The following is a 45,130-nucleotide window of genomic DNA, read 5'->3' as shown; positions in this document are numbered from 1 at the left end:
CGGGCGCCTCGCGCGGCGCCGCGCCGGCGACCGCCGCGCCGGCGACCGCCGCTCCCGCGGCCATGCCCACCGTCCGCCCGGGAGCCGTGCCGACGGGCGAGCCCGCCGCGGTCTCCGGCCGCCGCGCCCTGGCCAAGCCGCCGGTGCGCAAGCTCGCCCGCGACCTCGGCGTGGACCTCGACTCCGTCGTGCCGACCGGCCCGGGCGGGATCGTCACCCGCGAGGACGTGCTCGCGCACCAGGCCGCCGCCGAGGCGCGGGTCCTCGCCACCTACCCCGCCGACGACCAGCCCTGGCTCGCGTCCGGCACGGTGTCGCCCGACGGGCGGCAGACCCGGGTCCCGGTGAAGTCGGTCCGCAAACGGACGGCGGAGGCGATGGTGACCTCCGCGTTCACCGCGCCGCACGTCACGGTGTTCCAGACCGTCGACGTCACCCGCACGATGAAGCTCGTGCAGCGGCTCCGGCAGGACAAGGAGTTCGCGGACGTCCGCGTGACCCCGCTGCTGATCGCCGCCAAGGCGCTGCTGCTCGCCGTGCGCCGGCACCCGGACGTCAACGCGTCCTGGGACGAGGCCGCGCAGGAGATCGTCTACAAGCACTACGTGAACCTGGGCATCGCCGCGGCGACCCCGCGCGGGCTCGTGGTGCCGAACATCAAGGACGCGCACCGGCTCGGCCTGCACGACCTGGCCGAGGGCCTCGCCGCGCTGACCTCGACGGCGCGTGCGGGCAAGGTGACGCCGCGCGACATGTCCGACGGCACGATCACGATCACCAACGTGGGCGTGTTCGGCATCGACACCGGCACCCCGATCCTCAACCCGGGCGAGGCCGCGATCCTCGCGTTCGGCGCGATCCGCGAGCAGCCCTGGGTGCACAAGGGGAAGATCAAGGTCCGGCACGTCACGCAGCTCGCGCTGAGCGTCGACCACCGCCTCGTGGACGGCGCGCTCGGCTCGATGGTGCTGGCGGACGTCGCGGCGGTCCTCGAGGACCCGGCGCAGGCGCTGGTCTGGGGCTGAGCTGCCGGCGGGCGCGCCGCGCCCGCCGGCAGCTCAGCCGTCCAGGCGCTCGGCCACCTCGGCCGGGAACCCGCCCGTCGCGACCGGGCCCCAGCGGGTCGGCGTGACCCGGATCAGGCTCTTGCCCTGCACCCGCATGGCGGCCCGGTACTCGTCCCAGTCGGGGTGCTCGCCGGCGATGCACCGGTAGTAGTCGACCAGCGCGTCCTCGGCCTCGGGCATGTGCAGCACCTCGGCGTCGCCGTCGACCTGCACCCAGGCGTCGTTCCAGTCGTCCGACAGCACGAGCACGGACACGCGCGGGTCGCGCTCGGCGTTCACCGTCTTGGCGCGGCCGGGGTACGTCGAGATGACGATGCGGCCCTGGTCGTCGACGCCGCCGCTCACCGGGGAGATCTGCGGGCGGCCGTCGCGCCGCGACGTGGCGAGCAGCAGGTGGTGCCGGGTGCGGACGAAGTCCAGCAGCTCGGGCAGGTCGACGGTCGTGTTCGTCGCGACGGAGCGGGCCATGCCCCGACCCTAGGCCGCGACCGGGCGGGCCGCCGGTCCGGCGCCGCCGGTCCGGCGTCGTCAGTCCGGCGTCGTCAGTCCGACGTCGGCACGTACGCGCCGTCGTGCTCGGCGCGGCTGCCGCCGGTGGCGTGGTCCTGCCACGCGTCGCCGGGCTGCTCGTCGTCCGTGCCCTGCTCCGGCCGGTCACCGCCGAGCGCGACGAGGAGCGCCCGCAGCGCCGGCCCCTCGTCGCCGCCGCGCGCCCGCCACGGCCCCAGCTCCCCGAACACGACGGCCCACGGCAGCAGCGGCCCGAGGTCGGCGGGCTCGTCGAGGTCCGCGAACCGCAGCCAGTCCTTCAGGCCGCGCAGGTCGTCGCGGAGGGCCGCGCCCTCGGCGGTCAGCGGCCGGACCACCTCGCGCCGCCGCCCGAGCAGCGCCGCGAACGCCAGCGAGATCACCACGAACCAGGCGCGGGAGTCCTGCACCGCCAGCGCGACGGCGACGACGGCGAGCGCCACGAGCGCCAGCCGCAGCGGCACCCGCTCGGGGCGCCGCGCCGGGCGGTACCGCAGGCCGAGGTCGAGCACGAGCGCGTTGACCGCGGCCTGCACCTCCCGCACCCGGCCCTCGAGCTCGACGTCGTCGGCCCGCAGCTGCGCGCGGCTCCCGACGTGCGGCTCGGCGCCGACCAGGGCGGCGACGAACGCGCGCTCGACCGGGTCGAGCGCGCGCGGGTCGACGACCTCGACGCGCGCGGGGTCGGCGGGATCGAGCCGGAGAGCGCCCCGGCGCACGAGCTCGGCGACCTGCGCGGTGGCGCTGCGCCGGCGCCACCGGAGCACGTGCGCGCCGACGAGCACGCTCACCCCGGCGGGTGGGACGGGCTGCCGGGGCGGCCAGGTCGGGCGGCTCGGGTCGACGGGCGGCTGCTCCCGGACGATGCGGACGACCTCGATCGCGAAGCCCACGGCGAGGACGACCAGGGCGGGGCCGAGGAGGTCGGGCGACGGTTCCATCGGTCGCAGCCGATCACGCCCGGGTGAACGCGGGGTGTCGGCGCGACGGCGTCCCTGCCGGCCCGGCCCGCCGCGGTCGCTACGCCGCCGCGCCCGCCTCGCGCAGCAGGTCGACGGTGAGCGGCGCGAGCGGCAGCCGCGCGGCCTCGGCCGGCGTCACCCACACCGCCTCGGCGATCTCCGCGGCCGGGACCGCGCCGGTCACGCCGTCCACGGCGAACACGTGCGCCTCGAGGTGGTGGCCGGGCTCGTTCGCGGCGGGCGCGTCCCGGCGGCCGAGGTCCCGGACCCGTGCCGGGTCCACGACGACGGCGAGCTCCTCGCCGATCTCCCGGACCACGGCGGCGCGCGGGTCCTCGCCGGGCTCGATCTTGCCGCCCGCCTGCATGTAGGCGGCGGTGTCCCGCTTGCGGACGAGAAGCCACCGGCCCGCGTCGTCGACGATGACCGCCGCGGCGATCCGGAGGACGGGGTGGGCGTCGGTCACGGCCTCATCCTGCCCCCACCGCGGGGGTGGCCGCCGCCGACGTCCACGCGTCGCCGCGCAGCACGAGGCTGTCGAGCACCCGGACGCCGCAGTGCGCGGCGGCCTCGGCGAGCGCGGCGACCGCCCGGCCGTCGGCGGGGTGCGGGTCCGGGTAATCGAGGTCGTGCCGGTGCGCGAGCGCGAGCGTGACCCCGCCGCGGCGCAGGGTCTCGGCCAGCACCTCGCGCACCGCGAACGGCTCGTCGTGCGCGGCCGCCCCGGGCACGACGACGGCGCCGAGCAGCCGTGCCGCCCGGTCGCCGGCGACCGCCACCACCCGACCGTCCGCCGGCCCGGCGAGCAGCGGGGCCGCGAGCCGGGCGACGTCGGCCGGGGTGCGGACCGTCGCCCGCCGGTCGGTCGACGTGCCGAACCGGCGGGCCAGCGCGAGGGCGGCGACCACGCGGGTGGCCTTGGCGGGGCCGACCCCGGGGGAGCGCAGCAGGGCCGGAGGGTCCTCGTGCGCGAGACCGGCCAGACCGCCGTGCGCCACCAGCAGGTCGCGGGCGGTGTCGAGGGCGCTGGCGCCGCGCCGCCCCGAGCCGAGCAGCAGCGCGACCAGCTCGACGTCCGACAGCGCGTCGGCGCCCAGGCGCAGCATCCGCTCCCGGGGCCGCTGGTCCGGGTCGAGGTCGGCGAGCATCGGGGTCCGCATCTCCTCGACCCTAGGGGCGGCGCGGACGCCGGGGCGGGAGTTGTCCACAGGCACGGCCCGCGGCCCCGGGGTGCCGGCCGACCGGCCTCCGGTTTCCGGTGCGCCCACCGCCGATCGCCGTGGGCGGCGCCGGGAACCGGAGGCGGGGTGCGGCGGGTGATCCGTGCCACCCGTGGCGCACCGGGCGGCCCGTGCGGGTGATGATGGAGCCGTGATCCCCTCCGAGCGCCCGACCCCCGCCCCCGCGCCCGCCCGCCCCGTCCGCGACGTCGGCCGCGCCCGCGTGGCCGCCGCGCCGGCCCCGGCGCCCCGTGCGTTCGCCGCCGTCGCGGCCCTGCTGCTGGCGCTCGCGGCCGTGCTGCTGACCGCAGGCCGCGCCGACGCGCACAACGCGCTGCAGGGCACCGACCCGGCGGACGGGTCGACCGTGGACGCGCCGCCCGCGCGCGTCACGCTGACGTTCGACCAGCCGGCGCAGTCGCTCGGCACCGAGATCGTCGTGCTCGGCCCGGACGGCAGCACCGTGAGCGAGGGGACCGCCGAGCTCGTGGACAACACGGTCTCCCAGGCGCTCGCCGCGGACCTGCCCGCCGGCGCGTACTCCGTCGAGTGGCGGGTCACCTCGGCCGACGGCCACCCGCTGTCCGGCACCCTCGCGTTCACCGCGACGTCCGGGTCCGTGACCGCCGTCCCGGCCGCGCCCGAGACGATCGAGCCGACCGCCGAGCCGACGATGTCGACCCAGGCCGAGGAGCCGTCGTCCGAGGCCACGGTCTCCGCGACGCTCGCGCCGCAGCAGGAGCTCGCCGAGGACGAGGACGCCGGGGTGGCGGCCGGCGTGGTCGCCGCGATCGTCGTGGCCGTGCTGGCCGCGGGCGCGGTCGCCGTGTTCGTGGTCCGCGAGCGCCGCCGGTCGCACGGCACGGGGTCGGCGGGCGGCACCGACGGCTCCGACGGCCCGACCGGCTCCACCGGCGGGGACGGCCGGGCGGAGGGCTGATGGCCCCCGGCGTCGCCGCACCCGCCGGCCCGCGCCCGGCGCGCAGCCCCCGCACCGCGGACGGCGGTCGGCGGCGCCAGGCCGACTGGCTGCGCATCGCCGCGCTCGCCGTCGCGGCCGTGGCCGCGGTCGTCGCGGGCATCGCGTTCACGGGCGCGGCGGCGCCGACCGCCCTGCGCGACCCCGGTGCCCTCGTGCGCTGGGGCCTGCCGATCGCGTCGACCGGAGCCGAGCTCGCCGCGTCCGCGACCCTCGGCGGCCTCGTGCTGCTGGCGACCGTCCTGGTCCGGCGCGACGAGGCGATCGTGCGCGCGGCGTCCGGGATCACGGCCGTGGCGGCCGCGGTGTGGACGCTCACCGCCGTCGTCGAGCTCGTCCTCACCTACGCGAACGTCGCGGGCCTGTCGCCCACCGACCCGGCGTTCGGCGGCGAGCTCGGCCAGTTCGTGACCCAGTTCGAGCTCGGCCGCGTCCTGCTGACGGTCGCGGTGGTGGCGGCGGTCGTCACGGCGCTCGCGCTGATGACCACGTCCCCGCTCGGCGCCGCGTGGACGGCCCTGCTCGTCGTGATCGCCCTGTGGCAGTCGGCGCAGACCGGGCACGCCGCCGGTGCCGCGAGCCACGACCTCGCGACGTCGTCGATGTTCCTGCACCTCGTCGGCGCCGCCCTGTGGATCGGGACGCTCGTGGCGCTGTCCCCGCTGGCGCACCGGCTCGGCGCGGACCTCGCCCCGGCCGTCGCCCGCTTCTCCGCCATCGCCGCGTGGTGCTTCGTCGCCGTCGCGGTGTCGGGGGCGGTCAACTCCGTCATCCGCCTGGGCTCCTGGTCGGACTGGACGACCCGGTACGGCGTGCTGCTGCTGGTCAAGATCGCGCTGTTCGGCGTCCTCGGCCTGCTCGGCCTGGCGCACCGGCGCCGCGTGGTCGGCCGCCTCGCCGGGGACGCGCGCGCCCTCGCCACGTGGCTGTTCTGGCGGCTGGTCCTGGTCGAGCTGACGGTCATGGGCGCCGTGTCGGGCGTCGCCGTCGCGCTGGGCTCGTCGCCGCCGCCCGTGCCGGACGACCCGATCACCGACCCGACCCCGGCCGAGATCGTCACCGGCCACCTGCTGCCGCCCGAGCCGACCACGCTGTCCTGGATCACGCAGTGGCGTTGGGACGTGCTGCTCGCGTCCGCGGCGGTCGCCGGGATCGTCGTCTACCTGCGCTGGGTGCTCCGGCTGCGTCGCCGCGGCGACTCCTGGCCGTGGGCGCGCACCGCGTCCTGGGTCGCCGGGATGGTGCTGTTCTTCTGGACCACCTCCGGCGGGCCGGCGATGTACGGGCACGTGCTGTTCAGCGCGCACATGGTCGAGCACATGATCCTGGCCATGGTGATCCCGGTGCTGCTCGCGCTGTCCGCGCCGGTGACCCTGGCGCTGCGCGCGCTGCCGTCGCGGGGCGGCCGCGCCGGCGCCGGTCGAGGGGCCCCGGACGCCTCACGCGGGCCGCGGGAGTGGCTGCTGGGCCTGGTGCACAGCCGCTGGGGCCGGTTCCTCGCGAACCCGGTCGTCGCCGCGGTGAACTTCGCCGGGTCGATGATCGTCTTCTACTACACCGACGTGTTCCGCTGGGCGCTGACCTCCGAGGTCGGGCACTACGCGATGGTGGTGCACTTCTCGCTCGCCGGGTACCTGTTCGTCAACGCCCTGGTCGGCATCGACCCGGGCCCGAACCGCCCGCCGTACCCCCAGCGGCTGCTGCTGCTGTTCGCGACGATGGCGTTCCACGCGTTCTTCGGCGTCGCGCTCACGACCGGCGACGTGCTCCTCGTCCCCGACTGGTTCGGTCTGCTCGGCCGCGAGTGGGGGCCGTCGGCGATCGTCGACCAGCAGCGCGGCGGCGGTGTCGCGTGGGGCATCGGCGAGCTGCCGACCCTGGCTCTCGCGATCGCCGTGGCGTTCGCGTGGGCGCGGGACGACGAGCGCACCGCGAAGCGCCGGGACCGCAAGGTCGCGCGCGACGGCGACACGGAGATGGACGAGTACAACGCGATGCTCGCGCGGCTGGCGGAGCGGGACGAGGGCAGAGCGCCGAGTTCCCGTGAGGTGCCGCGGGAGCCGTGATAGGACGGCGGGGTGACCGACGCCGCTGAGCCCACGCCCGAGACCACGCCCCCGACCCCGTTCCACGACCTCGACGCCTACGTCGCCCTGCCCCGGATGTCCGGGCTGGCGCTGTCCCCGGACGGCACCCGGCTCGTGACCGCGGTGTCGACGCTCGACGCCAAGCGCACCCGGTACGTCACCGCGCTGTGGGAGGTGGACCCCGAGGGCGTCCGCCCCGCCCGGCGCCTGACGCGGTCCGCGAAGGGCGAGTCCGCCGCCCGGTTCGCCTCGACGGGCGACCTGCTGTTCACCTCGGCCCGCCCCGACGCCGACGCGGACGCGCCCGACGACGAGCCGCCCGCCGCGCTGTGGCTGCTGCCCGCCGACGGGGCCGAGGCGCGCGTGGTCGCGTCGCGGAGGGCCGGCATCGGCGGCGTCGTGGTCGCCGAGGACGCGCCCGTCGTGGTCGTCCCGTCGGACGTGCTGCCGAGCGCCGCCGACGACGCGGAGGACGAGCGGCTGATCGGCGCGCGCAAGGACGCGAAGGTCGCCGCGATCCTGCACTCCTCCTACCCGGTGCGGTACTGGGACCACGACCTGGGGCCGGCGCGGCCGCGGCTGTTCGCGGGTGACCTCACGACGGTCGCGGCGTCGCCCGAGGCCGGGGCCGCCGCGCCGAGGCTCGCGCTGCGCGACCTGGCGCCCGACGCCGGTGCCGCGCTCCAGCACCAGGACGCGGTGCTGTCGCCCGACGGCCGCACGCTGGTGACCTCGTGGGCGCAGCCGGGCGCGCGGGGCACGCTCCGCCAGCAGCTCGTCGCCGTCGACGTCGCCACCGGGACCCGCCGCGTGCTCGTCGACGACCCGACGGCCGACCTGGCCGGCCCGGTGGTCTCGCCGGACTCCCGGCGCGTCGCCTACGTGCGCGAGACGATCACGACGCCGACCGCCGCGCCGCAGGTGCAGCTCTGGGTCGCCGACCTGGACGCCGCCGACGCCGCGCCGCGCCGGGTCGCCGAGGGCTGGGACCGCTGGCCGCACGAGATCGCCTGGACCCGGGACGGCGCGGGCCTGCTGGTCGGCGCGGACCACCTCGGTCGCGGCCCGGTGTTCCACGTCGCGCTCGACTCCGGCGAGGTCACGCAGGTGACCGCCGACGACGCCGTGTTCAGCGACCTGCGGGTCAGCCCGGACGGCGCGACGCTGTACGCGCTGCGCGTGTCCTACGCGGCCCCGTCGCACCCGGTCCGGATCGACCTCGCGGCGGCCCTCGCCGGCGGTGAGCCGGTCGAGGCGGTCGCCCTGCCGGCGCCCGCGCCGCTGCCCGCGCTGCCCGGCACCCTCACCGAGGTGACGACGACCGCCGACGACGGCGCCGAGGTGCGCGCCTGGCTCGTGCTCCCCGAGGGCGCGTCCGCCGCGTCGCCCGCGCCGCTGCTGCTGTGGATCCACGGCGGCCCGCTCAACTCCTGGAACGCGTGGTCCTGGCGGTGGAACCCCTGGATCATGGCCGCCCGCGGCTACGCCGTCCTGCTGCCCGACCCGGCGCTGTCGACCGGCTACGGCCAGGACTTCGTGCAGCGTGGCTGGGGCGCCTGGGGCGCGGCGCCGTACACCGACCTCATGGCGATCACCGACGCCACGGTCGCGCGCGCGGACGTCGACGAGACCCGCACGGCCGCGATGGGCGGCTCGTTCGGCGGCTACATGGCCAACTGGGTCGCGGGGCACACCGACCGGTTCCGGGCGATCGTCACGCACGCCAGCCTGTGGGCGCTCGACCAGTTCGGCCCGACGACGGACCACTCCTTCTACTGGGAGCGGGAGATGACGCCGGAGATGGCACTGGCGAACTCCCCGCACCTGTCGGTCGAGAAGATCGTCACCCCGATGCTCGTCGTGCACGGCGACAAGGACTACCGGGTGCCGATCGGCGAGGGCCTGCGGCTCTGGTACGAGCTGCTGTCGAGGTCCGCGCTCGCGGCCGACGAGAACGGCGAGACCCCGCACCGGTTCCTGTACTTCCCGGACGAGAACCACTGGGTGCTCAGCCCGCAGCACGCGAAGGTCTGGTACCAGGTGGTCGACGCGTTCCTCGCGGAGCACGTGCTCGGGCTCGGCGGCGAGGAGCTCCCGCCGCTGCCCGAGGTCCTGGGCTGAGGGCGTCGCCCGGGCCGCGCCCGCCGCGCGGCCCGGGCACCACCGCGCCGAACCACCCGCCCGGGCGTACCGCTCGGCGCGCGGAACTGCGGGTTCGCCGCCAGACTCGGTCCCGGAGCACCGGGCACCCCCGCCCGGGCCGGGAAGGAGTCCGACCATGGGCATCGGCGGCGGCATCGCCCTGATCGTCATCGGCGCGATCCTCGCGTTCGGCGTCAGCGACAACCTCGCGAACGTGGACCTCACGGTCATCGGCTACATCTGCATGGGCGCGGGCGTGCTCGCGCTGATCCTCGCGCTGGTGCTCAACAGCCAGCGGGCGCACACCTCGCACCGCGAGGAGGTCGTCGAGCGCTACGAGGGCCGCACCCCGCCCCCGGCGGCCTGACCCACCCGACCACGACGCGGCCCCCGGGACGATCCGGGGGCCGCGTCGTGTTCACTACTCCTGTGACCACCAGCAGCACCCGCCTCCCGAAGGTCCGCGCGTCCGAGCTCGTCGGCCGCGGCTGGCTCAACACCGGCGGCCAGGACGTCGCGCTCGCGGACCTCCGCGGCAAGATCGTCCTCCTCGACTTCTGGACGTTCTGCTGCATCAACTGCCTGCACGTGCTCGACGAGCTCCGCGAGCTCGAGGAGCAGTACCGCGACGTGCTGGTGATCGTCGGGGTGCACTCGCCGAAGTTCGTGCACGAGGCCGACCCGGTCGCGCTCGCCGCCGCCGTCGAGCGGTACGAGGTGCACCACCCCGTGCTGGACGACCCCGAGCTGGTCACGTGGTCCGCGTACACCGCCCGCGCCTGGCCGACGCTGGTCGTCATCGACCCCGAGGGCTACATCGTCGCCCAGATGGCGGGCGAGGGGCACCAGAGCAACGTCGAGCGCCTGGTCCGCGACCTGGTCGCCGAGCACGACGCCAAGGGCACGCTGCACCGCGGCGGCGGCCCGTACGTCCCGCCGGAGCCCACCGCGGGCACGCTGCGGTTCCCCGCGAAGGCCGTGGCGCTGCCGGGCGGCACGCTGCTGGTCGCCGACGCCGGGCACCACTCGCTCGCCGAGCTGGCCGCGGACGGCGAGACCCTGGTGCGCCGGATCGGGTCGGGAGAGCGCGGCCTCGTCGACGGCGGCCCGGACGAGGCGCGGTTCAGCGAGCCCAACGGCCTGACGCTGCTGCCCGAGGACGTCGCCGCCGAGGCGGGCTACGACGTGCTGGTGGCCGACACCGTGAACCATGCACTCCGGGGCGTGCGGCTGTCCGACGGCGCCGTCACCACCGTCGCCGGGACCGGGGTGCAGTACCTGGTCGGCGAGCCGACCGTGCCGTCCCCGCTGCCCGGCCGCACCGACCTGTGGCGGGCCGGCGGGGCGCGCGCCGCGACGTCGGTGCCGCTGTCCTCGCCGTGGGACGTCGTCTGGTCGCCGCAGACCGGCACCGCGCTGGTCGCGATGGCCGGCAACCACCAGCTCTGGGCGTTCGACCCGCGGGACGGCGTGGTCGAGCCCGTCGCCGGCACCATGAACGAGGGCCTGACCGACGGCGACCCGCGCGAGGCGTGGTTCGCGCAGACGTCCGGCACGGCGCTCGCCGCCGACGGCCGGGTGTGGCTGGCGGACTCCGAGGTGTCGGCGCTGCGCTGGATCGACCCGGGCACGCCGGCGGCGGCCCCGGCCTCGGCCGCGGCGGAACCGGCGGCCGGCGGGTTCGCGGGCCTGGTCGGGGCCGGCGCCGCGCTCGCCGTCGCGCGCACCGCGCCCACCGGCCCGGCGGACGCCTGGTCGGGTGCGGTCGTGGGCACCGCCGTCGGTGCGGGCCTGTTCGACTTCGGCCACCGGGACGGCGCGGCCGACCAGGCGCTGCTGCAGCACCCGCTCGGCGTGGCGGTGCTGCCCGACGGCTCGGTCGTCGTCGCGGACACCTACAACGGCGCGGTCCGCCGCTGGGCGCCCGCGGCCGACGGCGACGGCCCCGGCGAGGTCAGCACCCTGGCGACCGGGCTGGCCGAGCCGAGCGGGATCGTCGTGCAGGCCGATGCCGAGGCGGGCGGCGTCACGCTGCTCGTCGTCGAGTCGGCCGCCCACCGCCTGACCCGGATCGCGCTCCCGGCGACGCTGGCGGGCGAGGTGCTCGACGCCGGCGCGCACCGGACCCAGCGCCCGGTCACCGACATCGCCCCGGGCGAGCTGGCGCTGGACGTGGTGTTCACCCCGGCCGCCGGGCAGAAGTACGACGACCGGTTCGGGCCCTCGACGATGCTGCGGGTGTCGGCGACCCCGGCGGAGCTGCTGCTCGACGGCGCCGGCGACGACGTGCCGCTGACCCGCACCCTGCGGATCAACCCCGAGGTCGCCGAGGGCGTCCTGCACATCACCGCCCGCGCGGCGAGCTGCGACGCGGACCCGGCGATCGAGTTCCCGGCGTGCCACCTCAACTCGCAGGACTGGGGCGTCCCGGTCCGCGTGACCGCGGGCGCGCCGGCGGACCTCTCCCTCCCGCTGCACGGCTGACGCGCCGGGCGGGCCCGCGCCCGCCGCGCCCGCCGCGCTCGCCGCGCTCGCCGAGCGAGCAACCGACACGTCGAGCGAGTACCCGCTGGGTACTCGCTCGACGTGTCGAGTACCCCCTCGGCGGCGTCAGGAGGCGCCCAGGACCGCCAGCGAGAGCAGGGTCTGGAGCGTGGTCGTGACCGTGCGGTCGTCCGGGAGGGTCGACTCGACCGTGACCGACCACGGCGCCCGGCGGAGCTCCACCTGGCGCACGCCCGACACGTGCAGCGACGCCGTGCCGCCGCGCGCGACCACCACCGGGTCGCCGCCGTCGTGGCGCTGCACGGACCAGCCCGAGCCGCCCATCGCCTCGGTCGCGGCGGAGGCCAGGGCGCACAGCCGGGACAGCGGGGCCGGGCCGGTGGCCGACAGCGCCGTCACCGAGGCGGCCACGGTGCGGCCGAGCACCGCCCCCGGGTCGTCGGCGCGGTACTGCCGGGCCCGGGCCGCGGCGTGGCTGCGCTTGGCGTGGTACTGCGCGGCGTCGGCCCGGCGGAACAGCGACCGCGGCGTGGGCGCCGCCCCGAGCGAGCCGCGCGCCGAGGACGCGATGCCGTAGGACAGGGAGGCGCCGAACGGCAGGGCGCTGTCGCCCACCGTCGCGTCCATCACCTGCACGACCGTGGTCCGCGGGATCCCCGAGGTCACGACGCAGAACTCGTCGCCGCCGATCCGCGCGACCGTCGAGCCCGGGAGGCCCCCGCCCGCGCGGCGCAGCACCCCCGCCACGCTCCGCAGCAGCTCGTCGCCGGCGTCGTGGCCGAGCTCGTCGTTCACGCGCTTCAGCCCGTCGACGTCGCACATGACGATGCACGTCTCGTCGCCCGAGTCGATCGCCGCCTGCGCCGCCTCGTCGGCCACCCGGCGCGTGCTCAGGCCGGTCAGCGCGTCGTCGGACACCAGGTGCCGCACCTGCTCCGCGAGGTCGAGCCGCGCGACCTGCGCCCCGAGCAGCGCGCCCAGGACCTCGCCGCGGGCGGCGTCGTCCGGTGTGAACACGGGGGCGCGCTCGTCGCGCACCGCGCACAGCACGCCCCAGAGGTCGCCGTTGACGACGACGGGCGCGACGAGCGCGGGCCGCGGCCGGGCGGGGTCGTCGCCGGGCGCGGACAGCCACGTCTCGCGCCGCCGCACGAGGGCGCGCACGGCGTCGCCGTCGCGGAGCGCCTCCTCGGCGGCGGGCAGCTCGTCGGTGGGCTCGGCGGCGAGGACGTGCCAGTCGTCCTGCTCGAGCCGGGCGACGGCGGCCACCTCGACGTCGAGCAGGTCGCGGGCGGCGACCACGGCGGCCTCGTGCACCTCGCCGAGCGAGGCGGCGGCCCCGAGGCGGTGCGCGAGCAGCGCGAAGTGCCGGGCGTCGTCCCCGTCACCGCGGGGCGCGCTCGTCCGGGCCGGCGGCGGGGCGTCGGTCACCGGGACATCATCGCGTGTCGGGCTCCCGCCCACACGCGGGCGCACCGCGGGTCCTCCGTGCGGGTGAACGCGCGCCTCAGGCGGGCACGGCCTCCGGCTCGAGCGCGCCGGTCGCGGCCCGCTCGCCGGCGCCGACGGCGCGGAGCACGAACAGGACGGTCGACTCGATCGCCCGCTCGCGGGCCGGCTGGTCGTCGGGCAGGCCGCGGCTGCTCAGGCAGGCGTTGACCAGGGACACCGTCGTGCCCAGGTCCTGCTCGGGGAACGCGCCGGACTCGATGCCGGCGGACAGCACGCGGCGCAGCATGGCCTCGACCAGCACGACGTGCTCGCGGACGCGCTGCTGCGTGCTGCGCGACAGCACCGACCGCAGATCCGGTCCCGGGGCGAGGTGGTAGTCGCGCTTCAGCTCGCACTGCGCCCGGACGAAGGCGCGCAGCTGCTCGGTCGGGTCGTCGATGCCGGCGAGCTCGGCCTCCAGCGCGGCCACGTACTGCTCGGTCTCGTGCATGATGAAGCCGACGAGCATCGACTCCTTGTCGGCGAAGTGGTTGTACACCGCCGTGCGGCCGACGCCGGCCGCCTGGGCGATGTCGGCGAGGGTGATCGAGTCGAACCCGCGCTCGGCCATCAGCCGGGACAGCGCGCCGAACAGGCGCAGCCGCGTCTGCTCCCGGTGCTCGTGCAGCGAGCCGCCGATGATCTTGGGCATGCTGACATGATCGCACGACCTGTCAGCATCGCGGGCGCCGCCGTGTGTGGGACGCGTGCAGGTGCGGGGCGGGGAGCGCGGGTCAGGCGGGGCGGTGCGCCTCGGCCAGCGCGGCGAACAGGGCGCGGTTGTGCCGGAACGCGGCGCGGGCCTCGTCGACCACCGCGGCCCGCTCGGCCTCCGTGAGGTCGAGCGCGTCGACCCGCGCGCGGTACAGGTCCTTGAACGGCTTGGGCTTCGGGATCGCGGGGAACGCGTAGAAGCCGACGCCCTCGTCCGCGACCGCGTAGTGCCGCTGCACCATCCGGCCGATGACCTGCCCGCCCGAGAGGTCGCCGAGGTACCGGGTGTACGCGTGCGCGACGTAGGGGCCGACGTCCGCGCCGCCCGCGCGGATGGCGGCGGCGTAGGCCGCCGTGGCGGGCAGCGGCACGGCGCGCTCGCGCCAGCCCGGCCCGGCGAGGTGTGCGAGGTCCGCCTCGATCGCCGGGACGCGGCTCAGCTCGTCGAAGACGACCCCGGCGCCCGCGGGGGTGCGGCGCACCAGCTCGCCGACCTCCTCCAGGGCCACGTAGACGGCGTGCAGCTGGAGCGCGAGGTCGACGTACGCCGCCGTCGTGAGCCGGCCGCCCAGGAGGTCCTCGACGAACGACGAGCCCTCGGCGGCCTCGTGCTCGGGGCGGGTCCCCTCGCGCAGCAGGAGCGACAGCGGGGTGGCCGCGGCCGCGGCCTCGGCGGCCGGGTCGTGGGCGCGCGGCGCGGCGGCGGGCAGGTCCTGCGTGGTGGTCATGTCTGCTCCCGGGGGCGCGCGGATGCCGTCGAGATGACGACGCGTCAGAACGTACCGCACCAAGTAAGGATTGCCTACCCTCCCTCGATGCTTGCACCAGGCGGCGCCCGCCCGGACGGCTGGTCCCGGACGTCCCCCGGCAGCGACTCGCGCGGGTTACCGTGCGTGACGTGACCGCCGCGACGCCCCCGGAACCCGACGCCGACCCCGACGACTACCGCCCCGCCGACCCGGACGCCAAGGACTGGACCTGGGTGATCGCCGAGCGCTGCCCCGAGTGCGGGTTCGCCGGCACCGACGTGGCCGGCCCGGACATCGCCGGCACGGTGCACGACCTGGTGCCGCGGTGGCGTGCCGCGCTCAACCGCCTGGACGTCCGGGACCGCCCGGCGCCCGGCGTGTGGTCGACGCTCGAGTACGGCGCGCACGTGCGGGACGTGCACCGGGTGTTCGCCGAGCGGCTGCGGCTGATGCTGGCCGAGGACGACCCGCTGTTCGCCAACTGGGACCAGGACGCCACCGCCGCCGAGGAGCGCTACGACCGGCAGGACCCGGGCCGCGTCGCGGACGAGCTGGCCGACGCCGCGGCCGCGCTCGCGGCGGAGTTCGCCGCGGTGCGCCCCGACCAGTGGGACCGCGCGGGCCGCCGGTCGAACGGGTCCTCGTTCACGGTCACGACGCTCGGGCAGTACTTCCTGCACGACGTGGTGCACCACCTGCACGACGTCCGGGCCTGACCGCCCGGCCGCGGAGACGCGGCGAGGCCCCTCGGACGCTTACTCCGAGGGGCCTCGATCCGGGGACGACGCTACGGGCCGGTGGGCTCGGCGGGACGCAGGCGCGCCGGACCCGCCCCTGACGGTCGCGAGACCGCACCGTCGTCCACAGATTCTGTGCACAACCCTGTGAACACCGCATGATCCTGCAGGTGACGCTGTGGACAACATGTGCACCCGGCGGTGGACGAGAATTCCCCGACGCAGACCCTTGCGGCCGTCGTCGCGGGGGGTCTAGAACTCTTCCAACGACCTCGACGGACGCACCGACCACCGCAGGGAGACCCGCCTCGACGGGTGCCCGGCGGGGCGGAGCCGGCGGGGCCGGGACCGGAGGGAGAACGACGGACCACCTCGGCGGGGCGACCCGGCGAGCTGCGGATGACGACGCAGAGGCCCGCTAGGACCCCGAGGGTCGGATCGTCGCCGTCCCGCCCGCGGCTGGTGCCCCCCGAGGTCGCCGCCGGGTGCCGGGGCGGAGCCGCACCGTCAGAGCGGCCGCCGGTCCCCGATCCGTCGGGGGCATAGGGACGACGATCGGGGAGGGCCCCTCGGACGCTTACTCCGAGGGGCCCTTCTCCGTGCCCGGGCTCGGTTACCCACAGGGTGGTCGGGGTTGTCCACACGTCGTCGTCCCCCGAACGGCCGCTCCGACCACCCGAGAGGGCGATATGTCGTGCTCTGTCCACAGGAGTTGTCCCCACCTTGTGCATGAGCCCGTGGATCGAGCGGGGGACCGGCGCCGCGACCTGTGGACGCGGTGTGCACGCGCGGTGCACGGCTGGGGATCGGCACTCGTCGGCGCGGGTCCTTCCTGGGGACGGGCGCCGTCAGGGCAGCAGGCGCAGCTTCCCGACGAGCCGGTCGACCCGGTTCCGCGGCCCGACGATGCTCAGGGCCAGGTAGTCGTGGTCGTCGACCGGCCGCTCCGCCATCGCCGCCAGGTACTCCCCGTACACGCGGATCTGCTGGGCGATGGCGGGCATGTCCGCCACGTGCACGCCGGGTGCCGCCGCGGCCTTCGCGCGCAGCTCCGCGAGCGTTGCCCGGGGAGCGCCCAGCACGGTGCAGCCGGTCCAGGGCAGGCCGGTGTGCACGTCGCCGCCGGCGTCGGACGCGGTGGGGCCCATGAGACCCGGGACGCCGGTCGCGGTGGCGGCGGTGACGCAGGCGACGGCGTTGGCGGCGCGGCCCGGCTCGAGCGCCTCGTCGACGACCACGACCCACTTGAGCCGGGCGGAGCGCGTCGGCTCGTCCAGGCGGATCTCGTCGGGCGCGAAGCCGACGGCCGGCGCCGCGGCGGGGCTGGGGTCGACGGCGGAGCCGGGGGCCGGCTCGGTGGCGGGGGGAGCGGCGCCGGGGCTGGTGGCGGCGGGCGCGGGGGACACGGTCACGACGACCTCCCGGGGGACGGCGCCACGGACGGTCCGTGGCGGTCGTCGTTCGACGACGAGTGGTGACGCTAGGCACCGGTACGGCACCTGTCCACGGTCGCCGTACGACGTACGGCTATGGTGGGCGAATGGCCGATCTCGACGCACTCGACACGGCGATCCTGCGCGAGCTGCAGGCAGACGCACGGCGGACCAACCGCGACGTCGCGGCCGCCGTGGGCGTCGCGCCCACCACCGCGCTCGACCGGACGCGGGCGCTGCGCGAGCGCGGGGTGATCCGCGGCGCGACGCTCGACGTCGACCTCGCCGCGATCGGGCGGCCGGTCCAGGCGCTCGTCGCCGTGCGGATCCGGCCGCCGACCCGCCGCAACATCGAAGGCTTCCGCGCCTGGGTGGTGGCGCTGCCCGAGACGCTCGGGGTGTTCGTCACGACCGGCACCGAGGACTTCCTCGTCCACGTGGCGGTGCCGGACAACGAGGCGCTCTACGGGTTCGTGATCGACCGGCTCACCGAGCGCCCGGAGGTCGTCGACGTGCGCACCTCGGTCGTGTTCGAGCACCTGCGCAAGCGCAGGGTCGACCCCGCCCCGGGTGCGGCGCGGTCAGCGCGCGGGGGCGGCGAGGGCGCCCGTGGGCGGTGAGTCGTCGGTGCCGGCGGCACCCGCGGTGCCGGCAGCGCCCGCGCCGCCGACGGCACCCGCGACCCTCGTCGGCGGACCTGTGACCGCGACCCGCGCCCGGGCGGTCCCCGGCGGCGCCGTCGCGGCCCTCGCCGCCGGCCGCGGCACCGGCGGCCGCCGCCCGGTCAGACCGACCCGGAGCCGGTGCGCGATCGTCTCGGCGTGCGTGACGAGGTCCTGGTAGCGCTCCGAGGACCGGGTGTCGAAGCGCAGCTCGACGGCCTCGCTCGCCCCGGCCGGGAACACTGTCCAGATCACCTCGTGGCGCAGCACGCCGTGGCTCCGGAGCGCCACGACCGCCTGGCCCGCCGGCAGCTCCCGCAGGGACGCGGTGTGGTACGTGATGCGGGTGGCCGTGTGCCGGGACCGCGCGATCTTGCGCTGCACCCGGTGCAGGTAGGCGGCGGCCGCGTCGGCCCCGACGGGGACCTCGACCAGGATCTCGCACGCGAGCCCCGCGACGACGTCGCCGGTGGGTTCCGGCACCCACGCGCCGGCGCGGACGTGGCGGGCGTTCAGGCCGACCACGGCGCGGTCCACGGCCTCGAGCGCCGAGCGCAGCCGGGCCACCGCGACCGGGCCGCCGGCGAGGTCGGCCGCGAACCGCCGGGCGACCCGCGGGGCGTCGCCGGGTCGCCACCCGCACCACCGCGGAGGCAGCCGCAGGTCGATGCGGGAGATCTCGTGCTTCATGCGGTCCTTCCGTCGGGCTGGCCCTGGGAAGGTAGGCGGGGGTCGAGTGACCCCCCGGACGTTGAGTAGGGGGAATCACTCAGAGCAGGTGGTGACCCGCAAGGCGGCCGACCGCGCGGGTCGCGGCGGGAACGGCGAAGGGCCAGGCGCGGCGGTGCCGGCCTGGCCCTCTCGGGAGAGCGGGTGACGGGAATCGAACCCGCGCTATCAGCTTGGGAAGCTGAAGTTCTACCATTGAACTACACCCGCGTGACCGTCCCCGGCTGCTCGAGCCGGGCGGTCGACACGCCCCCACGAGGGGAGCGCGCGTCCAGCATAGCGGCTCCGGACGCCCGCACACGCAGACGCCCGGAGCGCGCGTCACGCGTCGTCAGACGGTGACCTCCACCCGCACGGTGCTGCCCGCGGGCGCGTAGGGCACGGTCGACCCCTCGACCGGGACCCCGTCCACGACCAGCCGCCCGCGCGCGCCCGGCGCGCCGGCGTTGGTCACGGTGATCTCGTACCGGGCGCCGCGGGCGACCCGGGTGACGCCGAACGACGGCACGTCCGGCCCGATCTGCGGGTCGACCACCAGGCCGTCGTGCTCCGGCCGGACGCCCAGCAGGTACTGGGAGACGGCGACGAAGTTCCACGCCGCGGTGCCGGTGAGCCAGGAGTTCTTGGCCTCGCCGTGCCGCACCGCCTCCTTGCCCGCGATCATCTGCGCGTACACGTACGGCTCGAGCCGGTGCACGTCGGAGATGTCCTCGCGGTAGGCCGGGGTGATCCGGCGGTAGTAGTCGAACGCCTGCTCGCCGCGGCCGAGGACGGTCTCGCCGATGATCACCCACGGGTTGTTGTGGCAGAAGATGCCGCCGTTCTCCTTGTAGCCCGGCGGGTAGGTGGACACCTCGCCGAGCTCGATCTGGTAGCTCGTGTAGGCGGGCGACTGCAGGACCATGCCGTGCGGCGTCGCCAGGTGCTCGCGCACCGAGTCGAGCGCGCGCACCGCGGGGGAGGCGGGGTCGGCCGGGTTCTCCGGGTCGACGCCGATGCCGGCCATGACCGCGAAGCCCTGCGGCTCGATCCAGATCTTGCCCTCGGGCGACGCGTCGGTGCCGACCGGGTTGCCGTAGAAGTCGTAGGCGCGCAGGAACCACTCGCCGTCCCAGCCGTGCTCCAGCACCGCGGTCCGCATGGCCTCGATCTCGGTGCGCGCGCGAGCCGCGACGTCGGCCAGGCCGCGGCGCTCGGCGAGCTCGGCGTACTCGGGGCCGATGTGCACGAACATCGCGGCGATGAACACCGACTCCGCGACCCCGCCGGCCTGGTTCTCGGTCGTCTGGAACGACTCGCCCGGCTCGGTGGAGAAGCAGTTGAGGTTGAGGCAGTCGTTCCAGTCGGCGCGGCCGATGAGCGGCAGGCCGTGCGGGCCGCGGTTCGCGACCGTGAACTCGAACGACCGGGTCAGGTGCTCGAACAGCGGCACCTCGGAGCCGGGCTCGTTGTCGAACGGCACCGGCTCGTCGAGGATCCCCCAGTCGCCGGTCTCCTTGATGTAGGCGGCGACGCCGAGGATCAGCCACAGCGGGTCGTCGTTGAAGCCCGACCCGATGTCGTTGTTCCCGCGCTTCGTCAGCGGCTGGTACTGGTGGTACGCGGAGCCGTCGGGGAACTGGGTCGACGCGATGTCGATGATCCGCTGCCGGGCGCGCTCCGGGACCAGGTGCACGAAGCCGAGCAGGTCCTGGTTCGAGTCGCGGAAGCCCATGCCGCGGCCGATGCCGGTCTCGAAGTACGACGCCGACCGGGACATGTTGAACGTGACCATGCACTGGTACTGGTTCCAGATGTTGACCATCCGGTCGAGCTTCGGGTCCGTGCTCGTCACCGAGTAGGTGGACAGCAGGTCGGTCCACGACGTCCGCAGCGCCTCGAAGGCGGCGAGCGTCTGCTCGGTGGTGGCGAACCGGGACAGCAGGGCGTGCGCGCGCTCGCGGTTCACGCGCTGCATCGCCGGGACGCCCGCGGCCTCGTCGGCGGGCGCCCACTTCTCGTCGTGCGGGTTCTCGACGTAGCCCAGCACGTAGGTCAGCGACCGGCTCTCGCCCGGGGCGAGCGTGACGTCGACCTGGTGCGAGCCGATCGGGTACCAGCCGGACGCGATCGAGCCGCTGGCCCGGCCGGCGTGCGGCACGGCCGCCTCGCCGAGCCCGTTGTACGGGCCGGTGAAGGAGTCCCGGTCGGTGTCGAACCCGTCGGCGCGGGTGTTCACGCCGTAGACCGCGTAGTGGTCCCGGCGCTCGCGGTACTCGGTCTTGTGGAAGATCGCCGAGCCGTGCGGGCCGTCCAGCTCCACCTCGACCTCGGCGAGCGACAGGTTGCGCTGGTAGTTCGTCTGGTCGTCCTGGGCGTTCCACAGGCAGAACTCGACGAACGAGAACAGGCTGACCGTCTTCTCCGCGGCGGAGGTGTTGGTCAGCGTGACGTGCTGGACCTCGGCGGTCTCGCCGAGCGGCACGAAGAACAGCGTCTCGACCCGCAGGCCGCCGCGCTCGCCCGTGATGCGGGAGTAGCCCAGGCCGTGCCGCGCCTCGTAGTGGTCGAGCTCGGCCTTGACCGGCAGCCAGCCCGGCGTCCAGACGTCGCCGCCGTCGTGCACGTAGAAGTACCGGCCGCCCTCGTCGGCGGGGATGTTGTTGTACCGGTAGCGCGTGAGGCGGCGCATCTTCGCGTCCCGGTAGAACGAGTAGCCGCCGCCGGTGTGCGAGAGCAGCGAGAAGAACTCCTCCGAGCCGAGGTAGTTGATCCACGGGTACGGGGTCCGCGGCGTCGTGATGACGTACTCGCGTGCCTCGTCGTCGAAGTGGCCGTACCGCATCGTCGCGCCTTCCGGTCGTCTGTGGGGGCCGCTGCGGGAGCGCTCCCACGCGGCGTGCGTCGGTCAGCGTAGCGCACGGTCGAAGCGCTTCCGGCGGGCCGTGGTCCCACGCCGGCCGAGCATCCCGCGGACCCGGAGCGGAGGTCGTGGCGTAGTCCTGGGCGCGTGGCGGGGAGTGGCGCCGTCGCGCGTCTGCGCTCGTCGCCGACGTCGTGGACGTCTAGGCGTGCGTAGGGCCCGAGCGCTCTGTCCTCCGGACAGGGTCTCGGGCCCTCGACTTCCACGAGGATCAGCTCCCCGGGCGATAGCGGCACTCTAGCGAAGCAGCGTCCGGGGACGGAAGCCCGATCTCGTCGGCCCCGCCGACCCCGGTACCGTGGTCCCGTGCTGCTCTCCGACCGCGACATCACCGCCGAGCTCGACGCCGGCCGGGTGGTCCTCGACCCCCACGACCCCGCGATGGTGCAGCCGTCGAGCGTCGACGTCCGTCTCGACCGGTTCTTCCGGCTGTTCGACAACCACAAGTACGCGGTCATCGACCCGTCCCAGGACCAGCCCGACCTCACGCGGCTGGTGGAGGTCGACGGCGACGAGCCGTTCGTGCTGCACCCCGGCGAGTTCGTCCTGGGCTCCACGTTCGAGCAGGTCACGCTCCCCGACGACATCGCCGCGCGCCTGGAGGGCAAGTCCTCGCTCGGCCGGCTCGGCCTGCTCACGCACTCGACGGCGGGGTTCATCGACCCGGGCTTCTCGGGGCACGTGACCCTGGAGCTGTCGAACGTCGCGACGCTGCCGATCACGCTGTGGCCCGGCATGAAGATCGGGCAGATGTGCTTCTTCCGGCTGTCGTCGCCGGCCCTCGCCCCGTACGGCTCGGGCGCCACCGGCTCCCGGTACCAGGGCCAGCGCGGCCCGACCGCCTCGCGCTCGTGGCAGCACTTCCACCGCACGCAGGTCTGACCCCGTCGTGACCGCGTCGCTGCCGCCGCTGCCCGAGGTGCCCGCCGCCGCGGGCGTGACGCCGCCGCCCGGGCGGCACCTGCTGGTGCTGCCCGAGGGGGTCGCGCCCGACGAGGTCGACGTGCTGGCCAGCAGCCGGTTCCCCGCCGCGCGGTGGGAGCGCCCGCCGCGGGTGCCCTCCGGCCGGCGCGCGTCCGGCGCGAGCCGCGCGCCCGCGCCCGCGGCCACGCCCGGTGTGCTGCGGCTCGGGCGGCTGTCGACCCTGACGGGGCCGTTCGCGCTGGAGCCCGCGCAGCTCGCCCGCTGGGGGCTGCCGTCCGACGCGCGGGTCGCCTGGGTCGTCGACTGCCCGCGCGAGCGCGCCGAGCAGCCCGCGTTCGGCGGGGACCGGGACGGTCTGCGCCGCGCGTTCGGGACCGCCGGACCGGTGCGGGAGGAGCAGCGCGTCGTGCTGTGGCTCGTCGCGGTGGCCCGCCGGCTCGGCGGCGCGCTGCGCGTCGACACCGGCGTGGTGCTCGAGCCGGACATGGACGCGGCGCTCGACCTCACCGTGCTCAGCGACCGCTGGGTGGAGCCCGAGACGGTGCTCGCCGCCGCGCACCGCGTGTCGTCCCGCGCCGCGCTGGACGTGCCGAGCGCCCCCGACCCCCGGAGGGCCTCGCCGCAGCAGGCCGGCGCCGCGCTCGCGGCCCGGGACCGGGTGGGCGCGGGCGTCGCCGACGCCGAGGAGCGCCGCCGGCTGCACGCCGAGGCCGACGCCTTCGACGCGCACATGCGCGAGAACCCGCCGGCCGCCGAGGCGTTCGGCCTGCAGGTCGACCTCGGCGTCGACGGCATCGTGGTCGTCGAGGTGGCCGCCGAGGCCGAGGTGCCGCTGGTGCTGGCGGCGGTCGACTGGGCGCAGGGCGAGGTCGTCGCGTACCGGGTGCGGTGGGAGGCGCCGGACGTCGAGCAGCTGGAGTCCGAGCGGCCGTCGCTCCCGCACCGGGTCGCGCGCGGCCGCGCGGCGCGGGTGGTGCGCGGGGTCGCGCGCGAGGTGCACGCCGAGGTGGGCGGGGAGATCGCCGACATGGCGGGCTTCCTGGTGGACCCCGCCGACCTCTGACCCCGGGGCCGACGGCACCGCGCGGGAAGCGCTCCCTGTTGCGACCCTCCCGACCCCGGCTGACGATGGACGCGGGTCGACGCCCGCCGGTCTCCACACCGGCGGGCGTCGCCTTTCGCATTCACCGCCCAGGACGGAGGACGCCGCATGGCCGACCAGTACACGTTCCAGGACCCGATCGCGCAGTACCCGATGCCCGAGCCGCCGGAGCAGAGCCAGGACGGGCCCGGCCTCGACGCCGACCTGCAGCCGCTCGCCGACCACGGCCAGGACACCTACCGCGGGTCCGGCCGCCTCGAGGGCCGGAAGGCGATCGTCACCGGCGGCGACTCCGGCATCGGGCGCGCCGTCGCCATCGCGTTCGCCCGGGAGGGCGCCGACCTCGTGCTGTCGTACCTGCCCGAGGAGCAGGAGGACGCCGAGCACGTGGCGCAGCTGGTCCGCGACGCCGGCCGGAAGGTCGTGCTCGCCCCCGGTGACGTCGCCGACCAGGCCTACAGCCGGTCGCTGGTGCGCACGGCGCTCGACGAGCTCGGCGGCCTGGACACGCTCGCGATCATCGCCGGGCGCCAGCAGTACGTGGAGGACATCACCGAGCTGACCCCGGAGTCGTTCGACGAGACCTTCAAGACGAACGTCTACGCCCTGTACTGGCTGGTCCAGGAGGCGGTGCCGCACCTGCCTAAGGGCTCCAGCATCATCACGACGTCGTCGATCCAGGCGTACCAGCCGGCCCCGATCCTGGTCGACTACGCCACGACGAAGGCCGCCATCAACACGATCTCGAAGGCGCTCGCCGGACAGCTCGCGCCGAAGGGGATCCGGGTCAACGTCGTGGCACCGGGGCCGATCTGGACCCCGCTGCAGACCGCGGGCGGCCAGCCGCCGTCGGCGCTGCCGGAGTTCGGGCAGCAGACGCCGTACGGCCGCGCGGGCCAGCCGGCCGAGCTCGCCCCGGCGTACGTCTACCTGGCTTCCCAGGAGTCCAGCTACGTCAGCGGCGAGACGCTGAACGTCAACGGGGGGATGCCGACCCCGTGACGGCGAGCCGCGCATGACGGAGCAGCCGGGCCTCGAGAACCTGGACGGCGACGCCGGCACGCGCACGGAGGGGTCGGGCCACGCGGCGGCGGACGAGCCGCGGGACCCGACCCCCCGCACCGGCGGCTACGCCGACCTGCGCGCCTACGCGGTGCTCGGGGACGGGCGGACCGTCGCGCTGGTCGCGGACGACGGCCGGGTGGACTGGTTCCCGGTCCCCGACCTGGACACGCCGCCGACGTTCGCCGCGCTGCTGGACGCGGACGCCGGCGGCTACGTCGAGCTCGCGCCGACGGTGCCCTACCGACTGCGCCGGCAGTACGTCGTCGGCACGAACGTGCTGGTCACGACGTACGACACCGCGGACGGGCAGGCACGGGTCACGCAGGCGATGAACACCGGCGTCGCGGGGCGGCTGCCGTGGAGCGAGCTCGCCGCGCGGGTGGAGGGCCTGTCGGGTTCCGTGCCGATGGCCTGGCGCGTCGCGCCGGGGACCGTGCTCGGCACGGCGTCGCCGTGGGTGCAGCGGACGGTCCAGGGCCCCGTGCTGCGGGTCGACGGCGTGACGCTCACCGTGCGCACGCTCGGCGAGATGACGACGGTCGTCGACGACCAGGCCTGCACGGGTGCGTTCGAGGCGACCGCCGGGTCGCGGCACCTCGTCGCGGTCGCCGGCACCGAGCGCGAGCCGGTCATGCTGCCCGACCCCGAGGACGTCGACCGCGGCATCGACCGGACGGTCGACAACTGGCGCGCCTGGACCCGCGAGTTCCACTACGACGGGCCGTGGGGCAAGGCGGTGCAGCGCAGCGCGCTCGCGCTCAAGCTGCTGCTGCACGAGCCGACCGGCGCCATCGCCGCGGCGGGCACGACCTCGCTGCCCGAGAGCCTGGCGGGCGGCAAGAACTGGGACTACCGGTACGCGTGGGTCCGGGACGCCGCGTACACGCTGGACGCGTGGATCGGCTTCGGCCTGCGCGAGGAGGTGCACGCCGCCATCTCGTGGACGCTGCGCACCCTGCGCGAGCACGGGATCCGGATCTTCTTCGGGCTCGACGGCGCGCTGCCGCCGGAGCCGGAGCGCCACGACGTGCCGGGCTGGCGGGGGATCGGCCCCGTCGTCACCGGGAACCGCGCGGACGGCCAGCTGCAGCTCGGCGTCTACGGCGACGTCCTCGCGGTGGTCCGCGGGTACGTCGACGCGGGGAACCTGCTCGACGCCGAGACCGGCCGGCTGCTCGCCGCGGTCGCCGACGAGGCCGCCGACGCCTGGCACCGCCCCGACGCCGGCATGTGGGAGCTGACCGAGGAGCGGCACTACACGTCGTCCAAGCTCGGCTGCTGGCAGGCGCTGCAGTGCGCGGTGCACCTGGCCGAGCTCGGGCAGATCCCCGGCGAGCCCGACCGCTGGCGCGCCGAGGCGGACCGGATCGCCCGCTGGGTCGACGAGCACTGCTGGTCCGAGGAGCGCGGCGCCTACGTGATGCACCCCGGCTCCGACGCACTCGACGCGTCCGTGCTGCTGCACGCGCGCAGCGGGTTCGACACCGGTGAGCGCATGAGCCGCACCGTCGACGCCCTGCGCGCCGAGCTCGGCTCCGGCCCGCTGCTGCACCGGTACACCGGCATGCCCGAGGAGGAGGGCGCGTTCGTCGCGTGCGCGTTCTGGGGCGTGGCCGCGCTGGCGCTCGTCGGGCGGACCGACGAGGCGGCGCAGTGGATGGGCGAGCTGCTCGACCTCGCGAACGACGTCGGCGTGTGGCCGGAGATGATCGACCCGGCGACCGGCGACTTCCTCGGCAACCTGCCGCAGGCGCTGAGCCACCTCGCGCTGGTGCAGGCCGCGCTCACCCTGGCGCCCGCGCTGCGCGACGTCCCGCCGCGCGACGACCCGCCGCGCGACGACAGCGACGCGGCGGGCTGACCCGCTCCGCCGCCCCCCACCACAGGCGCCCGCCGACCGGCCGGCGCCACCCGCACCCGAGGAGGACCCCATGGACCTGGGCATCACCGGCCGCGTCGCGCTCGTCACCGGCGGCGACTCCGGCATCGGCCTCGCCACCGCCCGCCTGCTGCTCGCCGAGGGCGCCCGCGTCGTGCTCACCGACCAGGACGCGTCCGCGCTCGAGCGGGCGGTCGCCGACCTCGGCGCCGGCCCGGACCGTCTGGTGCCGGTGCTGGCCGACCTCACCGTCCCGGCCGAGGTCGAGGCGCTGCTCGCCCGGGCGCACGACGCGTTCGGCGCCCCGGAGATCCTGGTGCACGCCGCGGGCGTCACGGGCGCGCAGGGGCTGTTCCACGAGATCGACGACGAGGGCTGGGCCCGCACGATCGAGGTCGACCTGCTCGCGGCGGTGCGGGTCGTGCGCGCCGTGCTCGGCCCGATGCGGGAGGCGGGCCGCGGCCGGATCGTGCTGCTCGCCTCGGAGGACGGCGTGCAGCCCTACGTCGACGAGCTGCCGTACTGCGCGTCGAAGGCCGGCGTGCTGTCGCTGGCCAAGGGGCTGTCGAAGTCGTACGGCGCCGAGGGCGTGCTGGTCAACGCGGTGTCCCCGGCGTTCATCGCCACGCCGATGACCGACGCGATGATGGCGAAGCGGGCCGAGCAGCGCGGCACGGACCGGGACGAGGCGATCGCGTCGTTCCTCGACGAGGAGCGCCCGGGCATGGTCCTGAAGCGGCGCGGCGAGGCCGAGGAGGTCGCCGCCGTGATCGCGTTCCTGGTGTCCGAGCGCGCGAGCTTCGTCACCGGCGCGAACTACCGGGTCGACTCCGGGTCGGTCGCGACGATCTGACGTCGCGGTCGTGCCCGAGTGTGCCGTCACCCCGCGGTGACGGCACACCCGGACGCCCGCCCGGAGGCGGTCAGTCCCGGTCGGCCTCCGGTGCCACCGTGCCCAGCGGCTCGGTCGGGGCGGCGGCGTCCCGACGCGACCGGCGACGCGGCGGCGCGGGGGGCTCGGGGGCGTCCTCGCCGGCGGCGGGGACCGGGTCGAGGACGATCGTCGCGTCCGCGGTCCCCGGATCCGGTGCGGTCCCGCCGGCCCCGACCTCGGCGGCCGGGCGCGTGCTGACCCGCGTCGGCGCCGTCTCCTCCGGCGCGACGGGCGCGGCAGGGGGGCCGTCCGGGGACGCCGCGGGCGTGTCCGCCGGCGGCGCGACCGGGTCCGCCGCCGAGGCGCCGTGCTGCGCCCCGTCGGGTGGCGTCAGCTGGATCGCGGTCGTGCTCACGTTCGCGGCGACCGTCTCCCCGGCGGCGGCCCCGCGGCCGCTGGTGCGCCGCGCGGCGCCGGTCACCGCGACGATCCGTGCGACCGGACGACCGTCCCGGGTGAGCGTGACCTCGTCGCCGTGCTCGACGGCGTGCACCAGGGCGGGGAGCCGGGACGCGGCGTCGGCGAGCGTGACCGACCCGGCGGGGACGGGTGCCCCCGGCAGGGCGGCGGCCTCCGTCGCCTCGGCGGGCCGGGCGTCGGCCCGGGCGTCGATCGCCCGCGTCACGGCCTTCATCGCCTCGGCGAGCAGGAACACCAGGATCGCGAAGCCCAGGGTCAGCGCCCACTCCCGCAGGCCGATGGGTGCCGAGTCGAACCAGGAGTTCATGAACGGCACGTACATGAAGAACACCTGCAGCGCGACCAGCGCGCCGGTCGCGATCCACACCACGCGGTTCCCGCGCAGCACGCGCAGGGTGAGGCTGGACTCGCCGAGGAACCGGCAGTTGAACAGGTACGCCAGCTGCCCGAGGGCGAGCATCGTCACCGCGGTCGTCTGGGCGACCGCGTAGTCCGTGCCCCGGGCGTCCTCGATGAAGAACACCGCCAGGGTGGCGCCGCCGATGAGCAGCGACACGACGACCACGTGCCGCAGCGACCGACCCGAGATCACCGACCCCCCGGGTGCCCGCGGCGGCCGGGACATCACGCCGGGCTCGGCCGGCTCGTAGGCCAGCGCGAGCGAGAGCGTCACGGCCGTGACGAGGTTGACCCACAGGATCTGCACCGGGGACAGCGGCAGGGTGAGGCCGAACAGCACGGCGACGAGGATGACCAGCGACTGCGCACCGTTCGTGGGCAGCAGGAAGACGACGGACTTCGCGATGTTGTCGTAGATCCGCCGCCCCTCCTCGACCGCCCGCTCGATGGTCGCGAAGTTGTCGTCGGCGAGGACGATGTCCGCGGCCTCCTTGGTGGCCTCGGTGCCCTTGATGCCCATGGCGATGCCGATGTCCGCCCGGGTGAGGGCGGGCGCGTCGTTCACGCCGTCCCCGGTCATCGCGACGACCTCGTCGTGCGACTGCAGGGCCCGCACGATCCGGATCTTGTGCTCGGGGCTGGTGCGCGCGTAGACGTCGACGTCCCGGACCCGCTGCCGCAGCTGCTCCTGGGTCATCGCCTCGAGCTCGGCGCCGGTGAGGGCGTGCACGTCGCCGTCGGCCGCGACGATGCCGAGCTCGCGGGCGATGGCCGTGGCGGTGCCGACGTGGTCGCCGGTGATCATCTTGACCCGGATCCCCGCGCGGTGGCAGTCGGCGATCGCCTGGACCGCCTCGGGCCGGGGCGGGTCGACGATGCCGAACAGGCCGAGGAACACCAGGCCGTCCTCGACGTCGTCGGGGCTGAGCGTGGTCGTCCCGTCCGCGACGGCCCGCTCGGCGGCGGAGAGGGTGCGCAGCCCCTGGGAGGCGAGCTCGTCGATGACGGCCTCCCAGCGGTCGCGGTCGAGCGGCTCGGTGCCGCCGTCGGCGGCGCGCTGGTGGCTGCACCGGTCGAGCAGCCGGTCCGGGGCGCCGACGACGCGGATCCGGGTGCCGGACCCGGGGACGCGGTCGAGCGTGGCCATGTACTTCGTGGCCGACTCGAAGGGCAGCACGGCGACCCGCTCGACGCCCGTGAGATCCAGCCCGGCCTTGAGCGCGAGGGTCGCGACGGCGCCCTCCGTGGGCTGGCCGACGACCTTCCACAGGCCGCCGTCCTGGACGATCCGCGCGTCGTTGGCGGACGCCGCGGCGGCGATCAGGGCGGCGAGGTCCGGGTGCGCCCCGAGCGTGGCGTGCGCGCCGTCGCGGGTGATCCGGCCCTCGGGCGCGTAGCCGAGGCCCTCGACCTGGTAGGCCCCGGCCCCGGTGACGACGGTGCGCGTCGTCATCTCGTTCTTGGTCAGGGTGCCGGTCTTGTCCGAGCAGATCGTGGTCACCGAGCCCAGCGCCTCGACGGCGGTGAGCTTGCGGGTGATGGCGTTGCGCCGGGCCATCTGCTGGACGCCGAGCGCCAGGGTCACGGTGACCAGCGCGGGCAGGCCCTCCGGGACGGCGGCGACCGCGAAGCCGATGGCCGCCGAGATGAGCTCCGGCACGTCCCAGTCGTGGATGACGCGCCCGACGACCAGCATGAACGCGGCCATGCCGAGGATGCCCAGGGAGAGCGTCTTGCCGAACTGGCCGAGCTTGCGCGACAGCGGGGTGTCGAGGTCGTCGGAGGCGTCGGCGATGAGCGACTGGATCCGGCCGATCTCGGTGCCGGCACCGGTCGCGGTGACGACACCGGTGCCGGTGCCGACCGTGACGATCGTGCTGGAGTACAGCATCGAGGCCCGGTCGCCCAGGCCGGCGTCGGCGCCCACCGGGTCGACGTGCTTGCTCGCGGGGACGGACTCGCCGGTGAGGGCGGCCTCCTCGACCTGGAGGTTGGTCGACTCGAGCAGCCGCACGTCGGCGGGCACCCGGTCGCCGGACCGCACGCGCACGACGTCGCCCGGGACGAGGGAGTCGGCGTCGACGACCTGCCACTCGCCGTCCCGGCGGACCTGGGCGTCGAGCGAGAGCATGGTCCGGATGCCCTTGAGCGCCCGCTCGGCCTGGCCCTCCTGCAGGAAGCCCAGCGCCGCGCTGATCACCGCGACGGCGAGGATCACCGCGAAGTCGATCCAGTCGCCCAGGAGCGCCTTGAGCACCGCCGAGGCCAGCAGGATGTAGATGAGCACGTCGTCGAAGTGCCCGAGCAGCCGGCGCAGCCAGCTCCTGCCCTGCGGGTCCGGGAGCCGGTTCGGCCCGTGCTCCCCGAGGCGGCGCGTGGCCTCCGCCGCGCGCAGGCCCGTGGGCGTGCTGCGCAGCTCGGCGAGCACGGCGTCCGGGGTCTCGGCATAGGGCCGGGGACCCGGGGGAGGGCTCGCGTCCGCGGGGTCCGCGGGCGAGGGCGTCGTGAGGGCTGAGGTCGTCATGTCACCACCTGACCGTTCGGCGTCCGAGACATGGTGGCACGCGAGGTCGCTGCCGATCGAGCGGAGCCGGGGCATCTCGGTGCGAGGCGGCGCTGATCACGCGCGTGATGCCATGAGCGTCAGAAGGTCCCGGCGGGACGTCGGTCCTACGGGCCGGGGGGTGAGGTGACCGCGCAAGGTTTTACGCGGAGTTCACCCGGCGGGGGTGCGCCGTGCGGCACGAGACCCCAAGATGGCACTCCGGAACGGATCGAGGGGGTAGTCATGGAGATGACGACGAACGACCAGCAGGCGTCCGAGACCGAGTTCGACGACGTGCGCTGGACGAGCGTGAGCAACCCCCGGCGCGTGCGGATCTGACGCGCCGGACCCGTCCCGCCCCGTGTCCTCCGCACGGGGCGGCACACCGCTTCCGACGGCCCCGCGGCTCCTGCCGCGGGGCCGTCGTCGTGCTCGGGGCGTGAGCCGGGGCGCCGGCGGGGTCAGGCGCCGGCGCGCAGCCGGCCGAGCACGGCCCGGGCGTCGGCGAGCGCGGTGTCGTCCCGCACGCCGGTGACCGCGTTGTAGTACATGCCTTCGCCGACCAGCTGGACCACGTGCGCGAGCGCCGGGTCGCCGAGCTCGTCCGCCAGCGCCTCGAACCAGTGCCGCCGCAGGTCGTCGAGGACCGCGGTGGCGTCGTCGCCCGCCTCCTCGGCGAGCCGCGCGAACGCGATCAGCGCGCGGTCCAGCGGACCGCCGGACTGCTGCGACTCGCGCAGGTAGTACTCCGCCGCGCCCTCCGGTGCGGCACGCATCGCGGCGACGTCCGCCTGCCCGAGCTCCGCCAGCCGCTCGCGCTGGCCCTGGACCAGCGCGGCCTTGCTGGGGAAGTGGTAGAGCAGCCCGCCCTTGGACACCTCGGCGGCGGCGGCGACGGCGTCGAGGGTCGCGGCGCGGGGACCGTGTGCGATCAGCAGGCCCTCGAACGCGTCGAGGAGGCGGTCGCGGGTCGCGGACATGGGAATGACCGTACCGGCCGTGACGCTTTACCGTCCAGACGGTACAGTAGCCGCCGAATCCCCGAACGAACGAGGTCGCGTCATGTCCGCCCCGGTCACCACCGGTCCCACCGCCGCCGTCCCGGCGGCGCTCCCGCACCACAACGGTCCGGTCCGCCCCTGGGCCGTGCTGGTCGTGCTCATGCTCCCCGTGCTGCTCATCTCCGTGGACAACACGGTCCTGAGCTTCGCGCTGCCGTCGATCACGGCCGCGCTCGGCGCCTCGGGGTCGGAGCTGCTGTGGATCGTCGACGCGTACCCCCTCGTGCTCGCGGGCCTGCTGGTCCCGATGGGCAGCCTCGGGGACCGCGTCGGGCGCAAGCGGCTGCTGATGGTCGGTGCCACCGGGTTCGCGGTCGTCTCGCTGCTGGCGGCGTGGTCGACGAGCCCGGCGATGCTGATCGCGGCGCGCGCGGCCCTCGGCCTGTTCGGCGCGACGCTGATGCCGTCGACGCTGTCGCTCATCCGGAACGTGTTCCTGGACCGCGCGCAGCGCCGGCTCGCCATCGCCATCTGGGCGTCCGGGTTCGCCGGCGGCGCCGCGCTCGGCCCGATCGTCGGCGGCGCGCTGCTCACCCACTTCTGGTGGGGCTCGGTGTTCCTGCTGAACGTGCCGGTGCTGCTCGTGCTGCTGCCGCTCGCCGCCGCGCTCGTGCCCGAGTCGAAGGACCCCGCGCCGGGGCCGCTCGACCCGTGGAGCAGCGTGCTCGCGCTCGCCACGATGCTGCCGCTCGTCTACGCGATCATCGCGTCCGGCGAGCACGGTCTGACGCCGACGACGACGGGCGCGGTGCTCGTGGGCCTCGTGGCCGGGTGGGCGTTCGTCCGCCGCCAGCGCCGGCTGCCGTCGCCGATGCTCGACGTCCGGCTGTTCACCAACCCGGTGTTCTCCGGGGCCGTGTCGGCCAACCTGCTGTCGGTGCTCGGGTTCTCCGGCCTGCTGGTCATCGTGTCGCAGTTCCTGCAGCTCGCGGCCGGGCTCAGCCCGATGGACGCGGGCCTGGTGCTGCTGCCGGGGACCGCCGCGTCCGTGGTGGCCGGCCTGCTCGCCGTGCGGTTGGTGCGGTACGTCCGCCCCGGCGTGCTCATCGGGTCGAGCTTCCTGCTCGCGGCCGTCGGGTACGGCGTGCTGACGCTGGTCGGCGACGTCCCGACCCCGGTGACGGTCGCGGTGACCTTCGTCGTCATGGGCCTCGGCGTCGGGCTGGCGGAGACGCTGACCAACGACCAGATCACCACGGCCGTCCCGCCGGAGAAGGCCGGCGCCGCGTCGGCGATCTCCGAGACGGCGTACGAGCTCGGCACCACCCTGGGCGTCGCGATCCTGGGCTCGGTGCTCAACGCCACGTACCGCGCGCGGGTCGCGCTGCCCGGGACGCTCACCGCCGACCAGGCGCACGCCGCGGGGGAGACCCTGGGCGGCGCGTCCCGGGTGGCCGGCGAGGTCGGCGGCGGCACCGGCGAGGCGCTGCTGGAGTCGGCGCGCCTGGCGTTCGACGCCGGGACGCAGCACGCCGCGGCGGTCGGCGCGGTCGTGGCGGTGGGTGCGGCGGTCGTCTCGTTCGTCACCCTCCGCCGCGCGACGGCGCTCTGACGCCCGTCCCGCTCGCGCGCTCTCGCACGCGCCCGCCCGCGCACCCTCGCCGAGTCTCCGAACGAGGCCTCTGCCGCCGCCCTCGCGGACAGACACGCTCCGGAGACTCGCCGAGATGGCAACTCTCGGCTGCGCGCAAGGGGCTCGACGCAGCCGAGAGTTGCCATCTCGGCGGGGTCGCGCGCGGGTGGGTCGGGCGGGCGCGGGCGTCAGCGGGCGGCGCGGACCCGGTCCAGGAGGAGCAGGGCGATGTCGGTGACCTCGGGCACGCCGACCGTCGCGCGGTCGACGCCGACCCCGGCGCCGCCGGAGCCGACGGAGCCGCCGGAGCCGACGGCGTCGCCCGAGCCCGCACCACCGCCCGGCCCCGACGCAGCCGCCACCCCGTCCGTCAGCATCACCGTGCAGTAGGGGCACGCGGTCGCCACGACGTCGGCTCCGGTCGCGATCGCCTCCTCGGCCCGGGCGGTCCCGATCCGGGTGCCGATCGACTCCTCCAGCCACATCCGCGCCCCGCCGGCGCCGCAGCAGAACGACCGCTCCCGCGTGCGCGGCATCTCGACGGCCTCGACCCCGGGCAGGGCGCCGAGCAGCTCGCGCGGCGGCTCGTAGACCTCGTTGTGCCGGCCGAGGTAGCAGGGGTCGTGGTAGGTCACCCGCTGCGGCGAGGCGTCGGGCGCCGCCACCGGCGTCAGCCGGCCCTCGCCGACCAGCCGGTCCAGCAGCTCGGTGTGGTGCACCACGTCGTACCGCCCCCCGAGCTGCGGGTACTCCCGGGACAGCGTGTTGAAGCAGTGCGCGCAGGTGACGACCACGGCGCGCGCCCCGGCGGCGGCCAGCGTCTCCACGTTCGCGGAGGCGAGCATCTGGTACAGCACCTCGTTGCCCGCCCGCCGGGCCGGGTCGCCGGTGCAGCCCTCGCCGTCGCCGAGCACCGCGAACGTCACGCCCGCGGTGTGCAGCAGCTCGGCCACGGCCCGCGTCGTGCGCTTGGCCTTCTCCTCGTACGCCCCGGCGCAGCCGACCCAGAACAGGTAGTCGACCTCGGCGGCCGTGGCGACGTCGGCCCCGACCACCGGCACGTCGAACGGCAGCCCCTTGGCCCAGTCCAGCCGCTGCCGGGCGGGCAGGCCCCACGGGTTGCCGCGCCGCTCGAGCTTGGTGAAAGTCCCGCCGAGCTCCGCGGGGAACGCCGACTCCATGAGGGTCTGGTACCGCCGGATGTCGACGATCGTGTCGACGTGCTCGATGTCGACGGGGCACTGCTGCACGCAGGCGCCGCAGGTGGTGCACGCCCAGAGCGCGTCCGCGTCGATCACGCCGGACGCCACGAGGTCGACGTCGACGTGCCCCGGCTCGACCTCGGCGCCGGCGCGCGCGGCCCGCAGGTACGGCGCGGTCGCGGCCGCGTGGTCCCGCAGCGCCAGTGTGAGCAGCTTGGGGGACAGCGGCTTGCCCGTGGCCCACGCCGGGCACTGGTCCTGGCACCGCCCGCACTCGGTGCAGGTCGAGACGTCGAGCAGCTGCTTCCAGGTCAGGTCCTCGACCGCGCGGGCGCCGAGCCGGGCGTCGTCCGGCAGGTCCTCCAGCGCCGCCACGTCCAGCGCGACGTCGCCGACCCGCACCGGCTCCAGCGGTCCCAGCGCCGGCGCGCCCGTCACCGAGCGGCGCGCGTACACGTTGAGCACGGCCAGGAACCGGTGCCAGGCGACGCCCATCGTGGGCTGCAGGCCGACGACGACGAACCAGGCCATCGACACCAGGATCTTCACGGTCGCGCACACCACCACGGCCGCCTCGACCGCGACCGTCGACGCCCCCGACCACAGCCCGCCGATCCAGGCGGTCGTGGGGAAGTGCCAGGCGCTCGCGAGCGCGGAGCCGTCCCGCGCCGCCAGCTCGTGCTCCAGGCCGCGCAGCAGCAGCACCGCGAGCACGACGAGCAGCACGGTCGCCTCGACGACGACGGCCTGCGCCGTGCTCGACCCGAAGAACCGGGACCGCCGCTGCGGGAGCGCCTCCGGCTCGGCGACCGGCCCGGACCCGTCGCCGGTCCCCGCCCCCACGGCGGCCACGGCCCGCGCGGGCGTCGCCGGCAGCCCCCGCGGCGTCCGGCGCACCCGCACCGCGATGAGCGCGAGGATCCCGGCGAGCGACAGCCAGGCGATCCCCTCGGTGAGCCACTCCCACGGCGCCAGGTGCCCCAGCAGGGGCAGCGCCCACCGCGGGTCGACCACCTGCGCGTACCCGGCGACCAGCGTGAAGAACAGGACGGGGAACGACACCATGACGACCCAGTGCGCGGCGCGGACCACCGGCGCGTGCTGGAACCGGCCGTGCCCGACCATCTCGCGCACGACGAGCCACGCCCGCCGGCCCACCGGCCGGAGCCGACCGGGCGCCGGGCGGCCGATCCGGATCGTGCGGGTGAGCCGCCGTGCGCCGAGAGCGAACGTCGCGACCCCGACGACGGTGGCGACGAGCACCACGACGAGGCAGGTCATCCGCAGCAGGTCCACGCGATCACGCTAATCGTCCCGGCCGCCGGGGCCCGCGACCGGAGGTCCCGGGTGAGGTCCCAGCCCGTGTGCGCCCCGTCGTGCTGGGCCATCACTTGATAGAGTCCAGGTAATCCCTCGACCACGGTCGGCCTCCGCACGCTTGCGTGCGCCGTGTCGCCGTGCGTCCCTGTACCTGCCCGCTGACAACACCACAGTCGTCGAACCGCCGCGGGCGAGCCTCAGGGCCACCGTGGGCCCCGGGTCGGCGCGACCGACCGACCGACCACCCGCCCACGACAGGACGGAGCGGACGTGCTGCAGCTCCTCGCGGTGCACCTCGTCGCTGCCCTGGTCGCGCCCGCGCTCGTCGCGTGGATCGGCCGCAAGGCGTTCTGGGTGCTCGCGCTCGCCCCCGCCGCGGTGGCGGTGTGGGCGCTCTCCCTCACCGGCCGCGTGCTCGACGGCGACGGGCCCACGCAGGTCGTGCAGTGGATCCCCGGCCTCGGCATGGAGCTCTCGTTCCGGCTGGACACGCTGTCCTGGCTGATGACGCTCCTGGTCGGCGGGGTCGGCGCGATCGTCCTGGTCTACTGCTCCGCCTACTTCAAGGCGGGCGCGAGCGGGCTCGGGCGGTTCAGCGGGGTGCTGGTCGCGTTCGCCGGCGCGATGCTCGGCCTCGTCACCGCCGACGACACGCTGCTGCTGTTCGTGTTCTGGGAGCTGACGACGGTCTTCTCCTACCTGCTCATCGGGCACTACCACGAGCGCAAGGCCAGCCGCCGGGCGGCGATGCAGGCCATCGTCGTCACCACCGCGGGCGGCCTGACGATGCTCGTCGGCGTGATCCTGCTGGGCGAGGCCGCGGGCACGTACCGGATCTCCGAGACGCTCGCGAACCCGCCGCACGGCGCGATGGTGACCGCCGCGGTCGTCTGCCTGCTGGTCGGCGCGATCAGCAAGGCCGCGCTCATCCCGACGCACTTCTGGCTGCCGGCCGCCATGGCCGCGCCGACGCCGGTGTCCGCGTACTTGCACGCCGCCGCGATGGTGAAGGCCGGCGTGTACCTGGTCGCGCGGTTCGCCCCGGCGTACTCCGAGCTGTCGGCCTGGCGCTGGATGATCGTGGTGCTCGGCGGCGGCACGCTGCTGCTCGGCGGCTACCGCGCGCTGCGGCAGCACGACCTCAAGCTCATCCTCGCGTTCGGCACCGTCAGCCAGCTCGGGCTCATCGTCCTGCTGGTCGGCTACGGCACGAAGGCGACCGCGCTCGCGGGCCTCGCCCTGGTCGGCGCGCACGCCATGTTCAAGGCCGCCCTGTTCCTCGTGGTCGGCGTCGTCGACGCCGCGACGGGCACCCGCGACCTGCGCCGGCTGTCCGGCGTCGGGCGCGCGCTGCCGATCACCGCGGTCGCCGGCGGCCTCGCCACCCTGTCGATGATCGGCGCGCCGCCGTTCGCCGGGTACGTCGCCAAGGAGGCCGCGCTCGAGGCGCTGGGCCACGGCGGCCACCCGCTCGACCTCGTCGTGCTCGTGCTCGTCGCGGTGGGCTCCGCCCTGACGGTCGCGTACGGCCTGCGGCTCTGGTGGGGCGCGTTCGCCACCAAGCCCGTGCTGTCGCCCGCCGCGGTCAAGGCGCTGTCGATCGCCCGCGAGGCCAAGGCCGCGAGGGACGAGCCCGGCGCGCGCGACGAGCGCAGCGTCCCCGAGCTCGACGCCCCCGCGGAGGACGACCGCGCGGAGCCCGCCGCGGTGGGCCGGCCGTCGCTGCTGCTCGTCTGGCCCGCCCTGCTGCTCGCGGTGCTCGGGCTGGCCGTCGCGCTGGTGCCGTCGTTCGGCGAGGAGCTGCTCGCCCCGCAGGCCGACCTGTACCCCGAGGGCGAGCCCGGCCACCTGCTGCTGTGGGGCGGGTTCACCCCGACGCTGGCGATCACGGTCGCGGTGCTCGCGGTCGGCGTGCTGCTGTTCCTCTTCCGCGGGCCCGTCGAGGCCGCGCAGGCCGCGGTGCCGCACGTCCCCGAGGCCGACCGGATGTACCGCCGGTTCATGCGCCGTCTGGACGACGTCGCCGCCGACGTCACCGCGATCACCCAGCGCGGCTCGCTGCCGTTCTACCTCGGCGGCATCCTCGTGGTGTTCGTCGTGACGGTCGGCGTCCCGCTGATCCGGTTCACGTCGCTGCCGACCGAGACCCGCGCCTGGGACCGCCCGGCGCAGCTCGTCATCGGGGCGTTCGTCGCGGTGGCGGCCGTGCTGGTCGCCCGCGCGCGCCGCCGGCTGAAGGCCGTGATCCTGCTCGGCGTCTCCGGCTACGGCGTCGCCGCGCTGTTCCTGCTCCAGGGGGCCCCGGACCTCGCGCTGACCCAGGTGCTGGTCGAGACCGTCACGCTCGTGGTGTTCGTGCTGGTCATGCGCCGGCTCCCCCCGTACTTCTCCGACCGGCCCCTGGTGGCGTCCCGCTGGGTCCGCCTGGTCGTGGCGCTGTCGGTGGGCCTGACCGTCGGCGCGCTCGCGCTGATCGTGCCGAGCGCCCGCATCCACATCCCGGTGTCGGTCGACTTCGCCGAGGAGGCGTACTCGTTCGGCGGCGGCAAGAACATCGTCAACGTGACCCTGGTCGACATCCGCGCCTGGGACACGATGGGCGAGATCTCGGTGCTGCTGGTCGCCGCGACGGGCGTCGCCTCGCTGGTGTTCCTCCGCAAGCGGTCCGGGGCGATCTTCCGCGCCGGCGACGCGCCCGAGCACCGCGCGGTGTGGGGCAGCGAGGACGACCCGCAGGCCGCGCTCCGCAAGCCGGTCGAGGCGCGCGCCGGCTACCAGCCGCGCGAGTGGCTGCGCGCGGGCCGGACGCTGGCGCCGCGCCGCCGGTCCGTGGTGTTCGAGGTCGTCGTCCGGCTGCTGTTCCACACGATGATCGTGTACTCGCTGTTCCTGCTGTTCTCCGGGCACAACGCGCCCGGCGGCGGGTTCGCGGCGGGCCTCGTCACGGGCATCGCGCTGATCGTGCGCTACCTCGCGGGCGGCCGGTACGAGCTCGGCGAGGCGGCGCCGGTCCAGCCCGGTCTGCTGCTGGGCAGCGGCCTGTTCCTGTCGGCCGGCGTCGGCCTGGGCGCGCTGATCTTCGGCGGCACCGTGCTGCAGTCCTGGATCATCGACGTCTCGCTGCCGCTGATCGGCGACATCCACCTGGTGACGTCGCTGTTCTTCGACGTCGGCGTCTACCTCGTCGTCGTCGGCCTGGTCCTGGACATCCTGCGCAGCCTCGGCGCCGAGATCGACCGCCAGGCCGAGCAGGACGGCGACCCGGAGGCGGTCGGCGGCGACGCCGAGCCCGCCGAGGAGGTCCGCGTGGACGCGGTCGCCGCCGGGCGCGTCGCCCCGCGGCACCACGACGACCGGGAGGGCCCCCGATGATCGACATGAGCCCCAACCTCGTCCTGGTCGGCATCATCGTCGTCCTGGTGACGGCGGGCGTGTACCTGCTCCTCGAGCGCAGCCTGTCCCGGGTGCTGATCGGCGTCGTCCTGATCGGCAACGGCGCGAACCTGCTGTTCCTGGTCGCGGGTGGCGCCGCCGGGCGGCCGCCGATCGTCGGGCTCGAGCTCGAGCGCGACATGGCCGACCCGCTGCCGCAGGCGATGGTGCTGACGGCCATCGTCATCACCCTCGGCATGACGGCGTTCCTGCTCGCGATGGCGTACCGCTCGTGGCAGCTGCACCGGCACGACGAGGTCCAGGACGACGTCGAGGACCGCCGCATCGCCCGCCTCGCGGCCCGCGACCAGCGCGCCTTCGAGGACGACGACACCGAGGAGTCGACGACCACCCTCGACGAGGAGGCCGCCGAGACCCGCGATGAGACGGACGAGGGCGAACCCTCGCCGGCCGGCGTCGGGGGCACCGCCGGGGAGCACGACCGACCGACCGACGACCGCGGGGAGGGCAGCCGATGACCGAGTACACCTGGCTGGTGCCGCTGCCCGTCGTCGTGCCGCTGTTCGGCGCCGGCCTCGCGCTCGCCCTGTACCGGCGGCCGCGGCTGCAGCGGATCATCAGCGTCATCGCGCTGAGCATCGTGCTGGTCGTCGCGGCCACGCTCCTGGTCCTCGCCGACGACGGCCCGCTGGTGGTCGACATCGGCGGCTGGGCCGCCCCGGTCGGCATCGACCTCGTCGCGGACCGGCTGTCGGCCCTCATGCTCACGGTCTCCGCCGCGGTGACGCTCTGCGTCCAGCTGTACTCGCTGGCCCAGGGCGAGGCCGACGGCGACGAGGCCGCGCCCGTGTCGATCTACCACCCGACGTACCTGATCCTCGCCGCGGGCGTCGCCAACGCGTTCCTCAGCGGCGACCTGTTCAACATCTACGTCGGCTTCGAGATCCTGCTGGCCGCCTCCTACGTGCTCCTGACCCTCGGCGGCACCGGCGAGCGCATCCGCGCCGGCAGCATCTACGTGGTCGTGGCGCTGCTGTCGTCGCTGCTGTTCCTCATCGCGATCGCCCTCACCTACGCCGCCGCGGGCACGGTCAACCTGGCGCAGCTCGCCGAGCGGCTGCCGGAGATCGACCCCGGGGTGCGGCTGCTGCTCCAGGTGCTGCTGCTGCTCGCGTTCGGCATCAAGGCGGCGATCTTCCCGCTGTCCGCCTGGCTGCCCGACTCCTACCCGACGGCGCCCGCGCCGGTCACGGCCGTGTTCGCCGGCCTGCTCACCAAGGTCGGCGTCTACGCGATCATCCGCACCCAGACCCTGCTGTTCCCCGAGGGCCGGATGGACGACGTCCTCATGTGGGCGGCGCTCGCGACGATGGTGGTCGGCATCCTCGGCGCGGTGGCGCAGGACGACCTCAAGCGACTGCTGTCGTTCACGCTGGTCAGCCACATCGGCTACATGCTGTTCGGCATCGCGCTCGCCTCGGAGGCCGGCTGGTCCGCGTCGATCTACTACGTCGCGCACCACATCATCGTGCAGACCGGGCTGTTCCTGGTCGCGGGGCTGATCGAACGGCGAGGCGGGTCCACGTCGCTCGACTCGCTGGGCGGCCTGGCCAAGCTCGCGCCCGTGCTGGCCATCCTGTTCTTCATCCCGGCGATGAACCTCGGCGGCATCCCGCCGCTGTCCGGGTTCCTCGGCAAGGTCGGGCTGCTGCAGGCCGGCGTCGCCGACGGCTCGTGGCTCGCGCTGACCCTGGTGGTCGGCGGTGTCGCCACCTCGCTGCTCACGCTCTACGCCCTGATCAAGGCGTGGAACAAGGCCTTCTGGCAGACCCCGCCCGAGCCGCTGCCCGACGCCACGCTGCCGAAGGGCATGGTCGGCTCCGCCGCCGCCCTCGTCGTGCTCGGCCTCGCGCTGACCGTCGGGGCCGGCCCGCTGTACGGCTACGCCGAGCGCGCGGCGGGGGCGCTGGCCGACCGGTCCGTGTACATCCAGTCGGTGCTGCCCGAGGGCGGCCGCGGCTCCGGGGAGTCCGTCGACGTGGCGCACGGGGGTGACGACGCGTGAGCCTGCACCCGCGCCGGAAGAAGCTGGCGACCCAGTGGCCGACGATGGTCTGGCTGGTCGTCGTCTGGGTGCTGCTCTGGGGCGACCTGTCCGTGGGCAACGTGCTCGCCGGCGCCGTGATCGCCGTCGCGGTGACCGGGCTGCTGCGGATGACGCCGATCGACTTCCACGGCACCGTGCGCCCCTGGCCGCTGCTGGTGCTGATCGGGCGGTTCGCCTGGGACCTGCTGCACGCGTCGGTCGAGGTGTCCTGGGTCGCCCTGCGCCCGCGGCACACCCCGCGCGGCGCCGTGATCGGCGTCCAGCTGCGCAACCACTCCGACCTCTACCTGACCATGACCGCCGAGCTGTGCTCGCTCGTGCCCGGCTCGCTGGTCGTCGAGGCGCACCGGCTCACCGGCATGCTCTACCTGCACGTCCTCGACGTCGAGCAGTCGGGCGGCGTCGAGCGCGCCCGGCAGACGGTGCTCGACCAGGAGGAGCGGGTGCTGCGCGCGTTCGCCTCCGACGACGAGCTCCGCGAGGCGGGCCTGACGCCCGGCGGCCGGTCGTCCCGACGCCAGGAGGTGCGCGCGTGACCGCGGTCCTGCTGATCTGCGCCGTGCTGCTGACCGCCGCCGGCGTGCTCGCCCTCATCCGCGCCGAGCGCGGCCCGTCGATGCTCGACCGGACGGTGGCCCTGGACATCATCGTGACCGTCGTGGTCGCGGCCGTGGCGCTCTACGCGTCGGCCGAGCGGCGCGCGGACGTGGTGCCGATCCTCGTGGTGCTGTCCCTGGTCGGCTTCGTCGGCTCGACCACCATCGCGCGGTTCGCGTCCGTCGAGCCCGCGGGCGAGGGCCGGGTGCGCACCCGGGAGGAGATCGCCGCCGAGGAGGCCGAGCGGATCCGCGCCGAGGAGGAGGCCGAGGAGGCCCGCCGCGCGCGCCGGGCCCGCGAGGCCGAGGGGGCCGCGACCGACGCGCCGCGTCCCGCGTCGGACCCGGAGGAGGTCCGCGCCGAGCACGCCGCGCACGGCGACGAGGCCCGCCCGGCCGAGGTCGTCGGCGACGAGGACCGGCGCGAGCACGGCGACGAGCCGCACGTGGACGAGCACGGTCCGGGCGAGCACGGCGACGCCACCGACGGCGACGACCTGGCGGCGGAGGACACCGCCGCGGACGAGGACGCCGCCGCCCGCGGCACGCGCGACGAGGGGAGCGACCGATGAGCTGGGACTGGGACGTGGTCGCCGACGTCGTGGCCTCGATCTGCCTGATCGGCGGGGCGCTGCTCGCGCTCGCCGCCGGCGTGGGCGTCCTGCGGTTCCCCGACCTGCTGTCCCGGATGCACGCGGGGACGAAGCCGCAGGTGCTCGGGCTGATCCTGGTGCTGATCGGGCTGTCGCTCCGGCTGCGCTCCGGCGGGGCGGTGTGGGCGCTGGTGCTGGTGGCCCTCTTCCAGATGCTGACCGCGCCGGTGGCGGCGCACCTGGTCGGTCGTGCGGGCTACCGCACGGGCAAGGTCCGCCGGGACCTGCTGGTGGTCGACGAGCTCACCGAGGCGCAGGACCAGGCCACGCAGCGCGGCACGCCGCCCGAGGACGCGCCGGGCTCGGGCGACCGGGGCTGACGGGGCGTCAGCGGCGGAACAGCCCCGCCCAGAGGAAGTCCTCGCCGAACGCGTCGCCCGCGTCGACGGCCGGGCGCATCCGGCGCAGCTCGACCTCGTCGAGCCAGCCGAAGGCCCGGCGCAGGTCGTCGGCGGCGTAGGCCAGCCCGCCGCCCAGGCCGCCCTCCCGGTACAGGTCGACGTCGTCGGCCCCGGTGCCGCCGCGCTCGTCGTGGCCGTCGTCGCCCGCCGCGAAGCACGCGATCCCGAACCGGCCTCCGGGCCGGACGGTGCGCTCCAGCAGCGCGCGGTAGGACACCCGGCGGTGCGGCGGCAGGTGGTGGAAGCAGCCGGAGTCGTAGACGAGGTCGTAGGGCTCGGCGGGCGGCCGCCACGCGAAGATGTCCGCGCGCGCGAACCGGACGTCCACCCCGGCCTCGGCGGCCCGCTCCCGGCCCCACGCGACCGCGGTCGCGGACAGGTCCAGCGCGTCGACGGCGCACCCCTGCTGCGCGAGCCAGACGGCGTTCCGGCCGGGGCCGCAGCCGAGCTCGAGCACGCGGGTGCCGGGGCCGAGGGGCAGCCGGCCGTCGGCGGCCCAGGCGACCAGGCTCTCGTCCGGCGCCCACCGGAAGAACGGCACGGGACGGTCGCGGTCGGCGTAGAACCCGTCCCAGAAGTCGGCGCCGCCCCGGTCCGTCCACCGGTCGGCGCGCTCAGCGAACAGCAGGTCCATCAGGGCCAGGACGTCGTCGACGGTGTGCACGGAGCGGCCGACGCCGACAGCGGGCCGGGGAGAGGGCTGCGCGGGGGTCTGAGACACGGCTGACCTGCACCTTCGTCGGTGGACGGGGTGCTCAGGCTAGGCCGCGCCGGGACCCCGCGGGCGGGACCTCCGGCCGTCGACGTGCGGGCGGTCAGGCCTTCGGCAGGCGACGGTTCTTGTCGACCCGCTCGACGAACTTCTTGGTCCCGCGGGTCGCGAACACCCGGGCCACCGTGACGGCGGCGGCGGTGATCGCGGCGGCCGCGACGACCTCGGCGATGCGCGGGTCGTCGTCGTCCTCGGGCTTCGGCGGCTTGTGCCCGGACGCCGCCTTCCACGCCGCGTCCACGGCCTTGCCTGCCGCCCAGGCGACGGCGCCCGCGACCACCAGGCCGGTGATCTTCGCGAACGTGGACTGGGTCTCTTCGTCGGCCACGGGACCTCCTGCGTCGGGACGGCTGTGCTCCGCCCCACGCTAGCGCCGCCGGTGCCGCGCCGCAGGTCAGCAGGTGCCGGGCCGGGGGCGCGCCGCGCCGGTGTAGGGTCGGGCCCGAACGACAGGGGAGCGTCCCGGGCCGTGCGTGACACCGCGGCCCGACCGACGCTGAGAGTGCGGACGGAATCCGCAGACCCTCGCACCTGATCCGGTTAGCACCGGCGTAGGGAGTCGGGATCTCAGTCGCCCCGTGCCGTCGTGCTCCCCGGGGCGCGGCGACGCGGTGCGGCCCCCTCGGTGCACATCGAGGAGGAACCACCATGGCGCGCACGCGCGCACGCCGCCGGGCACCCCGGCGGACCACCACGGCCGGCCTGGCCGCCGTCGCCGGCGTCCTGGCGCTGACGGCCTGCTCCGTCACGGGGTCGGGCTCGGGCTCCGACGCGGCGTCCGGCTCCGGGACCGACGGGTCGGGCGGCACCGTCACGCTGGTCACGCACGACTCGTTCCACGTGAGCGACGGCCTGCTGGAGCAGTTCGAGGCCGAGACCGGGCTGACGGTGAAGCAGGTCGCGCCCGGCGACGGCGGGGCGCTGGTCAACCAGCTGATCCTGACCAAGGACGCCCCGCTCGGCGACGTGGTCTACGGGATCGACAACACCTTCGCGTCGCGGGCGATCGACGAGGGCGTGCTGGAGCCGTACGAGTCGCAGGCGCCTGCCGCGGCGGACGCCGAGCAGTACGCGCCCGACGCCTCGCACTCGCTCACCGCCGTCGACATGGGCGACGTCTGCCTGAACGTCGACCACGCCTGGTTCGCCGAGCGGGGCATCGCGGAGCCGACGTCGCTGCAGGACCTCACCGACCCGCAGTACAAGGACCTGACGGTCGTCACCAACGCGGCGACCAGCAGCCCGGGCCTCGCGTTCCTGCTGGCGACCGTCGGCGCGTTCGGCGAGGACGGCTGGCAGCAGTACTGGACGGACCTGACGGCCAACGGGCTGAAGGTCGCCGAGGGCTGGTCCGACGCCTACTACACGGACTTCTCCGGCGGCGGCGGGGGCGGCCCGCGGCCGATCGCGCTGTCCTACGCGTCGAGCCCGCCCGAGACGATCCCCGAGGGCGGCGGCGAGCCGACCACCGGCGCGCTGCTCGACACCTGCTTCCGGCAGGTCGAGTACGCGGGCGTGCTCGCAGGGGCGCAGAACCCCGAGGGCGCGCAGCAGCTGGTCGACTGGCTGCTGTCCGACGCGGTCCAGGCCGACATCCCCGGGTCCATGTACATGTACCCGGTGAGCGCGGCCGTCGACCTGCCGGAGGCGTGGGCGCAGTGGGCGCCGCTGTCGGACGCGCCGTACGAGGTGCCGCTCGACGACATCGCGGCGAACCGCGACACCTGGGTCCGCGAGTGGACCGACCTGGTCGTCGGCTGAGGCGCGGCTGACCCGATGAGCACGGCGACGCGGACGCCCCCGACCGGCATGGGCCGGCCGGGGGTGCCCGCGCGCCCGGGGCCGGCCGGCGCCGCGGCGGGGCGCCCGCCGCTCCG

General features: G+C 75.5%; 36 protein-coding genes, 1 tRNA gene and 1 riboswitch. Of the genes, 21 read left to right on the top strand and 16 right to left on the bottom strand.

The features are described 5' to 3' along the window. On the top strand, nt 1–1,025 hold a 1,025-nt coding region (locus J5O08_RS13480; protein ID WP_218707398.1), incomplete at its 5' end, for a dihydrolipoamide acetyltransferase family protein. A 33-nt stretch (nt 1,026–1,058) separates the two neighbouring features. On the opposite strand, the gene J5O08_RS13475 is transcribed toward J5O08_RS13480, so the two are convergent. The 4 genes from J5O08_RS13475 to J5O08_RS13460 all read right to left on the bottom strand — a co-directional run bounded on the left by J5O08_RS13475 (nt 1,059) and on the right by J5O08_RS13460 (nt 3,717). Then, nucleotides 1,059–1,535 (bottom strand): PPOX class F420-dependent oxidoreductase, encoded by a 477-nt coding sequence (locus J5O08_RS13475; RefSeq protein WP_218707397.1) that lies wholly within the window; start codon nt 1,533–1,535, stop codon nt 1,059–1,061. A 74-nt stretch (nt 1,536–1,609) separates the two neighbouring features. Further along, nucleotides 1,610–2,536 carry a DUF2207 domain-containing protein gene (locus J5O08_RS13470; RefSeq protein WP_218707396.1) on the bottom strand — a complete coding sequence of 309 codons (927 nt, stop codon included), beginning with the start codon at nt 2,534–2,536 and terminating at the stop codon, nt 1,610–1,612. A gap of 79 nt (nt 2,537–2,615) precedes the next feature. Next, nucleotides 2,616–3,023, bottom strand: coding sequence for an NUDIX domain-containing protein (locus tag J5O08_RS13465; protein WP_218707394.1), 408 nt, complete (start codon nt 3,021–3,023; stop codon nt 2,616–2,618). Nucleotides 3,024–3,027: 4 nt separating this feature from the next. Then, nucleotides 3,028–3,717, bottom strand: coding sequence for a UPF0758 domain-containing protein (locus J5O08_RS13460; RefSeq protein ID WP_218707392.1), 690 nt, complete (start codon nt 3,715–3,717; stop codon nt 3,028–3,030). 211 nt (nt 3,718–3,928) lie between these two features. Here J5O08_RS13460 and J5O08_RS13455 point away from each other — a divergent pair, with 211 nt between their 5' ends. From J5O08_RS13455 to J5O08_RS13435, 5 genes are all read left to right on the top strand, one after another. Then, nucleotides 3,929–4,717, top strand: coding sequence for a copper resistance CopC family protein (locus J5O08_RS13455; RefSeq protein ID WP_218707390.1), 789 nt, complete (start codon nt 3,929–3,931; stop codon nt 4,715–4,717). After that, nucleotides 4,717–6,822, top strand: a complete 2,106-nt coding sequence (locus J5O08_RS13450) for a cytochrome c oxidase assembly protein (RefSeq protein WP_218707389.1) — start codon at nt 4,717–4,719, stop codon at nt 6,820–6,822. Before J5O08_RS13455 ends, J5O08_RS13450 begins: the two co-directional genes overlap by 1 nt. A gap of 96 nt (nt 6,823–6,918) precedes the next feature. Further along, entirely contained in the window at nt 6,919–8,964 is a 2,046-nt protein-coding gene (locus J5O08_RS13445) for an alpha/beta fold hydrolase (protein ID WP_218707403.1), read from the top strand. A gap of 157 nt (nt 8,965–9,121) precedes the next feature. Beyond that, on the top strand, nt 9,122–9,352 hold the full coding sequence (locus tag J5O08_RS13440) for a DUF6458 family protein (RefSeq protein WP_217616156.1): 231 nt from the start codon (nt 9,122–9,124) through the stop codon (nt 9,350–9,352). Nucleotides 9,353–9,414: 62 nt separating this feature from the next. After that, entirely contained in the window at nt 9,415–11,469 is a 2,055-nt protein-coding gene (locus J5O08_RS13435) for an NHL domain-containing thioredoxin family protein (protein ID WP_218707388.1), read from the top strand. A 126-nt stretch (nt 11,470–11,595) separates the two neighbouring features. Here the strand turns inward: J5O08_RS13435 and J5O08_RS13430 are convergent, their stop codons facing one another. The 3 genes from J5O08_RS13430 to J5O08_RS13420 all read right to left on the bottom strand — a co-directional run bounded on the left by J5O08_RS13430 (nt 11,596) and on the right by J5O08_RS13420 (nt 14,423). After that, nucleotides 11,596–12,921 (bottom strand): diguanylate cyclase, encoded by a 1,326-nt coding sequence (locus tag J5O08_RS13430; protein WP_246854928.1) that lies wholly within the window; start codon nt 12,919–12,921, stop codon nt 11,596–11,598. A gap of 76 nt (nt 12,922–12,997) precedes the next feature. Continuing rightward, nucleotides 12,998–13,633, bottom strand: a complete 636-nt coding sequence (locus tag J5O08_RS13425; RefSeq protein ID WP_218707386.1) for a TetR/AcrR family transcriptional regulator — start codon at nt 13,631–13,633, stop codon at nt 12,998–13,000. A gap of 82 nt (nt 13,634–13,715) precedes the next feature. Beyond that, nucleotides 13,716–14,423 carry a heme oxygenase (biliverdin-producing) gene (locus J5O08_RS13420; RefSeq protein ID WP_218707385.1) on the bottom strand — a complete coding sequence of 236 codons (708 nt, stop codon included), beginning with the start codon at nt 14,421–14,423 and terminating at the stop codon, nt 13,716–13,718. A gap of 170 nt (nt 14,424–14,593) precedes the next feature. Here J5O08_RS13420 and J5O08_RS13415 point away from each other — a divergent pair, with 170 nt between their 5' ends. Continuing rightward, complete coding sequence (locus J5O08_RS13415; protein WP_218707384.1) at nt 14,594–15,160, top strand: DinB family protein; 567 nt, start codon at nt 14,594–14,596, stop codon at nt 15,158–15,160. A gap of 869 nt (nt 15,161–16,029) precedes the next feature. On the opposite strand, the gene J5O08_RS13410 is transcribed toward J5O08_RS13415, so the two are convergent. Then, a complete protein-coding gene (locus J5O08_RS13410; RefSeq protein ID WP_308281610.1) occupies nt 16,030–16,593 on the bottom strand; it encodes a DUF2000 domain-containing protein in 564 nt (187 codons plus the stop codon). Nucleotides 16,594–16,721: 128 nt separating this feature from the next. Here J5O08_RS13410 and J5O08_RS13405 point away from each other — a divergent pair, with 128 nt between their 5' ends. Next, nucleotides 16,722–17,234 carry an Lrp/AsnC family transcriptional regulator gene (locus tag J5O08_RS13405; RefSeq protein WP_217616162.1) on the top strand — a complete coding sequence of 171 codons (513 nt, stop codon included), beginning with the start codon at nt 16,722–16,724 and terminating at the stop codon, nt 17,232–17,234. Here the strand turns inward: J5O08_RS13405 and J5O08_RS13400 are convergent. The 3 genes from J5O08_RS13400 to J5O08_RS13390 form a co-directional block, all read right to left on the bottom strand. Then, complete coding sequence (locus J5O08_RS13400) at nt 17,196–17,966, bottom strand: hypothetical protein (protein WP_218707383.1); 771 nt, start codon at nt 17,964–17,966, stop codon at nt 17,196–17,198. The two genes, J5O08_RS13405 and J5O08_RS13400, sit on opposite strands and share 39 nt — an antisense overlap. A gap of 178 nt (nt 17,967–18,144) precedes the next feature. Next, nucleotides 18,145–18,215, bottom strand: a tRNA-Gly gene (locus J5O08_RS13395). Between the two features lie 121 nt (nt 18,216–18,336). Next, nucleotides 18,337–20,829, bottom strand: a complete 2,493-nt coding sequence (locus J5O08_RS13390; protein ID WP_218707382.1) for a GH36-type glycosyl hydrolase domain-containing protein — start codon at nt 20,827–20,829, stop codon at nt 18,337–18,339. 384 nt (nt 20,830–21,213) lie between these two features. On the opposite strand from J5O08_RS13390, the gene dcd reads away from it, so the two are divergent. The 5 genes from dcd to J5O08_RS13365 all read left to right on the top strand — a co-directional run bounded on the left by dcd (nt 21,214) and on the right by J5O08_RS13365 (nt 26,730). Continuing rightward, the gene (dcd, locus tag J5O08_RS13385; RefSeq protein ID WP_147795220.1) at nt 21,214–21,789 is read left to right on the top strand and encodes a dCTP deaminase; all 576 of its coding nucleotides are present in this window, start codon (nt 21,214–21,216) and stop codon (nt 21,787–21,789) included. Between the two features lie 7 nt (nt 21,790–21,796). Beyond that, nucleotides 21,797–22,894: a hypothetical protein gene (locus tag J5O08_RS13380; RefSeq protein ID WP_308281609.1), complete on the top strand. Its 1,098-nt coding sequence runs from the start codon at nt 21,797–21,799 to the stop codon at nt 22,892–22,894. A 147-nt stretch (nt 22,895–23,041) separates the two neighbouring features. Further along, nucleotides 23,042–23,935, top strand: a complete 894-nt coding sequence (locus J5O08_RS13375; protein ID WP_147795221.1) for an SDR family oxidoreductase — start codon at nt 23,042–23,044, stop codon at nt 23,933–23,935. Nucleotides 23,936–23,948: 13 nt separating this feature from the next. Beyond that, entirely contained in the window at nt 23,949–25,859 is a 1,911-nt protein-coding gene (locus J5O08_RS13370; RefSeq protein WP_218707381.1) for a glycoside hydrolase family 15 protein, read from the top strand. A gap of 70 nt (nt 25,860–25,929) precedes the next feature. Continuing rightward, nucleotides 25,930–26,730, top strand: a complete 801-nt coding sequence (locus tag J5O08_RS13365; protein ID WP_218707380.1) for an SDR family NAD(P)-dependent oxidoreductase — start codon at nt 25,930–25,932, stop codon at nt 26,728–26,730. A 70-nt stretch (nt 26,731–26,800) separates the two neighbouring features. Here J5O08_RS13365 and J5O08_RS13360 read toward each other — a convergent pair whose 3' ends face one another. Further along, a complete protein-coding gene (locus J5O08_RS13360; RefSeq protein ID WP_218707379.1) occupies nt 26,801–30,154 on the bottom strand; it encodes an HAD-IC family P-type ATPase in 3,354 nt (1,117 codons plus the stop codon). Nucleotides 30,155–30,636: 482 nt separating this feature from the next. Continuing rightward, a complete protein-coding gene (locus J5O08_RS13355; protein ID WP_218707377.1) occupies nt 30,637–31,155 on the bottom strand; it encodes a TetR family transcriptional regulator in 519 nt (172 codons plus the stop codon). Between the two features lie 82 nt (nt 31,156–31,237). Between J5O08_RS13355 and J5O08_RS13350 the strand changes: the two genes are divergently transcribed. Next, a complete protein-coding gene (locus J5O08_RS13350) occupies nt 31,238–32,788 on the top strand; it encodes an MFS transporter (RefSeq protein WP_218707375.1) in 1,551 nt (516 codons plus the stop codon). 209 nt (nt 32,789–32,997) lie between these two features. On the opposite strand, the gene J5O08_RS13345 is transcribed toward J5O08_RS13350, so the two are convergent. Continuing rightward, on the bottom strand, nt 32,998–35,292 hold the full coding sequence (locus J5O08_RS13345) for a (Fe-S)-binding protein (protein WP_255589815.1): 2,295 nt from the start codon (nt 35,290–35,292) through the stop codon (nt 32,998–33,000). 309 nt (nt 35,293–35,601) lie between these two features. Here J5O08_RS13345 and J5O08_RS13340 point away from each other — a divergent pair, with 309 nt between their 5' ends. From J5O08_RS13340 to mnhG, 6 genes are read left to right on the top strand one after another with little or no spacing between them, the layout of a single operon-like run. Next, a complete protein-coding gene (locus J5O08_RS13340) occupies nt 35,602–38,703 on the top strand; it encodes a Na+/H+ antiporter subunit A (RefSeq protein ID WP_218707372.1) in 3,102 nt (1,033 codons plus the stop codon). Further along, the gene (locus J5O08_RS13335) at nt 38,700–39,242 is read left to right on the top strand and encodes a Na(+)/H(+) antiporter subunit C (protein ID WP_218707371.1); all 543 of its coding nucleotides are present in this window, start codon (nt 38,700–38,702) and stop codon (nt 39,240–39,242) included. Before J5O08_RS13340 ends, J5O08_RS13335 begins: the two co-directional genes overlap by 4 nt. Beyond that, on the top strand, nt 39,239–40,789 hold the full coding sequence (locus J5O08_RS13330; RefSeq protein ID WP_147795228.1) for a Na+/H+ antiporter subunit D: 1,551 nt from the start codon (nt 39,239–39,241) through the stop codon (nt 40,787–40,789). Before J5O08_RS13335 ends, J5O08_RS13330 begins: the two co-directional genes overlap by 4 nt. Beyond that, a complete protein-coding gene (locus J5O08_RS13325; RefSeq protein ID WP_218707370.1) occupies nt 40,786–41,367 on the top strand; it encodes a Na+/H+ antiporter subunit E in 582 nt (193 codons plus the stop codon). The genes J5O08_RS13330 and J5O08_RS13325 overlap by 4 nt, the downstream gene beginning before the upstream one ends. Then, on the top strand, nt 41,364–41,999 hold the full coding sequence (locus J5O08_RS13320) for a monovalent cation/H+ antiporter complex subunit F (RefSeq protein ID WP_308281608.1): 636 nt from the start codon (nt 41,364–41,366) through the stop codon (nt 41,997–41,999). The genes J5O08_RS13325 and J5O08_RS13320 overlap by 4 nt, the downstream gene beginning before the upstream one ends. Next, entirely contained in the window at nt 41,996–42,400 is a 405-nt protein-coding gene (gene mnhG, locus J5O08_RS13315) for a monovalent cation/H(+) antiporter subunit G (protein WP_217615885.1), read from the top strand. Before J5O08_RS13320 ends, mnhG begins: the two co-directional genes overlap by 4 nt. A gap of 7 nt (nt 42,401–42,407) precedes the next feature. On the opposite strand, the gene J5O08_RS13310 is transcribed toward mnhG, so the two are convergent. Together J5O08_RS13310 and J5O08_RS13305 are read right to left on the bottom strand one after the other, a co-directional pair. Then, the gene (locus J5O08_RS13310) at nt 42,408–43,202 is read right to left on the bottom strand and encodes a class I SAM-dependent methyltransferase (RefSeq protein WP_308281607.1); all 795 of its coding nucleotides are present in this window, start codon (nt 43,200–43,202) and stop codon (nt 42,408–42,410) included. A gap of 94 nt (nt 43,203–43,296) precedes the next feature. After that, nucleotides 43,297–43,581: a DUF4235 domain-containing protein gene (locus J5O08_RS13305; RefSeq protein ID WP_147795231.1), complete on the bottom strand. Its 285-nt coding sequence runs from the start codon at nt 43,579–43,581 to the stop codon at nt 43,297–43,299. A gap of 113 nt (nt 43,582–43,694) precedes the next feature. Further along, a riboswitch (TPP riboswitch) is annotated at nt 43,695–43,828 on the top strand. Nucleotides 43,829–43,901: 73 nt separating this feature from the next. Between J5O08_RS13305 and J5O08_RS13300 the strand changes: the two genes are divergently transcribed. Beyond that, nucleotides 43,902–45,014, top strand: a complete 1,113-nt coding sequence (locus J5O08_RS13300) for a thiamine ABC transporter substrate binding subunit (protein ID WP_218707369.1) — start codon at nt 43,902–43,904, stop codon at nt 45,012–45,014. The last annotated feature ends 116 nt before the right edge of the window (nt 45,015–45,130 follow it).

Source organism: Cellulomonas sp. PS-H5, from assembly GCF_019265565.1.
Lineage (GTDB): Bacteria > Actinomycetota > Actinomycetes > Actinomycetales > Cellulomonadaceae > Cellulomonas.
Note: the sequence above shows the minus strand (reverse complement) of the source record. Positions and strands in the feature narration are given on the sequence as shown.

Excerpts from the sequence above, each read along its gene's own strand:
- J5O08_RS13475 (WP_218707397.1), bottom strand. The coding sequence starts at position 1,535 with ATGGCCCGCTCCGTCGCGACGAACACGACCGTCGACCTGCCCGAGCTG.
- J5O08_RS13470 (WP_218707396.1), bottom strand. The coding sequence starts at position 2,536 with ATGGAACCGTCGCCCGACCTCCTCGGCCCCGCCCTGGTCGTCCTCGCC.
- J5O08_RS13460 (WP_218707392.1), bottom strand. The coding sequence starts at position 3,717 with ATGCGGACCCCGATGCTCGCCGACCTCGACCCGGACCAGCGGCCCCGG.
- J5O08_RS13450 (WP_218707389.1), top strand. The coding sequence starts at position 4,717 with ATGGCCCCCGGCGTCGCCGCACCCGCCGGCCCGCGCCCGGCGCGCAGC.
- J5O08_RS13445 (WP_218707403.1), top strand. The coding sequence starts at position 6,919 with ATGTCCGGGCTGGCGCTGTCCCCGGACGGCACCCGGCTCGTGACCGCG.
- J5O08_RS13440 (WP_217616156.1), top strand. The coding sequence starts at position 9,122 with ATGGGCATCGGCGGCGGCATCGCCCTGATCGTCATCGGCGCGATCCTC.
- J5O08_RS13425 (WP_218707386.1), bottom strand. The coding sequence starts at position 13,633 with ATGCCCAAGATCATCGGCGGCTCGCTGCACGAGCACCGGGAGCAGACG.
- J5O08_RS13420 (WP_218707385.1), bottom strand. The coding sequence starts at position 14,423 with ATGACCACCACGCAGGACCTGCCCGCCGCCGCGCCGCGCGCCCACGAC.
- J5O08_RS13405 (WP_217616162.1), top strand. The coding sequence starts at position 16,722 with ATGGCCGATCTCGACGCACTCGACACGGCGATCCTGCGCGAGCTGCAG.
- J5O08_RS13400 (WP_218707383.1), bottom strand. The coding sequence starts at position 17,966 with ATGAAGCACGAGATCTCCCGCATCGACCTGCGGCTGCCTCCGCGGTGG.
- J5O08_RS13390 (WP_218707382.1), bottom strand. The coding sequence starts at position 20,829 with ATGCGGTACGGCCACTTCGACGACGAGGCACGCGAGTACGTCATCACG.
- J5O08_RS13375 (WP_147795221.1), top strand. The coding sequence starts at position 23,042 with ATGGCCGACCAGTACACGTTCCAGGACCCGATCGCGCAGTACCCGATG.
- J5O08_RS13370 (WP_218707381.1), top strand. The coding sequence starts at position 23,949 with ATGACGGAGCAGCCGGGCCTCGAGAACCTGGACGGCGACGCCGGCACG.
- J5O08_RS13365 (WP_218707380.1), top strand. The coding sequence starts at position 25,930 with ATGGACCTGGGCATCACCGGCCGCGTCGCGCTCGTCACCGGCGGCGAC.
- J5O08_RS13360 (WP_218707379.1), bottom strand. The coding sequence starts at position 30,154 with ATGACGACCTCAGCCCTCACGACGCCCTCGCCCGCGGACCCCGCGGAC.
- J5O08_RS13355 (WP_218707377.1), bottom strand. The coding sequence starts at position 31,155 with ATGTCCGCGACCCGCGACCGCCTCCTCGACGCGTTCGAGGGCCTGCTG.
- J5O08_RS13350 (WP_218707375.1), top strand. The coding sequence starts at position 31,238 with ATGTCCGCCCCGGTCACCACCGGTCCCACCGCCGCCGTCCCGGCGGCG.
- J5O08_RS13345 (WP_255589815.1), bottom strand. The coding sequence starts at position 35,292 with ATGACCTGCCTCGTCGTGGTGCTCGTCGCCACCGTCGTCGGGGTCGCG.
- J5O08_RS13335 (WP_218707371.1), top strand. The coding sequence starts at position 38,700 with ATGATCGACATGAGCCCCAACCTCGTCCTGGTCGGCATCATCGTCGTC.
- J5O08_RS13330 (WP_147795228.1), top strand. The coding sequence starts at position 39,239 with ATGACCGAGTACACCTGGCTGGTGCCGCTGCCCGTCGTCGTGCCGCTG.
- mnhG (WP_217615885.1), top strand. The coding sequence starts at position 41,996 with ATGAGCTGGGACTGGGACGTGGTCGCCGACGTCGTGGCCTCGATCTGC.
- J5O08_RS13300 (WP_218707369.1), top strand. The coding sequence starts at position 43,902 with ATGGCGCGCACGCGCGCACGCCGCCGGGCACCCCGGCGGACCACCACG.